A 45,584-nucleotide genomic window follows, 5' to 3' on the forward strand; every position below is an offset into this window, starting at 1 on the left:
GCAAGGGATTTATCGGAGAGGCAATTAGTGTCTCTGGCGGGTTGGCTATGCTTGACGAGTTTGCGCGAGGCGCCCCCTCTGTCCTGCCGGACATCTCCCCCCCAAGGGGGGAGATTACGCGCTCAACAGCCTTCGCCAAATCATCTACACGGTAAGGTGGGCGAGACGGCGAAGCTGCCAATCTCCCCCCCTTGAGGGGGAGATGCCCGGTAGGGCAAGGGGGGCGTAGAGCGCTGTCCCTGCAGTGACCCGCCTCGCTATCCAATCCTCTCCAGCCGTCGCGGCAGCCTGTTCATCGGCTTGGGCCCGTCCGGCGTGATCAGGAACTGGTCCTCGAGATTGAAGCTGGCGAGGCCGTCTATGTAGAGCGGGATCTCGAAGGCCAGCACCATGCCGGTTTCGATCACGACATCGCTGTCGGCGGCGATGAACGGCCATTGTTCGGAAAACACCGACTGGCCGACGCCATGGCCGAAATGGCCGCGGCGGTAGGTGCGCAGCCCTTGCCGCGCCAGGCTGTCGGTGGCGACGCGATGCACGTGGGCGAGCGTGGTTCCCGCAACAAGGGACGCCAGCCCGTCGTCAAAGGCCCGCTCGGCAATGGCGTGCAGTTCGGCCTGCTCGGCGGATGGCGGCCCGAAGGTGAAGTTGCGCGACATGTCGGAGGCGTAGCCGCCGACCGTGCAGACCATGTCGCACTTCAGCGGATCGCCAGGCATCGCTTTCGCATCGGCATCTTTGGCCCGAGCGCCCAGCGTCACATATTCGGCAGTTTGGACCGGATGAGACAGGCCGGACGCGGCCGTGGCGACACCTTGCCGGTAGAGGGCAATGAGATCGGCCTGGCGCATGCCGGCCATCGCATCGACCTGCAGCCGCTCCAGCCCGGCTTCCGACAAGATGATGCCTTGCTGCAGCAGGTCGATCTCGCGCGGCGACTTGATGGCCCGCAACCTGTCGAGCACGGCCGAGCCGTCGACCATCGTGCAGGCCGGCAGCAGCGCCTGCATGACCGAGAAATCGGCGGCGGGAACAAAATCGAGGTCGACGCCGACCCTTGCGCGCCCGAGCCCGAACCCGGTCAGGATCTGCTTCAGCTCGTCGACGGCACGGGCGAGTTCGAATGTCGCGGGTCGAGAAAAACCCGGCGCCCGGCCGGCAAGGCCGGCCTCGATGCGTTGCGGCAACCCTTGCCCTGACGTCGAGGCGTCCAGCGTGGCGGCTTCGATCCAGATCGGGTGGCTGCGGATAACAGCGTCCGGCAGAACCCGCTGCAATTGTCCCGCATTGAAGTCCGCCACCACGACGCCGATCGGCAGGTCTCGGCCAGCCGGGATGACGACAAAGCCGGCGCCGGCGCGCCGGAACAGTCCCGCCGGGCCGATCGAGGCTCCGGTCGCATAGTGGAAGGCCTCGGGCGCGCACAGCACCAGCGCCTCGATGCCGGCGCGGTCCATCAGTTGCGCCGCGCGCTGGCGGTCGACAAAGCCTGTCATGGGTTTCTCTCGCGCGAGGCCAGGAGCGGGAAGCCGCCGCCCTTGCGCGGGGCGGCGGCGATGTTGTTGACCACGCTCAGTTCGAGCGGGATTTGCCTGCCGCTGGCTTCCACCGTGAAGGGTTTTCCCTGCTCGAAATCCGATACCGATGCCATGCACCCTGCCGGCGGCACTGTCGCCGCTTCGCGGCAAGCTGTCCAGAGGTCCGGCGGGCTGTCGCTGGTCGGCCAAGACACTTCACTGGCGCCAGCCCAAACAGCACCGCCCGTCCTTTTATGCGCGCAAGAGACGCTGTAGTACTTTGTCTTGCGCGGGATTCCTTTCGATCAAGATCAGCGCAACCAAGCATAGATCCCGGCTTCGGGACCATTGGCAGCCTGATGGGCGTGCGGGAGACGGATGATGGCGGATGCAAAGACGGACGTGCCGGGCGATGCGCTGCCGCTGTTCTATTCGAGGCCCGAGGCGCTCAATCCGGCGCGGCACGGCTCGCTTGGCCTGACCGCGCGCAGTGACTTCGGCTTCGCCCGCTCGGCGCACGCCATTCCGGTGGTCGCGTCGGAAATGCCGGCGGCGATGCGCTCCTACCCGATCGTCTTCATCGGCCCGGCCAAGTCGCCGGTGATCATCACCGGCGTGCGCCAGAACGAGAACCTGTTCGTCGATGCCGACGGCAAATGGACCGGGCCCCACTACATCCCCGCCTATGTCCGCCGCTTCCCCTTCATCCTGGCCGAAGACCCGACATCGGCCGGCCGGCTGACGCTGTGCGCCGACCGGGCAAGCGACCGTGTCGTCGACCAGCTGCTGGCGCCGTTGCGCGACGAAAAGATCCTGCCGTTCTTCACCGGCAACGAGCCGACCGAAGCGACCAGACAGGCGCTCGCCTTCTGCAACCAGTTCCAGATCGACTTCCGAGCCACCCGCGAGATGGTCGAAAAGATCGATGCGCACGGCCTGTTTTCGCCGCGCCAGAGCAAGGTGACGCTGGAGGGCGGCGAGGTGCTCAATCTCACCGACTTCCAGGTGATCGACGAGCCGGCCTTCAACAAATTGAGCGACGAGGCGTTTCTCGACCTGCGCAAATCAGGCGCGCTCGGCCTGCTCTATTGCCACCTCGCCTCGACCAACAGCTGGACCTCGCTGGTGCATCAGGCATCGCTGCGGAAGGCGGATGGGGCGAAGGGCTGACTGTGAAAAGCTTGCGCGGTCGATCGTCTGGGCGGACAGGCGGCTAGGCAGCAACCCTTCTGTCGTGCCGCCCTTCCCTGATCTCCTCGGCGAGCTTGTCGCAGAACGCGTCGAGATCGCCGGGATTGCGACTGCTGACGAGCCCCTGGTCGGTGACGACTTCGGTGTCCTCCCACAGACCGCCGGCGTTGATCACATCGGTCTTGATCGATTTGTAAGACGTGACCCGGCGACCCCTTACGATGCCGGTCTCGGCGAGAAGCCAGGGCGCATGGCAGATCGCGCCGACGACCTTCTTGGCCGACCAGAACGATTCGATGAAGTCCAGGGCCTTTCGCTCGACGCGCAGCAGATCCGGATTGATAACCCCGCCGGGCAGGACGATCGCGTCATAGTCGTCCGCCCGCGCCTCATCCAACGTCTTGTCGACAGGAATCTCCCGACCCCAGTCCTTGAGGTCCCAGCCTTTGATCTTGCCGCTTGCGAGCGACACGACATCGACCTCGGCGCCCGCCTCGCGTAATTTTTTGAGCGGAACTTCAAGCTCGGATTGTTCGAACCCGTTTGTCGCAAGGATAGCGACGCGCTTACCGGAAATATCCTGCATTGGTTTTTCTCCATCGTTAGGTGATGGAGGGCTAACGAGGCGAGGCGGGACGCGTTCCTGGCTGTAATTTTATGTGACATGAGAGGCGGATGGACGAAGCGCAGTTCGGCCCAAGCTCCCAGTTCGACAATGTCCAAAAACGAAAAAGCCGCGGCGGACCGCGGCTTTTCGATGCTTGATTTCCTTAGAGGAAATTGGAGCGGGTGAAGCGATTCGAACGCTCGACCCCAACCTTGGCAAGGTTGTGCTCTACCCCTGAGCTACACCCGCTCGCACGGCGTCTTGGCCGCAAGCCGGGCCTATATGGCTGAAGAGCGCGGCGATTGCAACAGGGAAATCGCAGGCTTTTTTACGACCCGGCAAGCGAGGCCGGCAAGCCGCCGGCGGGCGCGCGAGTGGCACGCGGCGGGGGCGCCACCGCAAAGGGCGGGTGCCGCTCACCGTGATGTCGCATGACGGTCTTGTGTCGGCCGCCCCATTGGCCGTAAACGGCATGGGCTCACAAACGGGACGAAGACGAAACCGATGCCGAAGACCGAAGCCGAACTTTTTGCCTTTCTTGCCGAGCTGGGCATTGCTGCCTCGACCAGGCGCCATCCACCGCTCTATACCGTCGCCGATTCGCAGGCGCTGCGCGGCGAGATCGCCGGCGGGCACACGAAAAACCTGTTCCTGAAGGACAAGAAGGACAATTTCTTTCTGGTCACCGTCGGCGAGGACGCGGTCGTCGACCTGAAGCAGATCCACCAAGTGATCGGCGCCGCCAGCCGGGTTTCTTTCGGCAAACCGGAGATGCTGATGGAGCTGCTCGGCGTCACGCCGGGCGCCGTCACGGTCTTTGGCATCATCAACGACACGGCAAACAGGGTCAAGCTCGTGCTCGACAAGGATTTGATGGAGCATGCGGTGATCAATGGGCATCCGCTGACCAATGAGGCGACGACATCGATCGCAGCGAGCGACCTGATCAGATTCGTCGAGGCAACCGGGCACGATGCTGCTATCTTGAAAGTCTCCGCGTGATCGCCACATGGATGGCTTAAAACCGATGGTCTGAAGCATAGGGCGCCTGGCCGCCGGCCGGCGGCGCCACGGAAGGGTAAAGAGATGAGCGACAACAATCCGTTCGGCGGCCCCTTTGGCGGCAATGGCGGCCAGTACACCACCTCGGTGCAGTATGGTGGAACCGCGCCGGCGCCGGCGAAAGTCGCGCTTGGCGATACGCCCGCCGCTCCCGCCGATGTGATCAAGGACACGACGACGGCTGCCTTTGCCGCCGATGTCATCCAGGAATCGCGCCGCCAGCCGGTGCTGGTCGATTTCTGGGCGCCCTGGTGCGGACCTTGCAAGCAACTGACGCCGCAGCTGGAGAAGGCGGTCAAGGCCGCCGGCGGCAGGGTCAAGCTGGTCAAGATGAACATCGACGACCATCCGTCGATCGCCGGCCAGCTCGGCATCCAGTCGATCCCGGCGGTCATCGCCTTCAAGGACGGCCAGCCGGTCGATGGCTTCATGGGCGCCATCCCGGAGAGCCAGATCAACGAATTCATCACCAAGGTCGGCGGCAAGGGCAATGGCGCGCCGCCGGTGGCCGAAGCTCTGGCTGCGGCGACCGAGGCGCGCGACGCCGGCGACATGCAGACCGCGGCCGACATTTATGACGCCATCCTGGCGCAGGCGCCGGAGACGATCGAGGCGATCGCCGGACTGGGAGAGCTGCTGTTCGAGGCCGGCGACACGGAAGGCGCCGAGGCGCTTTTGGCAACAGCCCCGGAGGCCAAGAAGGATGCGCCGCCGGTGGCAGCCCTGCGCGCCAGGATGGCGGTTGCGGCGCAGGCGGCGGCTCTCGGCAATCCAGCCGAATTCGAGCGGCGCCTTGCGGAAAATCCCGGAGATCACCAGGCGCGTTTCGATCTGGCCATGATCCAGAACGCCAACGGCGACCGTACGGCCGCCGCCGACAATCTGCTGGCCATCATCAAGGCCGACCGGGCCTGGAACGAGGATGGCGCGAGGACGCAATTGCTGCAGCTGTTCGAGGCCTGGGGCATGACCGACGAGGCGACGCTGGCCGCGCGCCGCAAATTGTCGGCGCTGCTGTTTTCCTGAGCCGGCTGCCGGTTGTTTTGCCGCACGGGCTTGGCGTCGGCGATGATTGCGCCAGATTAGGGCCAAGAACTCACGCGCTTTTTGATGGCGCGATCGGAGGAATGAGGTGCAAGCGGGAAACGCGCATTACCGGCTCGCCAAGGATTTGCCGTCGACGATCCCTATCTTTCCGCTCGAGGGGGCGCTTTTGCTGCCGGGAGGCCGCATGCCGCTCAACATCTTCGAGCCGCGCTATCTGCAGATGGTGGACGAGGCGATCGCCGGCTCGCGGCTCATCGGCGTCATCCAGCCCAGTCTCGACGGGGCCTTGCGCGACGACGGCGAGCCGGAACTCTGCAATGTCGGTTGCGCCGGGCGCATCATCGCCTTTTCCGAGAGCGGCGACGGCCGTTACCTGATTTCGCTGCAGGGCGTGTGCCGGTTCCGCATCGCCCATGAATTGACGGTCAAGACGCCGTTTCGCCAGTGCAAGCCCTCGCCTTTCCTTGCCGATCTCGATGAGGACCAGGCGGGCAACGAGATCGACCGGCCATCGCTGCTCAAGGCATTTCGCGCCTATCTGCAGGCCAACGACCTCGAGGCCGACTGGGAAAGCGTCAGCCGGGCCGAAAATGCCATGCTGGTCAATGCGTTGTCGATGATGGCGCCCTACGGGCCAGCCGAGAAACAGGCGCTGCTCGAAGCGGCGGATTTGAAGACCCGGGCCGAGACGCTGATCGCCATCACCGAAATGGCGCTGGCGCGCGAGAATGAGGATTTTGGGTCGAGTTTGCAGTAAGAGGGCGCGATGGCGGACGGACGTGACGGGAAGAAGGTCGACCCCAGGCTGCTGGAACTCTTGGCCTGCCCACTGACCAAGGGGCCGCTGGCCTGGGATCCGGAGCGCGGCGAACTGATTTCCAGGGTCGCCAAGATTGCCTATCCGGTGCGTGACGGCATCCCGATCATGCTGCCTTCCGAGGCGCGGACGCTTTCGGTGGAGGATGTGCTGGCCCCGCCGCCGCCACGTCTGGGTGGGCCGGGCTGAGGGGCACGTTTCTTGTACCCAATAGGCCGGCAGGACAGAGGGGGCGCGAAGGATCGCCGACGTCCGCTTTCGTTCCGTTCTTGGCATGGCCTTGCCTACTGAAAATTCCGCCCCTTGGGCATGACCTGTTCCGCTTCTTCCGACAGCGTTGCGAGATCCTGCCGGATCGGCGCGCTTTGTTTGGCGGGGCTGAAGCGATCCGAACCGTCCTTGGCGAGGTCTCTCGGAGGAACCGCTGGTGCAGCCTCGCTGACCTTCTCCAGAAGCACGGTCAGCCAGGGCGTCAGATCCTCGATCTTCCCGGCAACGATGTGGACCACACCCGATTCCGACTGCAATTTCCCGGTGACCTTGACGAACCGGGCCCCCATGACGATAGGCCGATAGCGGTCGAAGGTTCTTTGCCAGAAGATGATGTTGGCCACCGCCTTGTCGTCCTCCAGCGTCAGGAAGATCGCATTGCCCTTGCCGGGGCGCTGCCGCACCAGCACGAGGCCGGCGACCGAGACGCGCCTGCCATCGCGCACGGAAGGAAGATTCGCATTGGGGATGACGCCGGCGCGGTCGAGCCGCTCGCGCAGGAAGGCGACCGGATGCGCCTTCAGCGACAGGCCGAGCGCGCGGTAATCGTGGATGACATGCTCGCCGAGCGGCATTTTCGGCAGCCTCGTCTCCGGTTCCAGCTCGCGCAGGCGAAGCGCCGGCTGGTCGAACAGCGGCAGCCTTTCGGCGGCGCTCTTGCCGTCGAGCGCGCGCACCGCCCACAGGGCTTCGCGACGGTCAAGACCGAGCGAGCGGAAGGCATCGGCCTGCGCCAGTTTTTCGATCTCGCCGACATCGAGGCCGGAGCGCAGCCAGACATCCCTGACGGATACATAGCCTGAGCCGCGCCGCTCGACGAAAGCCTCCATGCGCTCCTTCGACAGGCCCTTGATCTGCCTGAAGCCGAGCCGGACGGCATGCTTCGTCTCGATGACGCCGCGCATTTCGGCATGGCGTGGCAGGATGCGGGCCGGATCGAATGGCGCCTTTTCCAACGTACAATCCCACACCGAAAAATTGACGTCGACGTCGCGGATGTCGACGCCATGGTCGCTTGCGTCGCGCACGAGTTGGGCCGGCTGGTAAAACCCCATCGGCTGCGAATTCAGGATCGCGGCGCAGAACACGTCGGGATAGAAGGTCTTGAACCAGCAGGAGGCATAGACGAGCAGGGCGAAGGAAGCAGCATGGCTTTCAGGAAAGCCGTATTCGCCAAAGCCCTCGATCTGCTTGAAGCAGCGCTCGGCGAAGTCCTTCGTGTAGCCCTTGCCGACCATGCCATTGATCATACGGTCGCGGTAATTGCCGATGGTGCCGGTGCGCTTGAAGGTGGCCATGGCGCGGCGCAGTTCATCGGCTTCGCCCGGTTTGAAACCGCCGGCGACGATGGCGATATTCATCGCCTGTTCCTGGAACAGCGGTACGCCAAGCGTTTTCTTGAGGATCGCTTCCAGCTCCGGCTTTTGATACTCGGCCTGTTCCTTGCCTTGCCGGCGGCGCAGATAGGGATGGACCATATCGCCCTGGATCGGGCCCGGCCGAACGATCGCCACCTCGATGACGAGATCATAAAAGGTTTTCGGCTGGAGGCGCGGCAGCATCGACATCTGGGCCCGCGATTCGATCTGGAAGACGCCGAGCGTGTCGGCGCGGCAGATCATCTTGTAGACCTGCCTGTCCTCCGGCGGCAGGGTGGCCAACACATAGGGCTGCCCATAATCATCCCGCGCATTAGGATAGTGATCCGTGAGCAAGGTGAAGGCGCGTTGCAGGCAGGTCAGCATGCCGAGCGCCAGCACGTCGACTTTCAAGATCTTCACCGCGTCGAGATCGTCCTTGTCCCATTCGACCATCTTGCGCTCGTCCATCGCCGTCTTGACGATAGGCACAATCTCGTCGAGCCGGTCCCTGGTGATGACGAAGCCGCCGACATGCTGGGAGAGATGGCGGGGGAAGCCCATGATCTCATTGGCACGCTCCATCACGTGCCTCGACACCGGGTCGGTGCGGTCGAGGCCGCCGGCGCGGGCTTCCTTCTCGCCAAGCTCCGATGTCGACCAACCCCAGATCGAGCCGGAAAGCGATGCCCTGACATCCTCGGACAGGCCCATCGCCTTCGACACTTCGCGCAGCGCCGACCGGCCGCGATAGCTGATGACGGCGGCGGCAAGTGCCGTGCGCTTGCCGCTGTATTTCTCGTAGATGTACTGGATTACGGTTTCGCGCTTTTCGTGCTCGAAATCGACGTCGATATCCGGCGGCTCGTTTCTCTCCTCGGAAATGAAGCGCTCGAAGAGCGAATCGATTTTTTCCGGCCCCACTTCGGTGATGCCGATGCAGAAGCAGACGACCGAATTGGCGGCTGATCCACGTCCCTGGCAGAGAATATCCTTGCTGCGCGCGAACTTGACGATGTCGTAGACAGTCAGGAAATAGCGGGCATAGTTGAGGCGTTCGATCAAAGCGAGCTCTTCCTCGATGCGCTTGGTCACGGAATCCGGCACACCAGCCGGATAGCGGTTCGCCGCCCCCTCCCGCGCCAGTCGCGCCAGCTCAGCCTGTGGACCAAGACCCGATTCCGTCGGCTCGTCGGGGTAGTTATACTGGAGGTCGCCAAGCGAAAAAGTCAGCTCTTGCGCAAACCGCAGCGTCTCGGCCAGCGCCTGCGGATGCCGGCGGAACAGGCGGCCCATCTCCATCGGCGGCTTCAGATGGCGCTCGGCATTGGCGGAGAGTTGCAGCCCGACCTCGGCAACGGGCGTGTTGAGGCGGATCGCGGTCAGCACGTCCTGCAACGGGCGTCGTTCGGCGGTGTGATAAAGAACGTCGTTGGTCGCCATCAGCGGAATGCCGGCGCTCTCGGCAAGTGCTGCCGCCTGCTCGATGCGGAAACGGTCATTGCCGGCGTAGTCGGGCGAAACGCCAAGCCGCAGGTTCCTGCCGAAACGGCCCTTGAGCTCACCAAGCAAGGCAAGACTGTCTTGCGCCCCCATCGACAGACCGGGCAGGACCGCCAGCGACATCAGGTCACCCCATTCGAGCAGGTCGCCGCGCTGGAGAAGGGTGGCGCCTTTTTCGTTCTCGTCGCGCAGATTGGCTTGCGTCAGCATGCGGCAGAGGTGCCCCCAGCCCTTGCGGTCCTGGGGATAGGCGAGGATGTCCGGCGTGCCGTCGTCAAAAACCAGCCGGCAGCCGGGGTGATAGGAGAGTTTTTCGACCTTGGCCTGCTGCCAGGCGCGCACCACGCCGGCCACCGTGTTGCGGTCGGCAAGTCCGATCGCCGAGAAGCCCAGGAGCTTGGCCGCGACCACCAGCTCCTCCGGCTTGGAGGCGCCGCGCAGGAAGGAGAAATTCGACTGGATGCCGAACTCGGCATAGGGAATGACGGTCAGCGCGTTCATGCGAAGACTCCATGCAGGAACCAGCGCGGCGGGACTTGCGAGGCGCCGCCGTAGAGGCCTTGCCGGTAGAGCCAGTAGCGGCGGCCGTCGGCATCCTCGATGCGGAAATAGTCGCGCGTCGATGCCGCCTCGTCGCTTGGCGCTTCCCGCCACCATTCGGCGGCGATGCGTTCCGGCCCTTCGGCGCGCTTGACCCGGTAGAGCGCGCGCCGCCAGCGGAAGTTCAGCGGCGGTCCTTCCGGCATTTCGGTGGCCGGCACATCGATGGGTTCGGGCGAGCGGAACAGCCGGATCGGTCGTTCCGGCGGAAATATGGTTTTTGGTGCCTGCAGCCTGTCCGGCTTCTTCGGCGGCGTGGTCCGGCACGGCGCGTCGGTGAAGGGGATGGTGGCGACGGCACGCTCCGGCAGATGGCTTTCGACCGCGACCGGCCGGAGAACCGCGCCATCGCCGAGCCGGGCGCGGATGCGGTCGGCGAACAGCGCGATATCGGCGCCGTCGTCGGTCACCTCGCCGGCAAGATCGGCCTGCTGCATGTCGAAGGTGGCTGATGCCAACACCGAGAGCCGCACCAGATCGAAACCATAGCCGGCATCGATATCCTGTTCGAGCGCGGCCAGCCTTTCATGGAACAGTTTCTGGATCAGCATGGGTTCGCGCATCGGCCGCGAGGTACCGAGCGCGATGCGGCTGACGGCGCCGTCGACGCGAAAGAGCAGCAGCGCCAGCGTCCGGGCGCCCTCGCCGCGGCGCTCGAGGTCGGTCTTCAAGGTCGCCGCCAGCATGCCCACCAGCCGTTCGATGTCCTCGGTCAGTGTGACGGGTTCGGCGAGGTGGCGTTCGACCGAAAGCGGCGCGACGGGCAGGCGCGGCGACACCGCCTCGTCGAGCCGGCCAAGCGCCTGGTCGAGGCGCAGGAGCAGCAGGGCGCCGAAGCGGCGGGCGAGCGGCGCGCGCGGTGCGGCCATGACGGCGCCCGCCGTGCGCAGGCCCACACTTTCCAGGCTGGTGCGGGTCGAAGGTTCGATGCGCAGCGCGGCCAGCGGCAGGGGCGCCAGCAGCGCCTCCTCCTCGCCTGACACAACGATGCGGTCGCCGCAAAAGCGTGCCGCCGCCCAGGCAGCGCCCGGCGTCGCGGCAAGCCCGGCGCGGACATCGAAACCCTGATGGAAGAAGCGCGACAGGATGTCGTCCAGCATGGCGCGCTCGCCGCCGAACAGATGGGTGCAGCCGGTGACGTCGAGAAACAGGCCGTCTGCCCCGTCCAGCGCCACCAGCGGGGTGTAGCGGTCGCACCAGTCGGCGAGGCCTTCGAGCAGGCGGCGATCGGCTTCCGGATCGGCCTCGACGACGTCGATCGACGGATGCATGGCGCGCGCATCGGCGATGCCCATGTCGCGCTTCAGGTGCAGCGCCTCAGCCCGCTCGTCGAGGGCCGAGATGCGCTGTGCGTTGCGGTCGCGATGGCTGATCACGAGCGGCGGGTGAGATGGGTGATCCGACGGCCGGGAACGCCAGGACCGCCCCAGACGCTGGCGCAGGATTCTTTCCGCCGCCAGATAGGGAAACCACAGGGACAGGATTCTTTGCCCGGTCTCTTGCCTCGCCCGCTCTTTCGTCGAATGCGCGTTCATCGGGGTTCCACTCCAGTGTGAATTGTCCAGGCAGGGCCGTGCGGCTCTTGCCGATGGTGAGGGTGAAGGCCGGGCGGCCGATCGAGCCGGCCAGCGGCCCGGCGATGGTGTCGCGCGGCACCGCCGGCGCCGAGGCGACGATGAGGCGGACGGGTGCCGCCGTCGGTTCGGGCCCAGCCGCCTGCCGCAGCAGGAACACCGGCCGGCCGGCCGCTTGCGCCCTTGCATGCAGCCGGCGTGTCGCGGTCAGGTCAAGCCGCTGCGGATTGCCGCGGATTTCCAGGATGACGGCGGCGAGCGCCGTCATCCGGGCCGCCTCCTCGGCGACCCACAGTGCATCGACGAGCCTTGGCGCCTCGGAAAACAGCAATTGCTCCGGCTCGATGCCGAACGAGGCGTGAAGCCCCCTGGCATAGGGAAAGCCGGCCTCGCGAAAAATCTCCGATGTGCCGATCCACAGCACCGGCAGCCCCGGCGTTTGCTTGAGGATCAGGCTGGTGAGCGACAAAGCGAAGCCGGCGACGGCCCCGGCATCGCGGGTTTCAAGCCCATGGATTTCGCTCAGGGCGGCCTTCGGCAGCCCGCCGCTCAGGGCGGCATCGAGGCGCCCGACGCCGATAGGCAGGAACGCATCCGGCAACGCCGCGGCAATGCCACGCCGGACGATTGTGAGATCAGTGTTGACGTCAGCATCAAAGGGTGCGGCTGCCGGCGCAGCCAAGCGCTCGGGCAGCGTTCCCTCGATTTTCGCGATCTGGCGGCGCAGGGCAAAAACAGTCTCCCGCGCCACGGCGGTCATCGCCATGACGGTCAGCTTCCACTCACAATTGTTCCTGTTATGTTCCTATAGATTCCAGAGCGCATCCCAAGAGTCAAGCAGAGTCATGGGGAATTTATTCCTCTCTGCAGGGATGGCGCAGGCGCATCGGCCCGTTCATTTGCCGATTCCGGTGCGAAAGCCTATATGCCGGGATCAAAGGACAAAGCATGGCCCGCATCTACAAGACCCGCACCTGGCACGACGAACTCTCGCCCTCGATGGACGAAATGGAGTTCCTGGCGCTGGAGGCGTACGCCCATCTGCCGGAGGATTTTCGCAAGCTGACCGGCGAGATCGTCATCCAGATCGCCGAGTTCCCGACCGACGAAATCATGGACGATCTGTCGCTGGAAACGCCATTCGACCTGCTCGGCCTGTTCGAGGGACGCGGCATCGCCGAGCGCTGGAACCCGCAGACCGGCGAAGGCCCGAACCGCATCACGCTCTACCGCCGCGCCATCCTCGATTACTGGTCCGAGAACGAAGAGACGCTGGGCGACATCGTCACCCACGTGCTGATCCACGAGATCGGCCACCATTTCGGCCTGTCGGACGATGATATGGAGAAGATCGAAGAGGCGGCGGAGTAGGGTGCGCTGATATTCAGGTGATGCCCGCCTGCAAATGATGGCTTCCTGCGCTTCCCCGCTCTACCGCGTCGCGGTAGAACTGTGCTCACGTACCCAAAAGTACGCTCCGCTCCGGTTCTCGGAAACCACCATTTTCGACTCGGCCTGACCTGAATCTCAACACACCTGCGTCGGAGCTTTTCAAATCTACCAGTCACTCAGCTTGGTATCGGGCCCGTATTCCTGACCGTCGATATCCTTGACCACGGCCTGGCCGCAACGCATCGCTTTGGCCTTCTTGTCGTAGGCATAGGTCGGCGAGCCGAACAGATGCCAGCCCTTGTTCAGCGCCGCTGTCACCTTGTGGCAGAAGCTGGCATCGTCCGGAGCGGACAGAAAGCGGTAGAGTTTCATTGTTCAATTCCTGTCGTGAGTAGCTGTAGTCCGCTCGCATCCATCGAGCATTTATGACCCGATGGCGGCTGCCTTCGCCAGCAGTTTTTCGGCCTGCGCCAGGTGCAGCCGTTCGACCATCCTGCCGTTCAGCGCGATCACACCCTTGCCGGCATTCTCGGCGAGCGCGAAGGCTTCCTTCACCGAGCGTGCCTCGGCCACCGCTTCCGTGGACGGCACGAAGGCGCGGTTGGCGGCTTCGATCTGGGCCGGGTGGATGAGGCTCTTGCCGTCGAACCCCATGGCCGCGGCTTCCGCGCATTCATGGGCGAAGGCGTCGAGGTCGCGAAAATCGTTGGAGACGCCGTCGAGCATGTCGATGCCGCCGGCGCGTGCGGCCAGCACCATCTGCATCAGCCATGGCACGAGGTAGCGCCTGTCAGGCGTCGCCAGAATGCCGGTCTCCTTGACCAGATCATTCGTTCCGGCAACGAAACAATTGAGCCGCGAGGCCGGATCGCGGCCAAGTTCGGCGATGGCGCCGATGTTGAGCAGCGCCTTGGGCGTCTCGATCATCGCCCATAGTTTCACGCTGTGGGGAGCGAAATTATCGTCGAGCACGTCGCCGGCCTCGAGCAGGTCGCGCGGCGTGTCGACCTTGGGCAGAAGGATGCCGTCGGGTTCGCAGCTTGCGGCAGCCAGCAGGTCGTCGGCGCCCCATTCGCCTGATATCGCATTGATGCGCACGATCATCTCGCAGCGTCTCTCGGAATGGCCGGCGAAAATGCCGGCCAGTTTTTCGCGAGCGGCGATCTTGTCGGCCGGAGCGACGGCGTCTTCCAGGTCGATGATGATGGCATCGCAGGCAAGCTGCGCGATCTTGGCCAAGGCCTTGTCGCTGGAGGCCGGGATGTAGAGCACGGAGCGGCGCGGGCGATAGGTTTCCATGGATGATCTATGCCGCTTGTGGTTGGTCGAGGCAAGTCGGGGCATGAAGCTGCCAATCTCCCCCTCGAGGGGGGAGATCGGCAGCGTTTACCCCTGCACGAAAACTGCACGGGCCTGCGGAAAACCTCCTCGGATCCGCCCTGCCGTTTCCCCGCCCGCTTGCGAGACAAGCGGCATGCACAAGCGAGCAAAGTCCCGTTGGTCCCTGCCTCACCGACTGCGTAGCGAGGGCTGGTGGCTGGCCGATCCGCCGCGCGCGCGTCCCGTCGCAACCCTCATTCCCTTTGTCCGCAGAAGCCCGCCAACGGTTCGGCTGGAAGCCATCAGGAAAGCCAGGTCATGACAGCGTTGTTCTCCGCCGCGCCGAGCTATTGCAGCCGTTTCGGTGTCGCCATCCTGCTGGCAGCGCTCGCGGATTTTCTGTTCTATGGCCAGCCCGCCGGGATCACGGTTTTCCTGTTCGCCCTGCTGATTGCCGCGGCGGTCGTCGCTGTGCACCCGGCCGCCTTCAACGACGGCCGGGTCTGGCTCAAGCCCATCGCCTTGCTTGTCCCGCTGCTGCCGCTGGCTGAAAACGTCAGCACCCTGTCGGTCTCGATCGCGCTGGCGGCGCTGACCGTCTTCGCGCTTTCGTTGAGCGGCCGGCTGCGGCACAGCATCGCCCGCATTGCCGGGCAGATCGTGCTGTTCGGGCTGGCGGCGCCGTTCCGCTTCGTCATTGATTTCATCCGCTGGCGCAGGACGGCGCGGCGGTTCGGTGGGCGTCGCATCCGGCTGGCGGCGATCGCCGTCTGGGTGATGCCGCTGACGCTGGGCGCGGTCTTCCTAGCGCTGTTCGGTGCCGCCAATCCGGTCATCGACTATTGGCTGTCGCTGATCGATCTCGTGAGGCTGCTCGATCTTATCCAGCTGGCGCGGATTGCCTTCTGGCTGTTCGTGCTCGCCGCTGTCTGGGCTTTTCTGCGACCGCGCCTGCCGCGCCTGGTTCGCCGCATCCCGCGCGCGTTGCCGGCGGTCAGCGCTCGAGCCGGCAAAACCGCCACCACCATCGAAGACATCCTGTTCGGCAAGGCCGCCATCCTGCGCGCCCTGATCGTCTTCAACATCCTGTTTGCGCTGCAGACGGCGCTCGACGCCGCCTATCTGTGGGGCGGGGCAGCGCTTCCCGATGGGCTGAGCTACGCCTCCTACGCGCATCGTGGCGCCTATCCCTTGATCGTCACGGCACTGCTTGCCGCCGGCTTCGTGCTGGCAGCGCTGCGACCCGGCAGCGAAACCTCGGCCGATCCGCTGATCCGCCGGCTGGTCTATGCCTGGGTGGCGCAGAACATCATGCTGGTCATCTCGTCGATCCTGCGGCTCGACCTCTATGTCGGCATCTATGCATTGACCTACTGGCGCGTCGCCGCCTTTGTCTGGATGGGGCTGGTGGCAGCAGGCCTTGCCCTGATCATTGCCCGCATCGCGCTTAGAAAATCCAACGAATGGCTGCTGTCCGCCAATCTTCTGACGTTATCCCTGACGCTTTATGCCGGCTGTTTCATCAATTTCGCAGCAACGATCGCCAATTACAATGTCGACCATTCCCTCGAAATGACCGGCCAGGGCATTCCCCTAGACGCCTGGTATCTTCACTCGCTCGGTCCGGGCGCGTTTCCCGCGCTTGATCGCTTCCTCGAGCACCAGGGCAAGACGACAGCCGCCGGCACTGTCCGCGAACTGGCCGGCGTGCGCGGCAGCGACGAAATCTGGTATCGAACTATCCAGCAGAACTGGCGGGCCTGGAGCTTTCGCGACTGGCGGCTGCTTCGATATCTCGACACCAAGGAGCCGTTCGTGATTCCCTCCGCTATCGAACCTTCCATGCCGGGCCGCTGATCCATGCCGCATCACATCCTCGTCGCCGACGATGACCCGCACATCCGCGAGGTGATCTGCTTTGCCTTGGAGAAGGCCGGCATGAAAACGACAGGGGTGGCCGACGGTGCCGCCGCCTTGCAGGCAATCGGCCGCCGGGCACCGGACCTCGTCGTGCTCGATATCGGCATGCCGGAAATGGACGGGCTGGAGGTCTGCCGGCGGCTGCGGCACATATCCGATGTGCCGGTGCTGTTCCTCTCTGCGCGCGACGAGGAAATCGACCGCATCCTCGGGCTCGAAATGGGCGGCGACGACTATGTGACGAAACCATTCAGCCCGCGCGAGCTGGTTGCCCGCGTCAACGTCATCCTGCGGCGCGCCCGCCCGGCGGCGCCCGAACCGGCCGACGACAGGCGGTTTTCGCATGGCAAACTGGCTCTGGCGCCGGCCAGCCATACCGCCAGCTTCGACGGCAAGCCGTTATCGTTGACAGGAATAGAGTTCTCGATCCTGAAGGGGTTCCTGGCGCGGCCGGCGCATGTGCTCGACCGCGACGCGGTGACGGCCAGCGCCTATGCCGCAAACATCCACGTCGCCGGCCGCACCGTCGACAGCCACATCCGCAACATCCGCGCCAAACTGGCAGCCGTGGGTTGCCCAAATGTCATCGAGACGGTGCATGGCGTCGGCTTCCGGCTTGGCCGATGCGGCTGACGGCCTCCAGCAAATGGATCGGCCGCAAATGGCGGCCACGGCTTGCCACGGTCGTCGTCGCCATCCTGATCATGGTGATGGCCTTGCCACTGGTCGGCCTGTTCTTCTTCCGCCTCTACGAGAACCAGCTGATCCGCCAGACCGAGGCGGAGCTGATCGCGCAAGGCGCTGCCATCGCCGCCATCTATGCGCGGGATGTACGTGACGCCGGCATCCCACCGGAAAAGCTCGGTGCGCCGATGCCGGAGCCAAGTGGGGATTCAAGCCGCAGCGTCAATCCGGACCCGCTCTACAGGCCAATCGAACCGCAGCTCGATCTTGCCTCGGATTATGTCCTGCCGACCCGGCCGGCGGCGATGCCGGCGATCGTCGATCCCGCCTTCGCGGTGATCGGCGCGCGCCTGTCCGGCATCCTCGACGCCACCCAGAAAACCACGCTGGCCGGCTTCCGGCTGCTCGACCCCCGGGGCGTCGTCATTGCCGGGCGCGGCGAGGTCGGCCAGTCGCTCAGTGCGGTCGAAGAGGTGCGCACAGCACTTGCCGGCCACTATGCCAGCGCGCTCAGGCTGCGCATTCCCGACCAGCCGACGCCACCGCTCTATTCGGTCAGCCGCGGCACCAAGGTGCGTGTCTTCGTCGCCCTGCCGGTCGCTGTCGACGGCCAGGTCGCCGGCGTCGTCTATGTGTCGCGGACGCCCAACAACATCATCAAGCATCTCTATGGCGAACGTGGCAAGGTGACGTTGGCGGCGATCGCCATTCTCGGCGGCACGCTGCTCATCGGTCTCATCTTCCTGCGCACCGTCAGCCGGCCGATCTATGCGCTGATCGACCGCACCGAGCGCATCGCCGCCGGCGACCGCACGGCGATCCGGCCGCTCGACCACCACGGCACGCGAGAGATGGCGGAGCTGTCCGCCGCCTTCCTCGACATGGCCGAGAAGCTTCAGGCGCGGTCGGACTCGGTCCAGACTTTCGCCACACATGTCTCGCATGAGCTCAAATCGCCGCTGACGGCGATCCAGGGCGCGGCCGAATTGCTGCGCGATTCCGGTGGCGCGATGGACGATGCGGAGCGGCGGCGTTTCTCCAACAATATCGTCACCGATGCGGGGCGGCTCAATCTGCTGGTGCGGCGCCTGCTCGACCTGGCACGCGCCGAAAACCTGGCGCCGAGCGGCGAAAGCACATCGCTCGGTGCGGCGCTGGCGCTGCTGCCCGTCGACAACAGGCTCGCGGTTAGCGTCGGGGCGGGCGGCGACATCGACTTGCGCATATCGGCCGAGAACGCGGCTATCGTGCTGGCCAATCTCATCGACAATTCGGCCAGGCATGGCGCGACGCAGGTTTCTGTCTCCGCTACGAGCGCCGGCGGCAAGGCGAGCATCCTGGTCAGCGACGACGGTGCCGGCATTTCGCCGAGCAACCGGGCGCGCATTTTCGAGCCGTTCTTCACCACGCGGCGCGAACAGGGCGGCACGGCATGGGGCTTGGCATCGTGCTGGCCCTCCTGAAAGCGCATGATGGTATGATCGCGCTGGTTGACAGCGAGCGCGGCACGCGCTTCGAGGTCATTCTGCCGGTGGCGTGAAGGACACTATCGGCCGGATCGGAGAGAACATGCGCTACGACATCGTCATCATCGGCGGAGCCATCGTCGGCTCCTCGGTCGCCTATTACCTGCGTGAGCAAGGGTTTTCCGGCACGATCGCGCTGATCGAGCGTGATCCGCAATTCGCGCATGCGGCAACGACGCTGTCCATGGCCTCGATCCGCCAGCAATTCTCGATCCCGGAAAACATCCGCCTGTCGCAGTTCACGCTGAAGCTGTTCCGGCGGCTGAAGGAAGAGTTCGGGGATGACGCCGATATCGGCTTTCGCGAGGGCGGCTACCTCATCCTTGCCGGCGAGGACGGCTTGCCGATCCTGAGGAGCAATCACCAGGCGCAGATCGCCGAGGGCGCCGACATTGTGCTGGAGGAGGCGGATCAACTGGTGCGCCGGTTCCCATGGCTGTCGCCCGAGGGCATTTCAGCCGGCGCCTATGGCCGCAGCGGCGAAGGCTGGTTCGACGCGCATGCGATGCTGACGCTGTTCCGCAAGGCGCTGCGGCAGAAGAAAGTCGATTTCATCACCGCAGATGTCACCGGCATCGCGCGCGATGGCAACCGCGTCACGGGAGTGAGCCTCGGCAATGGCGAGACGCTGGAGGCTGGCATCGTCGTCAACGCCGCCGGCCCGAACGCCGGCAAGGTGGCTGCCATGGCCGGGCTTGAGCTGCCGGTCGAGCCGCGCAAGCGCAATGTCTTCGTCTTCGAGGCGCGCGAGAAATATGCCGACATGCCGCTGCTGGTCGATCCCTCCGGCATCTATGTCCGTCCGGAAGGCTCGGTCTACCTCACCGGCGGCGCCGAACCGGAGGAAGGCGACTGCGCACCCGATCCCGGCGACTTCGAGGTAAACTGGCCACTGTTCGAAGAGGTGATCTGGCCGGTGCTGGCGACCCGTATTCCCGCCTTCGAGGCGATCAAGCCGACCCGTGCCTGGGCCGGCCACTACGACTACAACACGCTCGACCAGAACGCGGTGATCGGTCCGCATCCCGACGTCGGCAATTTCCTGTTCGCCAACGGCTTTTCCGGCCACGGCCTGCAGCAGGCGCCAGCAGTGGGCAAAGCGCTGGCCGAACTGATCGTGCATGGCGGTTATCGCACGGTGGATTGCTCGGCGTTCGGGTATGAGCGGGTGGCGGAGGGAAGGGCGTTCCGGGAATTGAATGTGATTTGAGCGGGCAAAGGGAAGGTCCTTTTTGACGCTGGCGCGAAGGATCGCTACGGTTGCGGAAGAGTATTTCGAGCGAGCCTCAGCCCTTGCGGTCGAACCAGAAGGCGTCGGCCATGCGCTTCATGCCGATACGTTCGTAGAAGCCGACGGCATCGGGCATGGAGATCAGGCTGATGGCGACCGATGGTCCAAGCTGCCGGCGCGCCTCGTCCATCAGGCCCTTGCCGATGCCGAGCCCCTGTGCCGATCGGGAAACGGCGAGTTCGGAGATGTAGCAGACCCAGGAGAAGTCGGTGATCGCCCTGATGACGCCGATCAGCGGCTTGCCCTGAATATCAAGGCGCGCGGTCAGCACCAGATTGGCGCCCGACAGCATCGCCCGCAGCCGCGCTTCATCATCGATCGGCCGTGTTTCGCCGAGGCCGGATTCGACCAGCACGCGACGGAATTCGGCGATGTCGAGCGCGGGTCCTCTTTCGTAGAGGACGTGTGCGTTTTCTGCCATGGCCGCCAGATTGCACCATCGGGCCGGCTTGTGCCACCGTGCACGAACAGTTGCCTTTTATTTGCCGCCGGCTTTGTGTAAACCGGGCCTCAGCAAATTCCCCCGCAACGAAAACACGGGCAAAAGCCATGGAAAAATTCACCAAGCTCACCGGCGTCGCCGCTCCGATGCCGATCGTCAATGTCGACACCGACATGATCATCCCGAAGGATTATCTCAAGACGATCAAGCGCACCGGGCTCGGCACTGGCCTGTTCGCCGAAATGCGCTACAAGGACGACGGTTCGGAAAACCCGGATTTCGTGCTCAACAAGCCGGCCTACCGCAAGGCACAGATCCTGGTCGCCGGCGACAATTTCGGCTGCGGTTCCAGCCGCGAGCACGCACCATGGGCGCTGCTCGACTTCGGTATTCGCTGCGTCATCTCGACCTCGTTCGCCGACATTTTCTACAACAACTGCTTCAAGAACGGCATCCTGCCGATCACCGTCAGCCCCGAGGATCTCGAGAAGCTGATGGACGACGCCTCGCGCGGCTCCAATGCCACGGTGTCGGTCGACCTCGAAGCCAAGGAAATCCGTGGGCCGGATGGCGGCGTGGTCAAATTCGACCTCGACGACTTCAAGCGGCACTGCCTGCTCAACGGGCTCGACGATATCGGCCTGACCATGGAGAAAGCCGGCGCCATCGCTTCGTTCGAGAAGCGCAACGCCGAACAGCGCCCCTGGGCCTGAGCGGCGCGCTCCGGACGGATGGATCTGGCCTTTCGGGCCGGTTCGCGGCGACTGAGTGGAGGGACAGTCATGACACGTTCGCTTCTTGCCGGCCTTTGCGGGCTGGCCTTGTTGCTGGGGCAAATCGCCAGCGCGTCTGCGCAGACCCAGACGCCCGCCACACAGCCGGCCCCGGCGACGGAGCAGCCGTCCGCCGATCAGGGGACGAACGCCGCCGATGCTTCCGATGACGACAAGCAAGCTCCCGTCCCATTCGAAGGCGGCACGCTGACCATCACCCAGAAGGAACAGTACGGCGAGAAGGTGCTCGCCTATGACGGTCAGCAGCTGGCCAGCAATTACGATGTCTTCTTCGACAAAACAGTCGAGGTCGGCGGCGTCAAGGTGGCGCTGTTCGATGTCGGCGACGGCGGCAATCAATGCGGGCCGGCGACGGTGATCGTCTGGAAACCGGAAGGCGGCACGATCCAGAGCACCACGGTCGAGCAGGACCAGTGCGGCGCGCCGCCCTCGGCGGTGTCCGACAACGCCATCTATTTCGTGCCCTACCTGTTGCCGGGAGATCAGAAGCCGGCTTTGCAATGGTCGCCGACCGACGGGCTGACGATTTCGGGCAATCTGACCTACATGCCGGAACCCGGAACGGACTGGAAAGACATCGATCCGGAAAAGTACCAGAACATCATCGACGCCTTCCACAATGAGGCCGTCTACACGGAAGCGGAAAAGCTGCTCGGCAAGGACATGGCCGACATGGCGACCAGTCTGCTGGTCGGCGGCGGCACCGAAAAGACCGCTTCGGGCGCCTTCTACGCCAGCGGCTGCGTGCCGCATGACTGCGGCGGCAATGACGGCTTCATGGCGGTCGACCCGGCCCAGCGCAAACTCTACTTCGCCCGCCGCGGCGACAATGGCCAGCCGCAGGCGTGGCCTGGTGTGGCGACATGGCCCGCGGATGTGAAGGCGGCGTTGGACAAGGCGCTGGGGGCGGCAAATTAAAGCTTTAGCGTTGCGCAGCACCCCCTCGCTTTCGTCATCCTATGGTCTGCGCCGCGTCGCTACGCTCCTTGCTCCGCCATAGGATGACGACGGAAGGGATGCTTCAACCAATCTCGGAGGTTCGCGCTTCGCTTCCGGGATAACAGTTTGCCTGGCTTGGCCCACGACCCGCGCCGTTCCGCCTGCTAATGCTGGCCGACAACCCAAGCAAGGCCCCTCATATGCGCAAACTCATCTCCACCGGTTCGCCGTTCGAAAAGACCGCCGGCTATTCGCGCGCCGTGGTGCAGGGCGACTGGTGTTTTGTGTCCGGCACCACCGGCTATGACTACGCGACGATGACGATGCCGGAGACGGTGGAGGCGCAGACGCGCAATTGCCTGGCGGCGATCGGCAAGGCGCTGAAGGAAGGCGGCTTCGAGATGGCTGACGTGGTGCGGGCGCATTACTACGTCACCGACCAGGCCTTCGTGGATGTAGTCTTCCCGATCCTCGGCGAGACGTTCGGTGACATCAGGCCGGCAGCGACGATGATCGTCTGCCAACTCAACAAACCGGAAATGAAGATCGAGATCGAGGTGACGGCGCTGCGGCGCACGGCCTGAAGGGCGACCGACGATGAAAGTCCAGCGCATTGTTGCCAATATCGAGACAGCGGATGTCGCGGCGGCGAAGCGTTTCTACCAGGATGTGCTCGGTCTCGACCTGCTGATGGACCTCGGCTGGATCGCGACCTACGGCTCGCAAGCAAAGATGGATGTCCAGGTCAGCTTCATGGCGCAAGGCGGTTCCGGCACGCCGGTGCCGGATCTCTCGATCGAGGTCGACGATGTCGATGCAGCGCTCGATGCCATGAAGGCGGCGGGCTTTGCCATCGAATACGGACCGGCCGACGAACCGTGGGGCGTGCGGCGCTTCTACGTGCGCGATCCGTTCGGCCGGCTGGTCAACATTCTCTCGCATCAGTGATGACGTATGCCGGCGGGACAGCGCCCCCCTCTGGCCTGCCGGCCATCTCCCCCTCAAGGGGGGAGATTGGATGTCGCCTCGGCGTTCGCCAATCTCCACGTCAGAAAGAAGAGGCGAAACGATAATGCTGCCAATCCCCCCCTTGAGGGGGAGATGCCCGGCAGGGCAGAGGGGGGCGCTACGGATCACCAACGAATCGGGTTATCCGTGATCGCTGCGTTCCTGCTTGCATGCAACTCGCTTGGCGTTTAGCAAGGCCGCGGTTCAAATCTTTCCAGGACGGTTTCTCCATGGCAACGAAGCATCTTTTCCTGCTCCCCGGTGACGGCATCGGTCCTGAGGCCATGGCCGAGGTCAAGAAACTGATCGCGGTCATGAACGACAGGCTCGGCAGCGGTTTTGCCACCGATGAGGGGCTGGTCGGCGGCTGCGCCTATGACGCGCATGGCGCGGCGATCTCCGATGCCGACATGGAAAAGGCGATGGCGGCCGACGCGGTGCTGTTCGGCGCCGTCGGCGGTCCGAAATGGGATGCGGTGCCCTATGAGGTGCGCCCGGAAGCCGGCCTGCTGCGCCTGCGCAAGGACATGGAGCTATTCGCCAATCTGCGCCCGGCCATCTGCTATCCGGCGCTGGCGGCGTCCTCCTCGCTCAAGCAGGAGGTGGTCGAAGGTCTCGACATATTGATCGTGCGCGAGCTGACCGGTGGCGTCTATTTCGGCGAGCCCAAGCAGATCATCGATCTCGGCAACGGACAGAAGCGCGGCATCGACACGCAGGTCTACGACACGTTCGAGATCGAGCGCATTTCGGGCGTCGCCTTCGAACTCGCGCGCACCCGCAAGAACCACGTCACCTCGATGGAAAAGCGCAATGTGATGAAGTCGGGTGTGTTGTGGAACGAGGTCGTCACCCAGACCCACAAGGCGCGCTATTCCGACGTCAAGCTCGACCACATGCTGGCCGACGCCGGCGGCATGCAGCTGGTGCGCTGGCCAAAGCAGTTCGACGTCATCGTCACCGACAATCTGTTCGGCGATATGCTGTCCGATATCGCCGCTATGCTGACCGGCTCGATCGGCATGCTGCCGTCGGCCTCGCTCGGCGCGCCTGACGTGAAGACCAAGAGGCGCAAGGCGCTCTACGAGCCGGTGCACGGTTCGGCGCCCGACATTGCCGGCAAGGGCATTGCCAACCCGATCGCCATGATCGCCTCCTTCGCCATGTGCCTGCGCTATTCCTTCGGCATGGTCGATGAAGCCGACCGCGTCGAAGGCGCGATCGCCGCCGTGCTCGACGCGGGCCTGCGGACGAAAGACATCATGTCCGATGGCATGACCGAGGTCGGTACGGTTGAGATGGGCGACGCGATCATCGCCAAATTCCTGGGCTGATACCGTGACGGTCGACGTCCGCTGGGCGACGATCGAGGACGCGACGACGCTCGCGGCCATGTTTTGCGAGATGGCGGAACATTATCGGCAACCGCCTCTCGATGCCGACCGGGCCCTGTCTGCGGCACGAAAATGGCTTGGCGAGGAAAGCCCGGCCTATCCGCATTTCGCGCTCGCCTTCATCGAGGGCGAGGTCAGCGGCCTGGCGTCGGTGGCGATCGCGCATCCCGGTATCGATCTCGAGCGGCTGCTGTTCCTCAAGGACCTGTTCGTGCGCGACAAAGCCCGCAACGCTGGTGTCGGCCGGGCGCTGATCGGCTTTCTCGCCGATCATTGCCTGCGCGAAGGCATCGGCCGCATCGACCTGACCAGCGAGGACTGGAACGAAGGCGCGCAGCGCTTCTACGACCGGCTTGGCGCAGAACGCCACGGCCAGAAGGTCTTTCTCAGGCTTTCGGGCGAGGCGCTGAAGGCGATCATCCCTAGACCCTGACGCCCGCCGGCACCGGTCCCCACTGGTTTTCGCGGGCCTGCGTCGGGATCAGCGCGAAGACCAGGATGATCAGGCTGCCGATGGTCGGGATCAGCACCACCAGATAAAGCCAGCCCGAGAGGCCGATGTCATGGATGCGGCGAACGGTCATGCCGAGGCTGGGCAGCAGTGTCGCCAGGACGAAGGTGCCGCAAAGGCCGACGGTTACCGCCGCCGATACGCTGCTGTCGAAATTGCCCATTTCGTTGTCGGCGAAAAGACCGATACCGCCGATGACAAGCAGCGAGACCACCCAGAACAGGAAATAACCCCAATATTCCTTGCGGCGGGCACGTCCGGCGAAATTGAAATAGTTCTGCGTCACGCCACGCCAGAAATAGCCCCAGAGATCGGTGGGCTCGGCCGGCCCGGAGGAACGGCCGAAATGCTGGGCCTGTGGCGCAGAAGCGGATGGTGCGTTACCGGCTTGAGTTGGCGCGGCGCTCGTACCAGCGTCGCCGGCCGGCGCAGCCGTCTCGGCGGCGATCAAAAAGACGTCGCGCGCCTGGCCGCCGCCCGCCTGGAATTCCACGCCCGCGCCCTTCCGCATAGTGGTTTCCCGGCGCAGGTTTTCGCGGGTGAAGGTGTAGCGGTTGCCGTCGGCTCCGGTGATGAAGCCGAAGCCCTGGACTTCGTCATAGTGAAGCACTTTGCCGCGCATTTGCCACCCCCACTTGCCACGTCCCTGCCAAGGTGTGGCACATGGCCGAACCGATGGGCAAGACCGCATCGGGATGCGGCCGGCGTCATGCGGGCGGATGAGGCTCGTTGCCCGGTCTTACGAAGGCCGCTTCTTCGCCTTCTTGTGCTTGGGTGCACCAGAGGTGTCGAATTTCGGCTTGCCCGGCTTCTTCGCCCATGGCTTTGCATCATGCGGGGCGGTCGGGCGCTGATCGGCTGCTGCCGGTGCACGTTTTTCGAATTTGCGCTTCGGCGCGTTGGGATCGAACGGCGCCTTGCCGCGATGCGGCTTCTTGTCGGGGCTTGGCGGCTGATAGCCGGCGCGCGACAGATCGGGCGTACCGTCGAGCCGCTTCACCAGGATGTTGCCTTGCAGCTTCCGGTCGGGACCGATCGCGGCCAGGAAGCGGTCTGCCCAATCCGCCGCGATCTGCACGTAGGTCTCTTCCGGCTGCATCTTGATGGCGCCGATCTCTCGCTTCGAGAGGCTGCCGGTGCGGCATAGCATCGGGATGAGCCAGCGCGGTTCGGCATTCTGCCGGCGCCCGATCGACAGCGAGAACCAGACGCTGTCGCCGAAATCGTCGCGGCGGCTGGGCGCCTCGTCGCGGCGCGCGAAACCTTCGCCCGCCGGTCTTTCACGCGACGGCGTGAAGGGCGCGATCTCCATGAGGTCCTCGGGGGCCGAGCGGCTGGCGCGGCACTGGCGCACGAAGGCAGCGGCCACCTGTTCGGCGCCATGCCTGGCGAGCAGTGCGTCGATGAAGGAGCGCTCGTCCTCCTTCACCGGCTCATCGAAAGCCGGATCGGCAAGGATGCGCTCGTCGTCGCGCCGCATCACGTCGTCGGCCGAGGGCGGGCTCGCCCATGTCGCCTTGAGGCCGGCGTTCTGCAACAGCCGTTCGGTGCGCTTGCGGGCGCTGTTGGGCACGATCAGCGCGCTGACGCCCTTGCGCCCGGCGCGGCCGGTGCGGCCGCTGCGGTGCAGCAGCGTTTCCGGGTTGGTCGGCAAATCGGCGTGGATGACCAGCTCAAGATTGGGCAGGTCGATGCCGCGCGCCGCGACATCGGTGGCGATACAGACTTTTGCGCGGCCGTCCCGCATCGCTTGCAGCGCATGGCTGCGCTCGTTCTGGCTGAGCTCGCCCGACAGGGCGACGACGGAGAAGTTGCGGTTGTTGAAGCGCGCGGTCAGATGATTGACGGCGGCACGCGTGTTGCAGAACACCAGCGCGTTCTTGGCTTCGTAATAGCGCAGCACATTGATGATGGCGTTCTCGCGGTCGGGCTGGGCGACGCTCAGCGCCCGATATTCGATGTCGAGATGCTGCTTCTCCTCGCCGGCGGCCGAAATGCGCACCGCATCGCGCTGATAGCCCTGGGCGAGCGTGGCGATCGAGCGCGGCACCGTGGCCGAGAACATCAGCGTCCGGCGTTCGGCCGGAGCGGCGTCGAGGATGAATTCGAGGTCTTCGCGAAAGCCGAGATCGAGCATCTCGTCGGCCTCGTCGAGCACCACCGCCTTCAGCGCCGACATGTCGAGCGAGCGCCGGGTGATGTGGTCGCGCAGCCGGCCGGGCGTGCCGACGACGATATGGGCGCCACGCTCCAGCACACGCCGCTCCGAGCGCATGTCCATGCCGCCGACGCAGGACGCCACGGTGGCGCCGGTCAGTTCGTAGAGCCATTCCAGTTCTCGCGTCACCTGCAAGGCGAGTTCGCGCGTCGGCGCCACCGCCAGCGCCAGCGGTGCGGCGGCGTGGCCGAAGCGCTCCGCGCCCTCAAGCAGGGTCGGCGCCAGAGCGAGGCCGAAGGCCACCGTCTTGCCGGAGCCGGTCTGCGCCGAAACCAGCGCATCGGCCTCGCCGAGCTCGGGCGCCACGACCGCCTTCTGGACGGGCGTCAGCTCGGAATAGCCGCGTTTCTCCAGCGCCCTGGCAAGCGCTGGAACAAGTGCTTCGAAGTTGGACATCTCACTCTTTCGGAATTTTAGGGTCCGCGCTCATCACGGAGCACATGCCGGGGCGGGCCTCGCGCCAGCCAAACAATCTTGGCCGTTCGTACTTCGCGCAGCCGCGATTGTACAGGGCGCGCGCAAAACCAGGCGCCGCTCGGCAATTGACTCTTGACGCAAACCGCGTAAAAGCCGGCACCGAACGGGACAGTTTCGATGCGCGGCCTTTTGACGGCTCTTCCTGCATTCGATGCCCCCAGCCTCAATGCACATCATTGGGCCGGGCGCGTCGGCGCGTCTCCTCGTTTCAGCAAAACCGCATTCTTGGCCAAGAAAACTGGCAAAACCACCACCAAAACGGTGTGATTCCCTTGGCCTAACCACCCTCTCCCGGGTTCGGCCCGGGGGACGGAACCCGCAGCGGCCAGCGGGTTTCTCCAAAAACCAAGCGGAGAGGGACAGGAGATTTTTCGATGAGTTTCAAGGTAGCGATCGTCGGCGCCACGGGCAATGTGGGCCGGGAAATGCTCAACATATTGGAAGAGCGCGGCTTTCCGGTAAGCGAAGTCGTGGCGCTGGCGTCGCGGCGCAGCCAGGGCACGGAAGTGTCGTTCGGCGACCGCACGCTGAAGGTGAAGACGCTCGACCAGTATGATTTTTCCGACACCGACATCTGCATCATGTCGGCCGGCGGCAGCGTCTCCAAGGAATGGTCGCCGAAGATCGGCAAGCAGGGCTGCGTCGTCATCGATAATTCGTCGGCCTTCCGCTACGATCAGGACGTGCCGCTGATCGTGCCGGAAGTGAACCCGGACGCGATCTCGCTGTTCACGCGCAAGAACATCATCGCCAACCCGAACTGCTCGACGGCGCAGCTGGTGGTGGCGCTGAAGCCGCTGCACGACTTCGCCACCATCAAGCGCGTCGTCGTCGCCACCTATCAATCGGTGTCGGGCGCCGGCAAGGAAGGCATGGACGAACTCTTTACCCAGACCCGCGCGGTCTTCGTCGCCGATGGCGTCGAGGTCAAGAAGTTCACCAAGCGCATCGCCTTCAATGTCATCCCGCACATCGACGTCTTCCTCGACGACGGCTCCACCAAGGAAGAGTGGAAGATGGTCGCCGAGACCAAGAAGATGCTCGACCCCAAGATCAAGCTGACGGCGACCTGCGTGCGCGTGCCGGTGTTCATCGGCCACTCGGAAGCGGTCAACATCGAGTTCGAAAAGCCGATCACCGCCGACGACGCGCGGGATATCCTGCGTGAAGCCCCAGGCTGCCAGGTCTTGGACAAGCGCGAGGACGGAGGCTACATCACGCCGCTGGAATCGGCCGGCGAGGACGCCACCTTCATCTCGCGCATCCGCGAGGATTCGACCATCGACAACGGCCTGTCGATGTGGATCGTCTCCGACAATCTGCGCAAGGGCGCCGCACTCAACGCGGTGCAGATCGCCGAGCTTTTGGTCGAGCGCGGCCTGATCCAGCCGAAGAAGAAGGCGGCCTGACGGCTGATTTAGTTTTCGCTCACGGGCCGCACCGCCGCTAGCGCGGCTGGCCCGCGGTCGCGGGCTCCGCCCTCGGCCGGGATGCTGAAGGTTTGCGGAGCATTGATGAAGGCCAATCTCCCCCACGAGGGGGAGATCGGCAGCTTCGCCGATGCGCTACACTCGGTTGTCCTCGGCCAGCCCGATCAGCAGCTTCAGTGCCTCCTGCGCCCTATCGGCGGGAACGAACAGATGGTCGTGATAAAAGGCCGAAACCGGGTTCACGCCCATGCCGGCGGCGGCCAGGCGCGTGGTGATGGCGGCGAGGAAGCCGACGGCTTCCAGCGACGAATGGATGTTCAGCGTCAGCATCCGGCAGCGGAACGAAGCGGTCAGTCCCGCGGCGCTGGCCTCCTCCTCGGTCACGATCAGCGTCACACCCTCGCGCTCGCGAAACACCATCACCGGCTCAACGCCTTCCGGCTGAGGGACGCCGGGTGCCAGCGTGACGAAGACATAGGCGCCGGCGAGCAGCTCCGGTGTCATCGACGCCAGCAGTGTCTTGAGATCGGTTTCGCCGGCCATCTGTCTTCCCTCGCCTGCAAAAAAACGGGCCGCAGCCCACGTGCTCTTCAATATCCGCGACCGGCGCGTGCCGATAGTCCAGGCGCTGCAAGGACGACATGGCGATGTCGCTGGCGGCTGGGCTTGCAGAGCTGTCGCATCGCACAATAGAGAAGCTGAGGGCCAGTGCCGGTCCGTGAAAGGCCTTCGATGATCGTTCGCCCGCGCCCCACATTCCTGCAGCTGTTCTTCATCATGCGCGGTTCGGTCGTGCCACGCATCCTGCCGCAAATATTGGGCTTCGCGCTTTATTCCGCGATCATCCTGGCCGCGGCGCGCCGGTTCCAGCTTGATTTCAGCGTCTTCAACATCACGCCTTTCGGCCTGGTCGGCGTGACATTGTCGATATATCTCTCGTTCCGCAACAACGCCGCCTACGACCGTTGGTGGGAGGCGCGCAAGCTGTGGGGCGCGCTGGTCTTCGAAATGCGCAACCTGGCACGCGCCACCACCAGCCTTATCCCGGACCAGACCGAACAGCGCGCCCTGCTGATGGAAGCCCTCGCCTTCTGTCATTTCCTGCGCGGGCAGTTGCGCAAGATCGACAGCATGAAGGATGCCCGTGCCTTCATCGACGCCGAGGCGGACAAGGCAGCAGCCTTTTCCAATCCGGCGGATGAGATGGTCAGGCGCATGGGCCGGCGTGCCAATGCGCAGCGCCTGGCGGGCGACGTCGACACGATCGGCTTTCGTATCCTCGATGAGAGGCTCGCGTCGGTCGCGGCCATCCAGGCCGGCTGCGAGCGGATCGCCGGTACGCCCTTGCCGTTCGCCTACACGCTGCTGGTGCATCGCACGGCCTATATCGTCTGCCTGCTGCTGCCGGTCGGCCTGATCTCGACCACCGGTTGGGCGACGCCGCTGTTCACCGCGCTGATCGCCTATACTTTCTTCGGCCTCGACGCGCTGTCGGAAGAGCTCGAGGATCCGTTCGGCACCGAAGCCAACGACCTCGCTCTCGACAGCCTCTGCCGTGTCTGCGAAATCTCGGTGTTCGAGGCGCTTGGCGAAACGCCGCCGAAGATGATCCCGGCGGAAAAGTTCTATTTTTCGTAGGCAAAGGCGCGCGGGCTTAGCGGGATTAAAAGAATCCGCCCCGCTGTCGGATCGCCGCTCCATGCCACGTCCTTGGTTCGACCCCAGCAAGAAGGGGATAGAACCATCAGGAGGGACCATCATGAGCATTTCCGAAACCGCGCCCGTCTCGCCGGGCGCTTTGTGGACCGGCCGCGCGCTCAGCGGCGTCATCGTGCTGTTCATGATCTTCGACGGCGCCATCAAGCTGCCGCCGCTCGATATCGTCGTCCAGACGATGGTACCGCTTGGCTGGCCGGCCGATCCGAATGTCGCGCGCATGCTTGGCGTCATCGGCCTGATCTCGACCGCTCTCTATGCGCTGCCGCGCACCTCGGTGCTCGGCGCCATCCTGCTTACTGCCTATATGGGCGGCGCCATCGCCACCAATGTCCGCGTCGACAACCCGCTGTTCTCGCACATTCTGTTCGGCGTCTATCTCGGCATTATCCTGTGGGGTGGCCTGTATCTGCGCGATCCCAGGCTCCGCGCGCTGATCCCGTTCAGCCGTTAGATCCAGATCGAAGCACCGCTTTCGGCTCGAAGCCTGAACCCTTTGCCGGGCAATATCTCAGGGATCGAATCGTCGAGTTGCGAGTTAGAGATTCGCCCGGCGGCGGAGGCGGCTCCTATCGGAGAGGAACGACGATGAAGAAAACGATGCTTTTGATGGCGCTGCTGGTGCCGCTCGCCGCTTGTTCGCAAACGGAAAAAGGCGCGGCCGTAGGCGGCCTCGGTGGCGCTGCCGTCGGTGCGGCCGTCGCCGGCGATCCGGTTGAAGGCGCCGTCGTCGGTGGTGCTGTCGGCGCTGTTGCCGGCGCGCTGATCGGCCGGGCGAGCGAGCGTGGCGAATGCCGCTACCGCGATAGCCGTGGCCGCGTCTATATTGACCGCTGCCCGCGCGGCTATTGACCGGGCGGCTTTTACAGACAGGGTCGAATGAAAAAACGGCGGGCACATGGCCCGCCGTTTTCCTGGATGCGATAGAGCAAATACTTATTCGGCGGTTGCGGCTTCCGCCTCGGCCGGTGCAGCCGCGGCGGCGGCAACGGCAGCAGCGGCATCTTCCTGCGCCTTCTTCAGAAGAGCAGCGCGTTCCTGCGCCTTCTTGCCCGGCTCGGCCTTCTTCGGGTTGGAACGGGCGTCGCGCTTGACAAGGCCGGCCTCGTCGAGGAAGCGCAGCACGCGGTCGGTCGGCTGGGCGCCATGCGCCAGCCAATGCTTGACGCGGTCGGCGTCGACCTTGACGCGTTCGCCGTCCTTGGGCAGCAGCGGGTTCCACGAGCCGATGGACTCGATGAACCGGCCGTCACGCGGCGAACGGGCGTCGGCAATGACGACGTGGTAGTAAGGACGCTTCTTCGAGCCCGCACGGGCCAGTCGGATCTTCAAGGGCATTTCTTTTCTCCTAAAAACTAAGTTCGTTGATTGGGTTTCAGTTGGTTTTCGTCACGCCGTTGGAAGCGGCGATCTGTTCGTGGTGGCGGATCACTTCGCGGACGACGAAGTTGAGGAACTTTTCCGCGAAATCCGGGTCGAGATGGGCATCCTTCGCCAGCTGGCGAAGCCGGGCGATCTGCTGCTGCTCGCGTGCCGGGTCGGCCGGCGGCAAGCCATGAGTCGCCTTCAGCACGCCAACCGCCTTGGTGCAGCGGAAGCGCTCCGCAAGCATGTGGATGAGGGCTGCGTCGATGTTGTCGATCGACGCCCGGTAATCTGCCAGGAGGGCGCGGGCGTCGGCCATGTCCTTTTCTTCGTTCATGGCGTCCTCACTTCTTCTTGCCAAGGCCGGGCAGCCCGCCACCGCCGAGGCCGGGAAGCCCGGGAAGTTTCATGCCGCCGGGCAAACCTGGCATGCCGCTGGGCAGGCCACCGCCGCCGGGAAGGCCTTTCATGCCGCCGCCTAGGCCGGCTGCCTGCGCCTGCTTCTGCAAGGCTTCGAGCTGCTTGGGATCCATCTTCGACAGGTCCGGCATGCCGCCGCCCATCATGCCACCCATACCGCCGGGCATCATGCCGCCGAGGCCCATCTTGGAGGCGAGGCCGCCCATCATGCCGCGCATCAGGCCGCCGCCTTTGCCCTTGCCGCCCATCGCCTTCATCATGTCGGCCATGCCGCGATGCATCTTGAGCAGCTTGTTGATTTCGGCCGCGTCGGTGCCGGAACCGGCAGCGATGCGCTTCTTGCGCGAATGCTTGAGCAAATCGGGATTGGCGCGCTCTGCCTTGGTCATCGACGAGATGATGGCGAGCTGGCGGCCGAACATCTTGTCGTCGAGACCGGCGGCGGCCATCTGGTCCTTCATCTTGCCCATGCCGGGCATCATGCCCATGATGCCGCCCATGCCGCCCATCTTCGACATCTGCTGAAGCTGGCCGGCGAGATCGTTCAGGTCGAACTTGCCCGACTGCATCTTCTTGGCCATCGCCGCCGCCTGTTCGGCGTCGATGTTCTCGGCGGCCTTTTCGACGAGCGAAACAATGTCGCCCATGCCGAGGATGCGGTCAGCGATGCGCTTGGGGTGGAATTCCTCCAGCCCGTCCATCTTTTCGCCGGTGCCGATCAGCTTGATCGGCTTGCCGGTGACGGCGCGCATCGAAAGGGCAGCACCGCCACGGCCGTCGCCGTCCATGCGGGTCAGCACGAGACCGGTGATGCCGACGCGCTCGTCGAAGCTCTTGGCCAGGTTGACGGCGTCCTGGCCGGTCAGCGAATCGGCGACCAGCAGGATTTCGTGCGGGCTCGATACCTTCTTGATGTCGGCCATCTCGACCATCAGCGGCTCGTCGATATGGGTGCGGCCGGCGGTGTCGAGGATGACGACGTCGTGGCCGCCGAGCTTGGCCGCCTGCACGGCGCGGCGCGCGATGTCGACCGGCGACTGGCCGTCGATGATCGGCAGCGTGGCGACCTTGACCTGTTCGCCGAGCTGGCGAAGCTGCTCCTGCGCGGCGGGGCGCCGCGTGTCGAGCGAGGCCATCAGGACCTTCTTGTTCTGACGCTCGGAAAGACGCTTGGCGATCTTGGCCGAAGTGGTCGTCTTGCCGGAACCCTGCAGGCCGACCATCATGATGACGACCGGCGCCGGGGCATTGAGATCGATGGCGACGCCTTCAGCGCCGAGCATGTCGACCAGTTCGTCATGAACGATCTTGACGACCATCTGGCCGGGCTTGATCGACTTGACCACGGCCGCGCCGACAGCCTTCTCGCGCACCTTGTCGGTGAAGGAGCGCACCACTTCCAGCGCCACGTCGGCTTCGAGCAGCGCACGGCGCACCTCGCGCAGCGCCGCCGAGACATCAGCCTCCGACAGCGCGCCGCGGCCGGTCAGGCCGTTCAGGATCGAACCAAGACGTTCCTGTAGCGATTCAAACATTCGTTTTCCTTTTCCCTGGCACCCGGATGGTGCCCGAGAGGTAATGCGTTCGCGCCCAGTGTCCAACCAAAAGTCCAAGCAAAAGCCAAAACCAAAAAGCACCCGGGGGCGCTCAGCGCTGCCGGGTGTTGGCCTCCAGGATCGATTTACAGCACTTCACCTCAAAGAGGTTTCGGCGTCCTGGTCGGCTTGCTCGGAGGGATACTCGTCGCGGAATTCGGGGCGTGTAGACAGGAAATCTGCGCAAGAGTCAAGACAAGGGCCGGGTAGCGTCATTCCCGGACCCGCATTCAGGCCGTGCTCGCGCGGTCCGGAAGCTCGGCGGCGACCTTGAGCGGCGAGCGCGGATGCAAAAGCAGCCCGATGGTCAGCAGGCTGCAGGCGATGCCGATGAAGGCGATGAGAACCGCATCCGACGTTGCCCAGCCCGGTCCCTCGAGCGGCCTGGCGTTGAACAGGGCGAAGGAATTGTAGCTTTCCTGATGCGAGATCAGCAGGAAGCCGGTCAGGTTGTTGCCGAGATGAGCACCCAGCGCGGCGCCGAGATTGCCTGTTGCGTAAACGACAAGCGTCAGCAGCAACGCGAAAGCGGCGATCGACGCCAGCACACAGGCGTTGATGGCTGGCGACGAACTCGCACTCCAATGCAGCGAGGTGAACAGCAGGGCCGGCAGCAGCGCCCAGATGAACGGGCTCTTGAACCGGCTGGCCAGCCCGCGCAGCAGGTAGCCGCGAAACAGCAACTCTTCCGACGAGGTCTGCAACAGAGTGAGCGCGGCGATCGGGATCGCAAACAGCAGCCAGGACGACAGGCTGATCGGGCCGCGCGCGATCTGCGGCTGCAAGAGATAGAGCAGGATTTCGGAGATCAACGAGGTGATCAGCACCGCGATCAGCCCCTTGAGGAAGCCGGACCACGAAACACGCCGGCTGTTGCCGAGCAGCGCCGACAGCTTCTCGCCATGCACCCAGCGCATCGCGGCCCACAGGCCGATCCAGATGCCGGCGAACGAGACGAGCGCGGTGAGAATGCCGATGGGCGAGGCGAGGAAACCCTGCATGCCGGATGATGGGGCCGCCTGCCGGGCGAAGAAGGCATAGGTGCCGCCGACCAGCACGGCCACGGTGGTTGCTGCCCAAAAAAGGACGACGATCCCCGTTCCGAGCAACAGGCGCGGCAAGGTCGTCCTGGCGTTCGGCGAATGCCTGTAGCGCTCGAAGGCGGCCGGATCGATGGTCACGCGGGCTCCTTTGCCAAAGTCATCGCCTATTGACTAATCGATGGCTCGGAAAATCGGAATCGTTTTCCGCAAAGGACAATGCTCAGAGCAGCGTCGGCGCACAAGAGGCGACGCTGCGGTGCCGCCTGCCGGCGGCCGCTGCTGTGGCAGCGGCCGCTTATGCCAATTGTCGTCAGCGCACGACGTACATGATGCGCCGGGTCTGCGGATCGATCAGCGCCCGCTGGCCGTTCACATAGACATAGCGGTAATTGTAGTCCGGAATCTCGCGCAGCTCGACGGTGTCGGGCAGGGTCGCGCCGGTGACCACTTCGCCTTCCAGATAGATGGGATCGAGGCGATGCGTGTCGACATAGGTGCGGACTTCAGCCGGGGGCGGCGGGAAGTCATCCACGACCGGATCGCTGGCGATGATCGCGCCGGTATAATCGGTCGAGTAGTTGCCGATGTCCTCCGGCGGCGAGACGACAGCAACGCTGGCGCGCCGTTGCGTCAGCACCACCCGGCTGCCGCCTATATCGGCCGTCACATAGTCGGAATAGACCCAGCCCTGGCCGCCGGCCTCGGCTATGGTGCACCATTTGCTGTTTGCGATGCAGCCATTGAGCGTTGCCGACTGACCGGCGGCGAGCACGCCGATGACAGGGTATTGCGGGCCGGGTCCGGCGCGAACGTTAAGGTCGGTGACGGCTGAGACGGCGGTGTCGGCAAACGCGGCGCCCGACATCACGGTCAGCATTCCGGCGACCGCCGGAAACAACAGGGATTTCATGGTTTCTCTCCGTTTTCATGGTCCCTCGCCAGCGAAAACGGGGCAGCAGCTCATGCGTTCCCGCTAAAGCGCCTGTGCCAACTCACGATTTGTTCCCTGTTCTCCAGGCAAATCGGTCAGAAGTTCGTGAACGAAGTCCAATTTCCGCGCCGTGACGTCCGAAATGACAAAGGGATAGAGGTCCGGCAGGCCCATGCAGCGGTTGATCGAATTGGAGGCTTCCGACAGCACCAGCCAGCGGGCAAGGATCTTTTCGAAAGACTCGGGCGCGGTCGGCGGCTCCGAGGGTGCGGCCTGCAATTCGCCGCCGGTGTCGCCGCGCGGCAAGTCGTTGGCCTCCACCGTCTCCAGCCGGCCGAGCGGAAAGTTCAGTGCGTGCACCATTTCCAGCGTGTCGGTGATGTGCAGGTGGTGAGCCCAGGTCTCGGCCCAGTCCTCCCATGGATGCGAGGTCGCATAGGCCGAGATGTGGGCTTGCTGCCAGTCGGGCGGCGCACCATTGGCATAATAGGCCTTCAGCGCCTGTTCGTAATCGGCGCGGTCATCGCCGAACAGTGCGCGGAAAGCTTCGAGCCGGTGCGGATCGTCGCGGATCAGGCGGTCCCAATAATAGTGCCCAAGCTCATGACGGAAATGACCGAGCAAGGTGCGGTAGTTCTCGCCCATCTCGACGCGCCGCTTCTCGCGCTCGGCCGAATCCGCCTCGGCGACGTTGAGCGTGATCAGGCCATTGTCGTGGCCGGTCAGGATCCGCTCGCCGCCGGGGCCGCCGCCGATCGGATCGGCGAGGAAGTCGAAGGCCAGCCCGATCTCGTCGGCGGGGTTCTGCTTGGGCGCCACCGGCAGCCCGAAGGCCAGCAGCGAATAGATGGCGCGCTTCTTCGCCGCTTCGACACGGATCCAGCGGCGGCGGTTGCCGTCGACGGAGAGATCCGGGATCAACTGGTTGAGCGCACAGGCGCGGCAAAAGGCGTGTCCGGGCTCGGCCATCCAGTTGCAGGCGCATTCATCGGCGTTGGTGCACTGGAAGATGCCGTCGGCGCTCGCCAGCGCGAAACAGGCGTGCTCGGGATCGTAGAGCACGGGGTTCCCGCAGTTCAGGCACTGGGCGTTCTCGAAATAGATGCGATGGCCGCAATGGGGGCAGTCGAAGAGTTTCATGTCGGTCTCAATTCACCGGAGGTGACATAGATATTCACGGCGGCCCGTGCCCAACGCGAACAGCCGCGCGGCGTTCCACATTTTCCTGAAGCTATTTGGCCGCAAGCTGGGCGACAACCTGTCTTGCCACCGCTTCGCCCGACAGCCGTGCGCCGCCGCAGGTCTGCATCAGCGGGCCGGCCAAGTGCTCGCCGGCGAAGAAGATCTTGTCGGCCACCGGCTGCATGAGCGCGGCGCGCGCCAGTGAACGGCCAGGGCGGGCGGCGGCGTAGGCGCCGCGCACGAAGCGCTCGCCGCCCCAATTGGTCATCATGGCGCGTCCGACATGCTTGCGCGTATCGCCACCGAAGATGCCGCACAGCCGGTCGACGACGAAGTCGATGCCGGCCGCCTCGCCGGCCGCCGACATTTCCCAGGCGAAATCGCCGCCGACGAAGCCGACCATCAGGTCAAGGTCGAACGGGAAGCACAGGAAATAAATGTCGTGCCTGGCCATCCGTTCGATCAGCAGGTCGTCGAAGGGCTGCAGCCCGAGCCTTGTGCCCGATATTTCGACCGGCAATTTGGTCAGCATGCCCATCGGCAGGTCGAAGAAGGCGCCAAAATGGGTGTCGGGCAGGGCCGGCGAGAACGCGATCTCCTCGAAGGCGAGCACCGCTGGCGAAGCGGTCACGATCACCGCTTTGGCGCGGACGGTGCCGCGATCAGTGACGCAGGCGACGCCGGGCACGTCCCACAGGATCTTGCGTACCGGCGTCGACAGTTCGACCGGCACGCCGGCGCCGAAACGCGCCACCAGCGCGCCAAGGCCCTCCTTGCTGAAGTAGTTCGGGTCGAGATCGGCGGCGGCCTGGAAGTCCAGGATCGAGATTTCGTCCTCGTCGGCGCCGAAATCCATCGGCCCGGCGAAGGTGGCGGCGGCGCGCGGCGCATGGCCTTTTGCCAACAGCGCCGAAAGACGATCGTCATCTCCGCCCTTCACTTCATGCCTGGCCAGCAGTTCGAACAGCTTTGCGTCGGCGGCCTTCATGTCGGCTTCTTCCGCTTCGCTCGCCTTGCGCTCGCGGTAGTAGAGATGATCGACATTCATGTCGTGATGATGCAACGTCCAGCCTGCCACTTGCGCTTCGGGAAAATAGGGATTGCGGTCGGCGGCATGCAGCCAGGCGCAGCCGATGTCGAAAGGCACGCCGAAATGCTGGTCGCTGGTCCAGGCTCGCCCGCCGATTCGGTCCATCGCTTCGAGCAGCGTGAAGGAAAGCCCCGCCGCCTGCAGGGTTTTGGCAGCGGCAAGACCCGCCGAGCCGGCGCCGATGATGACGACATCAACGTCTTGCATGCAGCCCCCTTGCCACAATAATCACTTGATCCTAGGCAAATTCCACGGCATTCGCCAGCATTGCAGCGGTGACAGTGACAAGTGCGCGTTTCGCTGGCAAGTTCGCAATTGGGACGTGATTCAGGCAACCAGGAGATCAACATGGCAATTCTTGCCAAGGGAAAGATGTTTGCAGCGGCCGCGATGGCGGTGCTTGCGCTGGCGACGGGCGCACAGGCAGCGGCCAGCTGCGGCAAGACCGGCGCCGGCTTCGAGGCCTGGAAGCAGGACTTTGCCGCGCAGGCCAGGTCGGAAGGTGTGGGCGCCAAGGGGCTGGCCGCTCTGGCCGGGGCGAACTACGCGACAAAGACGATCTCCGTCGACCGCGGCATTCACAAGGCCTTCAGCGGCTCGGTGGACGATTTCATGCGGCGGCGCGGCGGCGCGGCGATTATCTCCAAGGGCCGGTCGCTGAAAAAGTCGAATGCGGCGCTGTTCTCCAAGATCGAAGCGAATTACGGCGTGTCGCCGGGCGTGTTGCTGGCCATCTGGGGTATGGAAACCGGCTTCGGTTCGGCCATGGGCAACCAGAACACCGTCTCTGCGATTTTGACGCTTGCCTATGATTGCCGCCGCCCGGGGTTCTTCTACCCGCATGCGATCGCCGCCCTGAAGCTGGTCGATCGCGGGGCGCTGACAGCCTCGTCGGTCGGGGCCGCGCATGGCGAGATCGGACACACGCAGTTCCTGCCAGGAAACGTCCTGAAATATGGCGTCGGCGGCGGAAACCTGCGCGACAAGGGCACGGCGCTGGCTTCCACCGCCAACTTCCTCAAGGGTCATGGCTGGCGGGCAGGTGCGAGCGCGAGTGCGAATATGGGCGCGATTGCCGGCTGGAATTCCGCGAGCGTCTATCAGCAGGCCATCGCCCGCATTGCCACGGCGATCGACGGCGATTGACGGACCATGCACCGGGCAGGAGGCCCCGGCCATTTCTGACTTGATCGAAAACCCGGCGTGAATGCCGGGTTTTTATTTGATTTCGAGCGTGTAGGAGCAGCCGGCCAGGGTCTTGCCGGGATGGGACTCGACGGTCGAGACGTTGAGCTTGACGTCCGTGGAGAAGGTCAATCCTTCCGACTCTTCGGTGCTTTGGACAACGACCTTTTCGCCAAGGAATTTTTGCGGCGTGGAAAAAACGGCCATGACGTCGAGTTCTTTTGCAAGTTCCGGCGCGGCAACGCCGTCGAGCACGGCCATCGGCCCCGCAGCGGTAAACACGATCGATCCTGTCTCGCGGTTGAACACGCGGATTTTGGCCGGCAGTTCGTATTGGCTGAGAAACGGATTGGCGGAGGCAACCTCCTTCCAGCCAAGCGTTTCAACGGCACCCGGTGCGCTGGACAGCCACAGGGCAAAGTCGTTGTAGGTCGGAACGTCCGCCCTGCACTCGATCAGCGCGGGAAGGTCAAGAGAGGCGGGGTCGAACTCCTGGCCGGCGGCCGGCGTCGCCAGAACAATCAGCGGCGCCAGGCAGCGACCGAAACCGCGCATCCGCCCTACTTGGCACGGTTGCGCGCTGCCAGCGTTCTCAGCCGCAGTGCATTGAGGCGGATGAAGCCGGCGGCGTCCTTCTGGTCATAGGCGCCACGGTCATCCTCGAAAGTGACCAGCGCATCGGAGTAAAGCGTCTTCTTCGACTTGCGGCCGGTGACCATGACGTTGCCCTTGTAGAGCTTGAGCCGCACCGTGCCCTCGACGTCTTCCTGGCTCTTGTCGATCATCGCCTGCAGCATCAGCCGTTCGGGCGCAAACCAGAAGCCGTTATAGATCAGCTCGGCGTAACGCGGCATGAACTCGTCCTTGAGGTGGGCCGCACCTCGGTCGAGCGTGATCGATTCGATGGCCCGGTGGGCGGCGATCAGGATGGTGCCGCCTGGCGTTTCGTAGACGCCGCGCGACTTCATGCCGACGAAGCGGTTCTCGACCAGATCGAGCCGGCCGATGCCATTGTCGCGGCCAAGATCGTTGAGTGTCGCCAGCATGGTTGCCGGCGACAATTTCTTGCCGTTCAGCGCGATCGGATCGCCCTTCAGGAACTCGATCTCGATCTCGGTGACCTTGTCCGGCGCATCCATCGGCGAAACGGTGCGCTGATGAACGAATTCCGGCGGCTCCACCCACGGGTCTTCCAGCACCTTGCCCTCGGAGGACGAATGCAAGAGGTTGGCGTCGACCGAGAACGGTGCATCGCCCTTCTTGTCCTTCGGCACCGGGATCTGGTGCTGCTCGGCGAAATTCATCAGGTCGGTACGCGACTTGAACGTCCAGTCGCGCCACGGCGCGATGACCTTGATGTCGGGGTTCAGTGCGTAAGCCGAGAGCTCGAAGCGAACCTGATCGTTGCCCTTGCCGGTGGCGCCATGCGCGATCGCATCGGCGCCGGTTTCCCGGGCTATATCGACCAGATGCTTGGAGATCAGCGGCCGGGCGATCGAGGTGCCGAGCAGATAGGTGCCTTCATAGACGGTGTTGGCGCGGAACATCGGGAAGACGAAGTCGGCGACGAATTCCTCGCGCACATCGACGATACGGATGTCCTTGATGCCCATCATCTCGGCCTTGCGGCGCGCCGGTTCCAGCTCTTCACCCTGACCGAGATCGGCGGTGAAGGTGATGACCTCGGCGCCGAACTCGGTCTGCAGCCATTTCAGGATGATGGATGTGTCGAGACCGCCGGAATAGGAGAGCACGACTTTCTTGATGTCTTTGGTTTTGGACATTTTTACCCCGTCGGTGGCGGACGCCCCAGCCTGGGCGTCACGGATTGTCGCAGCGCCTTTTAGCAGGAACGGCAGAGCGAGCAAGCACGCGTGCATGCATGGCTTCTGGTCCAGCGCATGGCGGGAGCGCGATGCCTGGGCCGTGGCGTTTTGGCGGGACCGTGCCATGGCGCCCCGCATCGCAGCACTAAGAAGATGCAGTTCAGCACGGAGCGCGGTCTATCCGCGCGACGGGGCCGACCGCGAGCGGTTGGTCAGCAACGCCGACCTTGCCATGTACCGGGCGAAGAACGACGTGACGCGAGCCGTCTGCTTCTACGAATCCGCCATGGACGAGACGGCGCGGGCGCGCCGCGCCTTGGCCACCGACCTTCGCCAGGCGATCGACCGCGGCGAGCTTTCGCTTCACTATCAGGTGCAGACCTCGGTCCCGACCGGCGCCACCTGCGGCTACGAGGCGCTGCTGCGCTGGGCCCATCCCGTGCATGGTATGATCCCGCCCGCCGAATTCATCCCGATTGCCGAAGAGAACGGCTCGATCATGGCGATCGGCGAATGGGTGCTGCGGACCGCGTGCCGGCAGGCGGCCTCGTGGGGCAATGGCCACAAGATCGCGGTCAATTTGTCGCTGGTGCAGTTCGCCCATGCCGATCTCGCCAAGCTCGTCCATCAGATCCTGATCGAGACCGGGCTGTCGCCGAAACGGCTGGAGCTGGAGTTGACCGAATCGACGATCGTCGCCGACAAGGTGCGCACGCTGCATGTCCTGCGCCAGGTCAAGGCGCTTGGGGTGACGATCGCGATCGACGATTTCGGCACCGGCTATTCATCGCTCGATACGCTGCGCTCGTTTCCCTTCGACAAGATCAAGCTCGACCGCTCATTCATGGCCGATGTCGAGCGAAGCCCGCAGGCCAAGGCCATCATCCGGGCGGTGCTGACGCTGGGCCGCAGCCTCGACATTCCGGTGCTCGCCGAAGGCGTCGAGACACATGTCCAGCTCACCATCCTGCAGGTCGAAGGCTGCAATGAGGCGCAAGGCTATTTTCTCGGCCGGCCGAAGCCCATCGACCAGATCACCGGGGACACCGATGTCCGCAACGATCGACTCTTCGCGGAGGAGCCAGCGAGGATACGGCTGAGCAGGCAGGCATAGGACTGCCGCGGCCGGCGCCCAGCGAATGCCGTGCAGACGCCTGCTGGATCGAGATCGGATCGCTGCTGTGTCTGGCGTCGACATGGCGCATCCTGTATAGGCCTCCCAATTCCCCGGGGCCGCTCATGTCGTTCATTCCAGACACCACCACGCTGATCCAGTTCGCCATCGCCACGGTCATCCTGGCGATCACGCCGAGGCCGGACATGACCCTGTTCGTCTCGCGCACGCTGAGCCAGGGCCGTGCCACTGGCTTTGCCTCGATGGCCGGCGCGCTGTGCGGCACGCTGATCCACACCACGCTGGTGGTGGTCGGCGTCTCGGCGCTGATCGTCGCCTCGCCGATGGCATTCTTCGTGCTGAAGATCTTCGGCGCCGGCTACCTCGTTTTCCTGGCCTGGCAGGCAATCACCAGGGGCTCGGCCTTTTCGCCGGAAAAGAAGACAGGCCCCGAGATTTCGCTGTTGCGCAGCTGGGCGGCGGGCCTCGGCGTCAATCTGCTCAACCCGAAGATCATCCTGTTCTTCATGACCTTCCTGCCGCAGTTCGTCTCCGCGCATGATCCGAACGCACCGGGAAAGCTGTTTTTCCTGGGCACGATGTTCATCGTGCTGTCGGTCCCGGTGACGGTGCCGATGGTGCTGGCGGCGGAAAAGTTTTCGGCGGCGATGAAGGCAAGCCCGCGCGTTACGCGGGTGGTCGACTATCTGTTTGCCGGCGTGTTCTCCGCCTTCGCCCTCAAGATCCTGACGGCGCAGGCGAAGTAGGCGCCGTCATCCTGTCCGGCCATCCTCTTTTGATTCTGGTTCGCCTTGCCACCAGCTTGCGGCCCAGCGCCCGGCGCTGAGCCAGTAAAAGATACCACCGACCATGCCGCTGCCGATCACGGCCATGATGGCGCTGGTGTCCCTGACGGCGAAGGCGGTGTCACCGCTGTGGTCGGCAAGCCCGAGGAAAACACCGGCAACCACCGCGCCCGCCAGCGCATAGAACAGCCAGTCGCGCCGGCCCAGGATTTCGGCAAGCAGGATGACGACAGAGGCCGGCATCAGGGCGAAATAGGCGACGAACAGGGCGGCGAAGGGAATTGAGAAATACAGGGAAGCCGTCGCCGTCGGATGTGCATGCTCCGGCGTGTAGCCGAGCGATGCCAGGAACAGGATGTTGAGGAAGGCGCTCGCCGCCAGCGAGGCGACGGCATAGCCGAACAGGATGACGGTGAAACGGATGAGGTAGCCGACGAGACGCGCCATCAATCCCGGCCCAGATTCCGGCCCGTGCCGGACCTGCGTCCAGCCAGAAGCCAGTAGATCCAACCGGCGGCGATGCCGGCGGTGGCGAGAAAACCCAGAAAGCCCGGATTGAAGACAAAGCTGCTGGCGGAGCGCGGCATGGATACGCCAAAGGCGATGGACGTGATCGCACCGGTGGCGGCGAAGTAGAACCATCCCCGAAGTGAAAACCGTTCGGCGACAAAGAGCGCCGGGCCGACGATCAACAGCGCGCCGATCATTACGGTCAACACGGCGAGCGGGAACGAGCCAAGCCAGTCGAAGGCGAAAATGATCGACCAGTTGCCGTCTTCGATGCCTTCCAGAAGAGCGATCAGCAGCACCGGCACCAGGATCGAGGTCAGCACGGCGGCGACATAGCCGACCGCCATGATGGCGAGGCGTCTTAGCCAGGCGAAGGGGCGGTTCACGCCTCGCCGTGCCCCGCTATCATCATCGCTTCCAGAGCCAGCCGGTCGACCTTGCGCATGCGCTCGGAGTCGGATTTGAGCTGGCCGCAGGCGGCGAGGATGTCGCGGCCGCGCGGCGTGCGGATCGGCGAGGCATAGCCGGCATTGTTGATGTAGTCGGCGAATTTCTCGATCGTCTCCCAGTCCGAGCACTGGTAATTGGTGCCCGGCCACGGGTTGAACGGGATCAGGTTGATCTTGGCCGGAATGCCCTTGAGCAGCTTGATCAGTCCCTTGGCGTCCTCGATGGAATCGTTGACGTCCTTCAGCATCACATATTCGAAGGTGATGCGCTTGGCGTTCGACAGGCCGGGATAGGCGCGGCAGGCGGCGATCAGTTCCTTCAGCGGATACTTCTTGTTGATCGGGACAAGCAAGTCGCGCAGATCGTCATTGGTGGCATGCAGCGAGATTGCCAGCATGACGCCGATTTCCTCGCCGGTGCGGAAGATTTCCGGCACGACGCCGGAGGTCGACAGCGTGATGCGCCGCTTCGACAGGGACAGGCCGTCACCATCGGAAGCGATCAGCAGCGCCTTCTTCACCGCTTCGAAATTGTAAAGCGGCTCGCCCATGCCCATCATGACGATGTTGGACACTTTGCGGCCTTCGGCCGGCACGATGGCGCCGTCGGGCGTGTCGCGGTCAGGGAAATCGCCGAGCCGGTCGCGGGCGGTGAGCAGCTGGGCGAGGATCTCCTCGGCCGTCAGATTGCGCACCAGCTTCTGCGTGCCGGTGTGGCAGAACGAGCAGGTCAGCGTGCAGCCCACCTGCGAGGAGATGCACAGCGTGCCGCGACCCTCTTCGGGAATATAGACAGTCTCAATCTCGACGGGCCGACCGGCGCCGCGCGGCGGAAAGCGGAACAGCCACTTTCGCGTGCCGTCGGCGGAAATCTGCTCCTCGACGATCTCGGGCCTGGCGACGGTGAAATGCTTGTCGAGCTCAGCACGCAGATCCTTGGAGATGTTGAACATGCCGGCGAAATCGGAGACGCCGCGCACATACATCCAGTGCCACAGCTGCTGGGCGCGCATTTTCGCCTGGCGCTCGGGCACAGCGCCCGATGCAACCAGAGTCTCGGCGAGTTCGATCCGCGTCAGGCCGATCAGCGACTGCTTTTCGGGCTGTGCCGAGCGGGCACGCAACGCGTCGCGGGCGCTGTCAGTGGTGAGATCGAATGAAAGGGTCATGGTTGCACTGATATAAGCGGTTTGCGGCCGATTTCACGCATCGTGCCGGAAAGGAAGCGCGGCGCATAGCACAGGTTGAGGGCAGAGTCATGCTCAGCTAGCTTTAAGATCTACGATCGCCTTGGAACGACGTCGGCACCGCCCCTCGTCATGGCGGGCATTTCTCTCCCGATAATGCCTGTCTTGCGGCGGCAGCGCGTTTGGCTGATGGCTTCCCCCACTCCGTCGCTGCTTCGCAGCGCCACCTTGTATCTACACGAGAGAGATTTCGTGGGATTAGAGCGATTGAGC

General features: G+C 64.3%; 46 protein-coding genes, 1 tRNA gene and 2 pseudogenes. 24 read left to right on the forward strand and 25 right to left on the reverse strand.

The window, feature by feature from the left end:
- Nucleotides 1-257: 257 nt before the first annotated feature.
- Together LB559_RS31370 and LB559_RS31375 are read right to left on the reverse strand one after the other, a co-directional pair.
- Nucleotides 258-1,496 (reverse strand): M24 family metallopeptidase, encoded by a 1,239-nt coding sequence (locus tag LB559_RS31370; protein WP_224675791.1) that lies wholly within the window; start codon nt 1,494-1,496, stop codon nt 258-260.
- Nucleotides 1,493-1,651, reverse strand: a complete 159-nt coding sequence (locus LB559_RS31375) for a hypothetical protein (RefSeq protein WP_224675792.1) — start codon at nt 1,649-1,651, stop codon at nt 1,493-1,495. Before LB559_RS31375 ends, LB559_RS31370 begins: the two co-directional genes overlap by 4 nt.
- Nucleotides 1,652-1,898: 247 nt before the next feature.
- On the opposite strand from LB559_RS31375, the gene LB559_RS31380 reads away from it, so the two are divergent.
- Nucleotides 1,899-2,687, forward strand: coding sequence for a SapC family protein (locus LB559_RS31380; protein ID WP_224675793.1), 789 nt, complete (start codon nt 1,899-1,901; stop codon nt 2,685-2,687).
- A 43-nt stretch (nt 2,688-2,730) separates the two neighbouring features.
- Here the strand turns inward: LB559_RS31380 and LB559_RS31385 are convergent, their stop codons facing one another.
- Entirely contained in the window at nt 2,731-3,294 is a 564-nt protein-coding gene (locus tag LB559_RS31385) for a type 1 glutamine amidotransferase domain-containing protein (protein WP_024504057.1), read from the reverse strand.
- Between the two features lie 195 nt (nt 3,295-3,489).
- Nucleotides 3,490-3,564, reverse strand: a tRNA-Gly gene (locus LB559_RS31390).
- A gap of 255 nt (nt 3,565-3,819) precedes the next feature.
- Here LB559_RS31390 and LB559_RS31395 point away from each other — a divergent pair.
- The 4 genes from LB559_RS31395 to LB559_RS31410 all read left to right on the forward strand — a co-directional run bounded on the left by LB559_RS31395 (nt 3,820) and on the right by LB559_RS31410 (nt 6,430).
- Entirely contained in the window at nt 3,820-4,317 is a 498-nt protein-coding gene (locus LB559_RS31395) for a prolyl-tRNA synthetase associated domain-containing protein (RefSeq protein WP_013528772.1), read from the forward strand.
- Between the two features lie 84 nt (nt 4,318-4,401).
- Nucleotides 4,402-5,403 (forward strand): thioredoxin, encoded by a 1,002-nt coding sequence (trxA, locus tag LB559_RS31400; RefSeq protein ID WP_063169575.1) that lies wholly within the window; start codon nt 4,402-4,404, stop codon nt 5,401-5,403.
- 106 nt (nt 5,404-5,509) lie between these two features.
- Nucleotides 5,510-6,181, forward strand: coding sequence for an LON peptidase substrate-binding domain-containing protein (locus LB559_RS31405; RefSeq protein WP_013528774.1), 672 nt, complete (start codon nt 5,510-5,512; stop codon nt 6,179-6,181).
- Between the two features lie 9 nt (nt 6,182-6,190).
- Complete coding sequence (locus tag LB559_RS31410; RefSeq protein ID WP_127388386.1) at nt 6,191-6,430, forward strand: Trm112 family protein; 240 nt, start codon at nt 6,191-6,193, stop codon at nt 6,428-6,430.
- 95 nt (nt 6,431-6,525) lie between these two features.
- Here the strand turns inward: LB559_RS31410 and LB559_RS31415 are convergent, their stop codons facing one another.
- The 3 genes from LB559_RS31415 to LB559_RS31425 are packed head-to-tail and all read right to left on the reverse strand — an operon-like array spanning nt 6,526 to nt 12,312.
- A complete protein-coding gene (locus LB559_RS31415) occupies nt 6,526-9,873 on the reverse strand; it encodes an error-prone DNA polymerase (protein WP_224675794.1) in 3,348 nt (1,115 codons plus the stop codon).
- On the reverse strand, nt 9,870-11,348 hold the full coding sequence (locus tag LB559_RS31420; protein ID WP_027162864.1) for a DUF6504 family protein: 1,479 nt from the start codon (nt 11,346-11,348) through the stop codon (nt 9,870-9,872). The genes LB559_RS31415 and LB559_RS31420 overlap by 4 nt, the downstream gene beginning before the upstream one ends.
- A complete protein-coding gene (locus LB559_RS31425; protein WP_224675795.1) occupies nt 11,290-12,312 on the reverse strand; it encodes an ImuA family protein in 1,023 nt (340 codons plus the stop codon). Before LB559_RS31425 ends, LB559_RS31420 begins: the two co-directional genes overlap by 59 nt.
- A 182-nt stretch (nt 12,313-12,494) precedes the next feature.
- Here LB559_RS31425 and LB559_RS31430 point away from each other — a divergent pair, with 182 nt between their 5' ends.
- The gene (locus LB559_RS31430) at nt 12,495-12,917 is read left to right on the forward strand and encodes a metallopeptidase family protein (protein ID WP_023763026.1); all 423 of its coding nucleotides are present in this window, start codon (nt 12,495-12,497) and stop codon (nt 12,915-12,917) included.
- Nucleotides 12,918-13,103: 186 nt separating this feature from the next.
- On the opposite strand, the gene LB559_RS31435 is transcribed toward LB559_RS31430, so the two are convergent.
- Together LB559_RS31435 and LB559_RS31440 are read right to left on the reverse strand one after the other, a co-directional pair.
- Nucleotides 13,104-13,310: a DUF1737 domain-containing protein gene (locus LB559_RS31435; RefSeq protein WP_013528780.1), complete on the reverse strand. Its 207-nt coding sequence runs from the start codon at nt 13,308-13,310 to the stop codon at nt 13,104-13,106.
- A gap of 51 nt (nt 13,311-13,361) precedes the next feature.
- On the reverse strand, nt 13,362-14,282 hold the full coding sequence (locus LB559_RS31440) for an HpcH/HpaI aldolase/citrate lyase family protein (protein ID WP_224675796.1): 921 nt from the start codon (nt 14,280-14,282) through the stop codon (nt 13,362-13,364).
- A gap of 294 nt (nt 14,283-14,576) precedes the next feature.
- On the opposite strand from LB559_RS31440, the gene LB559_RS31445 reads away from it, so the two are divergent.
- The 4 genes and pseudogenes from LB559_RS31445 (at nt 14,577) to LB559_RS31460 (ending at nt 19,598) form a co-directional block, all read left to right on the forward strand.
- The gene (locus LB559_RS31445) at nt 14,577-16,115 is read left to right on the forward strand and encodes a DUF4173 domain-containing protein (protein ID WP_224675797.1); all 1,539 of its coding nucleotides are present in this window, start codon (nt 14,577-14,579) and stop codon (nt 16,113-16,115) included.
- 3 nt (nt 16,116-16,118) lie between these two features.
- Nucleotides 16,119-16,811 (forward strand): response regulator transcription factor, encoded by a 693-nt coding sequence (locus tag LB559_RS31450; protein ID WP_224675798.1) that lies wholly within the window; start codon nt 16,119-16,121, stop codon nt 16,809-16,811.
- Nucleotides 16,802-18,402: pseudogene (locus LB559_RS31455) on the forward strand (ATP-binding protein). The gene LB559_RS31450 and the pseudogene LB559_RS31455 overlap by 10 nt, the downstream one beginning before the upstream one ends.
- A gap of 29 nt (nt 18,403-18,431) precedes the next feature.
- The gene (locus tag LB559_RS31460) at nt 18,432-19,598 is read left to right on the forward strand and encodes an NAD(P)/FAD-dependent oxidoreductase (RefSeq protein WP_224675799.1); all 1,167 of its coding nucleotides are present in this window, start codon (nt 18,432-18,434) and stop codon (nt 19,596-19,598) included.
- A gap of 76 nt (nt 19,599-19,674) precedes the next feature.
- On the opposite strand, the gene LB559_RS31465 is transcribed toward LB559_RS31460, so the two are convergent.
- The gene (locus tag LB559_RS31465; protein WP_224675800.1) at nt 19,675-20,100 is read right to left on the reverse strand and encodes a GNAT family N-acetyltransferase; all 426 of its coding nucleotides are present in this window, start codon (nt 20,098-20,100) and stop codon (nt 19,675-19,677) included.
- A gap of 128 nt (nt 20,101-20,228) precedes the next feature.
- On the opposite strand from LB559_RS31465, the gene leuD reads away from it, so the two are divergent.
- From leuD to LB559_RS31495, 6 genes are all read left to right on the forward strand, one after another.
- Entirely contained in the window at nt 20,229-20,834 is a 606-nt protein-coding gene (gene leuD, locus LB559_RS31470; RefSeq protein ID WP_013528787.1) for a 3-isopropylmalate dehydratase small subunit, read from the forward strand.
- A 69-nt stretch (nt 20,835-20,903) separates the two neighbouring features.
- The gene (locus LB559_RS31475) at nt 20,904-21,833 is read left to right on the forward strand and encodes a hypothetical protein (RefSeq protein ID WP_224675801.1); all 930 of its coding nucleotides are present in this window, start codon (nt 20,904-20,906) and stop codon (nt 21,831-21,833) included.
- A gap of 221 nt (nt 21,834-22,054) precedes the next feature.
- Complete coding sequence (locus LB559_RS31480; protein ID WP_224675802.1) at nt 22,055-22,438, forward strand: RidA family protein; 384 nt, start codon at nt 22,055-22,057, stop codon at nt 22,436-22,438.
- 13 nt (nt 22,439-22,451) lie between these two features.
- Nucleotides 22,452-22,802, forward strand: coding sequence for a VOC family protein (locus tag LB559_RS31485; protein WP_127368683.1), 351 nt, complete (start codon nt 22,452-22,454; stop codon nt 22,800-22,802).
- 290 nt (nt 22,803-23,092) lie between these two features.
- The gene (leuB, locus tag LB559_RS31490; protein ID WP_224675803.1) at nt 23,093-24,196 is read left to right on the forward strand and encodes a 3-isopropylmalate dehydrogenase; all 1,104 of its coding nucleotides are present in this window, start codon (nt 23,093-23,095) and stop codon (nt 24,194-24,196) included.
- Between the two features lie 4 nt (nt 24,197-24,200).
- The gene (locus LB559_RS31495) at nt 24,201-24,689 is read left to right on the forward strand and encodes a GNAT family N-acetyltransferase (RefSeq protein WP_224675804.1); all 489 of its coding nucleotides are present in this window, start codon (nt 24,201-24,203) and stop codon (nt 24,687-24,689) included.
- On the opposite strand, the gene LB559_RS31500 is transcribed toward LB559_RS31495, so the two are convergent.
- Together LB559_RS31500 and LB559_RS31505 are read right to left on the reverse strand one after the other, a co-directional pair.
- Complete coding sequence (locus LB559_RS31500) at nt 24,679-25,389, reverse strand: DUF805 domain-containing protein (RefSeq protein WP_063169563.1); 711 nt, start codon at nt 25,387-25,389, stop codon at nt 24,679-24,681. The two genes, LB559_RS31495 and LB559_RS31500, sit on opposite strands and share 11 nt — an antisense overlap.
- A gap of 117 nt (nt 25,390-25,506) precedes the next feature.
- On the reverse strand, nt 25,507-27,381 hold the full coding sequence (locus tag LB559_RS31505) for a DEAD/DEAH box helicase (RefSeq protein ID WP_224675805.1): 1,875 nt from the start codon (nt 27,379-27,381) through the stop codon (nt 25,507-25,509).
- A gap of 198 nt (nt 27,382-27,579) precedes the next feature.
- On the opposite strand from LB559_RS31505, the gene LB559_RS31510 reads away from it, so the two are divergent.
- Nucleotides 27,580-27,729, forward strand: coding sequence for a hypothetical protein (locus LB559_RS31510; protein WP_164753489.1), 150 nt, complete (start codon nt 27,580-27,582; stop codon nt 27,727-27,729).
- Nucleotides 27,730-27,836: 107 nt separating this feature from the next.
- The gene (locus LB559_RS31515) at nt 27,837-28,871 is read left to right on the forward strand and encodes an aspartate-semialdehyde dehydrogenase (protein WP_013528795.1); all 1,035 of its coding nucleotides are present in this window, start codon (nt 27,837-27,839) and stop codon (nt 28,869-28,871) included.
- A 156-nt stretch (nt 28,872-29,027) separates the two neighbouring features.
- Here the strand turns inward: LB559_RS31515 and LB559_RS31520 are convergent, their stop codons facing one another.
- Nucleotides 29,028-29,435, reverse strand: coding sequence for an ACT domain-containing protein (locus LB559_RS31520; protein ID WP_224675806.1), 408 nt, complete (start codon nt 29,433-29,435; stop codon nt 29,028-29,030).
- Nucleotides 29,436-29,624: 189 nt separating this feature from the next.
- Here LB559_RS31520 and LB559_RS31525 point away from each other — a divergent pair, with 189 nt between their 5' ends.
- The 3 genes from LB559_RS31525 to LB559_RS31535 all read left to right on the forward strand — a co-directional run bounded on the left by LB559_RS31525 (nt 29,625) and on the right by LB559_RS31535 (nt 31,460).
- Complete coding sequence (locus LB559_RS31525) at nt 29,625-30,530, forward strand: bestrophin family protein (protein WP_027162876.1); 906 nt, start codon at nt 29,625-29,627, stop codon at nt 30,528-30,530.
- 121 nt (nt 30,531-30,651) lie between these two features.
- Nucleotides 30,652-31,062: a DoxX family protein gene (locus LB559_RS31530; protein WP_013528798.1), complete on the forward strand. Its 411-nt coding sequence runs from the start codon at nt 30,652-30,654 to the stop codon at nt 31,060-31,062.
- Nucleotides 31,063-31,196: 134 nt separating this feature from the next.
- On the forward strand, nt 31,197-31,460 hold the full coding sequence (locus LB559_RS31535) for a YMGG-like glycine zipper-containing protein (protein WP_013528799.1): 264 nt from the start codon (nt 31,197-31,199) through the stop codon (nt 31,458-31,460).
- An 84-nt stretch (nt 31,461-31,544) separates the two neighbouring features.
- On the opposite strand, the gene rpsP is transcribed toward LB559_RS31535, so the two are convergent.
- From rpsP to LB559_RS31570, 7 genes are all read right to left on the reverse strand, one after another.
- The gene (gene rpsP, locus LB559_RS31540) at nt 31,545-31,946 is read right to left on the reverse strand and encodes a 30S ribosomal protein S16 (RefSeq protein WP_013528800.1); all 402 of its coding nucleotides are present in this window, start codon (nt 31,944-31,946) and stop codon (nt 31,545-31,547) included.
- Between the two features lie 37 nt (nt 31,947-31,983).
- The gene (locus LB559_RS31545; RefSeq protein ID WP_013528801.1) at nt 31,984-32,310 is read right to left on the reverse strand and encodes a chorismate mutase; all 327 of its coding nucleotides are present in this window, start codon (nt 32,308-32,310) and stop codon (nt 31,984-31,986) included.
- A gap of 7 nt (nt 32,311-32,317) precedes the next feature.
- Nucleotides 32,318-33,928 carry a signal recognition particle protein gene (ffh, locus tag LB559_RS31550; protein WP_024504031.1) on the reverse strand — a complete coding sequence of 537 codons (1,611 nt, stop codon included), beginning with the start codon at nt 33,926-33,928 and terminating at the stop codon, nt 32,318-32,320.
- A 290-nt stretch (nt 33,929-34,218) separates the two neighbouring features.
- Complete coding sequence (locus tag LB559_RS31555) at nt 34,219-35,169, reverse strand: CPBP family intramembrane glutamic endopeptidase (RefSeq protein ID WP_224675807.1); 951 nt, start codon at nt 35,167-35,169, stop codon at nt 34,219-34,221.
- Between the two features lie 172 nt (nt 35,170-35,341).
- The gene (locus LB559_RS31560) at nt 35,342-35,941 is read right to left on the reverse strand and encodes a DUF1236 domain-containing protein (protein ID WP_224675808.1); all 600 of its coding nucleotides are present in this window, start codon (nt 35,939-35,941) and stop codon (nt 35,342-35,344) included.
- 63 nt (nt 35,942-36,004) lie between these two features.
- Nucleotides 36,005-37,102 carry a putative zinc-binding metallopeptidase gene (locus LB559_RS31565; RefSeq protein ID WP_224675809.1) on the reverse strand — a complete coding sequence of 366 codons (1,098 nt, stop codon included), beginning with the start codon at nt 37,100-37,102 and terminating at the stop codon, nt 36,005-36,007.
- 91 nt (nt 37,103-37,193) lie between these two features.
- Nucleotides 37,194-38,441 carry a flavin monoamine oxidase family protein gene (locus tag LB559_RS31570; RefSeq protein ID WP_224675810.1) on the reverse strand — a complete coding sequence of 416 codons (1,248 nt, stop codon included), beginning with the start codon at nt 38,439-38,441 and terminating at the stop codon, nt 37,194-37,196.
- 141 nt (nt 38,442-38,582) lie between these two features.
- Here LB559_RS31570 and LB559_RS31575 point away from each other — a divergent pair, with 141 nt between their 5' ends.
- Nucleotides 38,583-39,380, forward strand: coding sequence for a lytic transglycosylase domain-containing protein (locus LB559_RS31575; RefSeq protein WP_024504026.1), 798 nt, complete (start codon nt 38,583-38,585; stop codon nt 39,378-39,380).
- A gap of 72 nt (nt 39,381-39,452) precedes the next feature.
- Here the strand turns inward: LB559_RS31575 and LB559_RS31580 are convergent, their stop codons facing one another.
- Together LB559_RS31580 and LB559_RS31585 are read right to left on the reverse strand one after the other, a co-directional pair.
- Nucleotides 39,453-39,974, reverse strand: a complete 522-nt coding sequence (locus tag LB559_RS31580) for a hypothetical protein (RefSeq protein WP_224675811.1) — start codon at nt 39,972-39,974, stop codon at nt 39,453-39,455.
- A gap of 5 nt (nt 39,975-39,979) precedes the next feature.
- The gene (locus tag LB559_RS31585) at nt 39,980-41,203 is read right to left on the reverse strand and encodes an argininosuccinate synthase (RefSeq protein WP_013528809.1); all 1,224 of its coding nucleotides are present in this window, start codon (nt 41,201-41,203) and stop codon (nt 39,980-39,982) included.
- A 214-nt stretch (nt 41,204-41,417) separates the two neighbouring features.
- Here LB559_RS31585 and LB559_RS31590 point away from each other — a divergent pair.
- Together LB559_RS31590 and LB559_RS31595 are read left to right on the forward strand one after the other, a co-directional pair.
- A pseudogene (locus LB559_RS31590) lies at nt 41,418-42,359 on the forward strand (putative bifunctional diguanylate cyclase/phosphodiesterase); the annotation flags it as partial.
- A 125-nt stretch (nt 42,360-42,484) separates the two neighbouring features.
- Complete coding sequence (locus LB559_RS31595; RefSeq protein WP_224675812.1) at nt 42,485-43,126, forward strand: LysE family translocator; 642 nt, start codon at nt 42,485-42,487, stop codon at nt 43,124-43,126.
- 6 nt (nt 43,127-43,132) lie between these two features.
- On the opposite strand, the gene LB559_RS31600 is transcribed toward LB559_RS31595, so the two are convergent.
- Genes LB559_RS31600 through rlmN form a run of 3 tightly spaced genes read right to left on the reverse strand, consistent with a single transcriptional unit; the run spans nt 43,133 to nt 45,293 of the window.
- Complete coding sequence (locus LB559_RS31600) at nt 43,133-43,612, reverse strand: hypothetical protein (RefSeq protein WP_063169555.1); 480 nt, start codon at nt 43,610-43,612, stop codon at nt 43,133-43,135.
- Nucleotides 43,612-44,061, reverse strand: coding sequence for a hypothetical protein (locus LB559_RS31605; protein ID WP_013528812.1), 450 nt, complete (start codon nt 44,059-44,061; stop codon nt 43,612-43,614). Before LB559_RS31605 ends, LB559_RS31600 begins: the two co-directional genes overlap by 1 nt.
- Nucleotides 44,058-45,293 (reverse strand): 23S rRNA (adenine(2503)-C(2))-methyltransferase RlmN, encoded by a 1,236-nt coding sequence (rlmN, locus tag LB559_RS31610; protein WP_027162882.1) that lies wholly within the window; start codon nt 45,291-45,293, stop codon nt 44,058-44,060. The genes LB559_RS31605 and rlmN overlap by 4 nt, the downstream gene beginning before the upstream one ends.
- Nucleotides 45,294-45,584: the final 291 nt, after the last annotated feature.

Source organism: Mesorhizobium sp. BR1-1-3 (assembly GCF_020165455.1).
GTDB lineage: Bacteria > Pseudomonadota > Alphaproteobacteria > Rhizobiales > Rhizobiaceae > Mesorhizobium > Mesorhizobium ciceri.

Coding starts and splice junctions, on each gene's coding strand:
- LB559_RS31385 (WP_024504057.1), bottom strand. CDS start 3,294: ATGCAGGATATTTCCGGTAAGCGCGTCGCTATCCTTGCGACAAACGGG.
- LB559_RS31375 (WP_224675792.1), bottom strand. CDS start 1,651: ATGGCATCGGTATCGGATTTCGAGCAGGGAAAACCCTTCACGGTGGAA.
- LB559_RS31515 (WP_013528795.1), top strand. CDS start 27,837: ATGAGTTTCAAGGTAGCGATCGTCGGCGCCACGGGCAATGTGGGCCGG.
- LB559_RS31505 (WP_224675805.1), bottom strand. CDS start 27,381: ATGTCCAACTTCGAAGCACTTGTTCCAGCGCTTGCCAGGGCGCTGGAG.
- LB559_RS31395 (WP_013528772.1), top strand. CDS start 3,820: ATGCCGAAGACCGAAGCCGAACTTTTTGCCTTTCTTGCCGAGCTGGGC.
- LB559_RS31370 (WP_224675791.1), bottom strand. CDS start 1,496: ATGACAGGCTTTGTCGACCGCCAGCGCGCGGCGCAACTGATGGACCGC.
- LB559_RS31480 (WP_224675802.1), top strand. CDS start 22,055: ATGCGCAAACTCATCTCCACCGGTTCGCCGTTCGAAAAGACCGCCGGC.
- LB559_RS31525 (WP_027162876.1), top strand. CDS start 29,625: ATGATCGTTCGCCCGCGCCCCACATTCCTGCAGCTGTTCTTCATCATG.
- ffh (WP_024504031.1), bottom strand. CDS start 33,928: ATGTTTGAATCGCTACAGGAACGTCTTGGTTCGATCCTGAACGGCCTG.
- LB559_RS31425 (WP_224675795.1), bottom strand. CDS start 12,312: ATGGCGATGACCGCCGTGGCGCGGGAGACTGTTTTTGCCCTGCGCCGC.
- LB559_RS31440 (WP_224675796.1), bottom strand. CDS start 14,282: ATGCCCCGACTTGCCTCGACCAACCACAAGCGGCATAGATCATCCATG.
- LB559_RS31580 (WP_224675811.1), bottom strand. CDS start 39,974: ATGCGCGGTTTCGGTCGCTGCCTGGCGCCGCTGATTGTTCTGGCGACG.
- leuD (WP_013528787.1), top strand. CDS start 20,229: ATGGAAAAATTCACCAAGCTCACCGGCGTCGCCGCTCCGATGCCGATC.
- LB559_RS31435 (WP_013528780.1), bottom strand. CDS start 13,310: ATGAAACTCTACCGCTTTCTGTCCGCTCCGGACGATGCCAGCTTCTGC.
- LB559_RS31450 (WP_224675798.1), top strand. CDS start 16,119: ATGCCGCATCACATCCTCGTCGCCGACGATGACCCGCACATCCGCGAG.
- LB559_RS31595 (WP_224675812.1), top strand. CDS start 42,485: ATGTCGTTCATTCCAGACACCACCACGCTGATCCAGTTCGCCATCGCC.
- trxA (WP_063169575.1), top strand. CDS start 4,402: ATGAGCGACAACAATCCGTTCGGCGGCCCCTTTGGCGGCAATGGCGGC.
- LB559_RS31575 (WP_024504026.1), top strand. CDS start 38,583: ATGGCAATTCTTGCCAAGGGAAAGATGTTTGCAGCGGCCGCGATGGCG.
- LB559_RS31430 (WP_023763026.1), top strand. CDS start 12,495: ATGGCCCGCATCTACAAGACCCGCACCTGGCACGACGAACTCTCGCCC.
- LB559_RS31535 (WP_013528799.1), top strand. CDS start 31,197: ATGAAGAAAACGATGCTTTTGATGGCGCTGCTGGTGCCGCTCGCCGCT.
- LB559_RS31500 (WP_063169563.1), bottom strand. CDS start 25,389: ATGCGCGGCAAAGTGCTTCACTATGACGAAGTCCAGGGCTTCGGCTTC.
- LB559_RS31510 (WP_164753489.1), top strand. CDS start 27,580: ATGCGCGGCCTTTTGACGGCTCTTCCTGCATTCGATGCCCCCAGCCTC.
- LB559_RS31485 (WP_127368683.1), top strand. CDS start 22,452: ATGAAAGTCCAGCGCATTGTTGCCAATATCGAGACAGCGGATGTCGCG.
- LB559_RS31410 (WP_127388386.1), top strand. CDS start 6,191: ATGGCGGACGGACGTGACGGGAAGAAGGTCGACCCCAGGCTGCTGGAA.
- LB559_RS31565 (WP_224675809.1), bottom strand. CDS start 37,102: ATGAAACTCTTCGACTGCCCCCATTGCGGCCATCGCATCTATTTCGAG.
- LB559_RS31380 (WP_224675793.1), top strand. CDS start 1,899: ATGGCGGATGCAAAGACGGACGTGCCGGGCGATGCGCTGCCGCTGTTC.
- LB559_RS31520 (WP_224675806.1), bottom strand. CDS start 29,435: ATGGCCGGCGAAACCGATCTCAAGACACTGCTGGCGTCGATGACACCG.
- rlmN (WP_027162882.1), bottom strand. CDS start 45,293: ATGACCCTTTCATTCGATCTCACCACTGACAGCGCCCGCGACGCGTTG.
- leuB (WP_224675803.1), top strand. CDS start 23,093: ATGGCAACGAAGCATCTTTTCCTGCTCCCCGGTGACGGCATCGGTCCT.
- LB559_RS31415 (WP_224675794.1), bottom strand. CDS start 9,873: ATGAACGCGCTGACCGTCATTCCCTATGCCGAGTTCGGCATCCAGTCG.
- LB559_RS31460 (WP_224675799.1), top strand. CDS start 18,432: ATGCGCTACGACATCGTCATCATCGGCGGAGCCATCGTCGGCTCCTCG.
- LB559_RS31465 (WP_224675800.1), bottom strand. CDS start 20,100: ATGGCAGAAAACGCACACGTCCTCTACGAAAGAGGACCCGCGCTCGAC.
- LB559_RS31475 (WP_224675801.1), top strand. CDS start 20,904: ATGACACGTTCGCTTCTTGCCGGCCTTTGCGGGCTGGCCTTGTTGCTG.
- LB559_RS31545 (WP_013528801.1), bottom strand. CDS start 32,310: ATGAACGAAGAAAAGGACATGGCCGACGCCCGCGCCCTCCTGGCAGAT.
- LB559_RS31585 (WP_013528809.1), bottom strand. CDS start 41,203: ATGTCCAAAACCAAAGACATCAAGAAAGTCGTGCTCTCCTATTCCGGC.
- rpsP (WP_013528800.1), bottom strand. CDS start 31,946: ATGCCCTTGAAGATCCGACTGGCCCGTGCGGGCTCGAAGAAGCGTCCT.
- LB559_RS31570 (WP_224675810.1), bottom strand. CDS start 38,441: ATGCAAGACGTTGATGTCGTCATCATCGGCGCCGGCTCGGCGGGTCTT.
- LB559_RS31600 (WP_063169555.1), bottom strand. CDS start 43,612: ATGGCGCGTCTCGTCGGCTACCTCATCCGTTTCACCGTCATCCTGTTC.
- LB559_RS31560 (WP_224675808.1), bottom strand. CDS start 35,941: ATGAAATCCCTGTTGTTTCCGGCGGTCGCCGGAATGCTGACCGTGATG.
- LB559_RS31445 (WP_224675797.1), top strand. CDS start 14,577: ATGACAGCGTTGTTCTCCGCCGCGCCGAGCTATTGCAGCCGTTTCGGT.
- LB559_RS31530 (WP_013528798.1), top strand. CDS start 30,652: ATGAGCATTTCCGAAACCGCGCCCGTCTCGCCGGGCGCTTTGTGGACC.